The organism is Brevundimonas sp. (assembly GCF_027484365.1).
Taxonomy (GTDB): Bacteria; Pseudomonadota; Alphaproteobacteria; order Caulobacterales; family Caulobacteraceae; genus Brevundimonas.
Genome location: NZ_JAIXTC010000015.1, coordinates 112,775 through 168,859 on the forward strand (window position 1 = coordinate 112,775; position 56,085 = coordinate 168,859).

Genomic DNA, 56,085 nt, shown 5'->3' on the forward strand with positions numbered 1-56,085 from the left:
CTTCGGCGAAGACGCCCAGGCCCCGGTCATCGGCGACACCCGCGTTTCGTATGAAGTCACGCCCGCGTCGGAAATCAGCGTCGTCGCCCGTCAGAACGGCGACAACTTCCTCGACTACCGCGCCCGCAACGGTTCCGAGTTCCTGCTGGTCGCCGACGGCGACGTGCCGGCAGGCGACATGTTCCAGGACGCCCAGGACGCCAACAACATGATCGCCTGGATCATCCGCGTCGTCGGCATGGTCCTGCTGATGGTCGGCTTCGGTCTGATCCTGGCGCCGTTCGGGGTGCTGGCCGATGTTCTGCCTCTGGCCGGGACGATCGTCCGGATGGGCACGGGTCTGATCGGCTTCGTCCTGGGCCTGATCGTCGGGACGGTGACCATCGCCCTGGCCTGGCTGGCCTTCCGCCCGATCACCACGATCATCATCCTGGCCATCGGCGGGGCCATCGCCTTCGCCGTCTACCGCTTCGGCCGCGGGCGTTCGAAGAAGAAACTGGCCGAGGAAGCCGCCGCCGCCCCTGCGGCCTGAGGTTTCCGCCTCCTGACCTTTCGTCAGGGGCATGCTATGCGGGGAGGGCCATGTCCTCCCCGTCCATTCTCCGCCTCCACCCTGACGACGATGTCGCCGTCGCCGTCCGCGCCCTGACCACCGGGGAAGACCTGGGGGAGGGGCTCATCGTCGGCGCCGACGTTCCCGCCGGTCACAAGATCGCGCTGAAGCCCGTCCCCGTCGACGGACAGGTCCGCAAATATGGCCAGGTGATCGGCGCGGCGACCGCCGCCATCGCGCCCGGCGACTGGGTCCACGTCCACAACCTCGGCATCGGCGATATCTCGGCCCGCGCTGACACCGGTGTCGTCGCGGGCGTGTCCGCGACGTCCGCAGAGCCCCGCACCTTCGACGGCTACCTCCGCGCCGACGGCCGGGTGGGGACGCGCAACTATCTGGCGGTGGTCACCTCGGTGAACTGCTCGGCCATGGTCGCCCGCCGCATCGCCCGCGAAGTCGAGACCCGGCTCGGGGACAGTCATCCGCATATCGACGGCGTCGTCGCCATCACCCACGGCTCGGGTTGCGGCATGGCGTCGGAAGGCGAGGCGATGGACATGCTGCGGCGGACCCTGTCGGGCTATGCGCGTCACCCCAATGTCGCCGGCGTCCTGATGCTGGGTCTCGGCTGCGAGACCAACCAGATTTCCAGCCTGATGGAGGCGGAGGGTCTGACCGGCTCCGCCGACCTCGGCGTCATGGCGATTCAGGACGAGGGCGGCGCTGCCTCCACGATCCAGCGCGGCGTCGACCGCCTCATGGAGATGGTCGACCGTGCCGGCGCCCTCGAGCGCACGCCCCAGCCGGTGTCGAAACTGGTTGTCGGCCTGCAATGCGGCGGCTCCGACGGTTATTCCGGCATGACCGCCAACCCGGCGCTCGGCCGGGCCGTCGACCTGATCGTCGGCCAGGGCGGGACGGCGATCCTGTCGGAGACGCCCGAGATCTACGGCGCCGAACACCTGCTGACCGGCCGCGCCTCGCCCGAGGTCGCCGCCAAACTCATGGACCGCATCGCCTGGTGGGAGCGCCACGTCGAGACCACCGGCGGCTCGCTCGACAACAATCCCTCGGCCGGCAACAAGGCCGGCGGACTGACGACCATCCTTGAAAAGTCGCTCGGTGCCGTGGCCAAGGCCGGTTCCGCGCCGCTGTCGGCCGTCTATGAATATGCCGACCCGGTCACCGCCCACGGCCTCGTCTTCATGGACACCCCCGGCTACGATCCCGTGTCGGCCACCGGGCAGATCGCAGGCGGGGCCACCCTGATCTGTTTCACCACGGGGCGGGGCTCGGTCTTCGGGGCCAAGCCGGCTCCCAGTCTGAAGCTGGCGACCAACTCGGCGCTCGCCCGCCGCATGCCCGACGACATCGACATCGACTGCGGCCGGGTGCTCGACGAGGGGATGTCTCTGGACGCCCTCGGCGCCGAGATCTTCGAGACCATCCTCGCCACCGCCTCCGGCAAGGTCACGGCCTCGGAAGCGCTGGGCTTCGGCGAGGACGAGATCCAGCCCTGGCGCCTCGGCGCGACGATGTAGGCGTCAGTCAGCCTCGGTCTTCAAATAGGCGATGATGTCGGCGCGACGCTGTCCGTCCTTGATGCCGGGGAAGGTCATCTTGGTGCCGACGATATGCTCCCGCGGCTTCTCGAGGAAGTCATACAGGCGCTGCTCGTCCCAGCTCCCGCCCGCTGCCGCCATGGCGGTGCTGTAGCGATAGTCCGCCACCGTGCCGACCGGCCGTCCGACGATCGCGTGCAGGCTCGGCCCGACCCGGTTCACCCCGGCCTCGACCGCGTGACAGCTGCGGCACTGGCCGAAGCCGATGCGGCCGGCCTCGACATCGCCGGTCAGCTCGGTGATGTCGGCGACCTGGACAGTCGGCGTCTCGGCCTTGTCCGGCCTCGGAGGCTCGCCGGAACAGGCCGCCAGCAGGCTCGCTCCAAGCAGAATCAGGACTTTCGGCGTCGTCATGGAGGTCCCCGGTTTTCGCAGCGGACCTATGCTGCGGTCGACAGCCCTGTCAACGCGACGCGACGCCCGTCTTGGAGACGTAACGAAGCGGGTCTAAGCGGGGCGACCGCAACTGATCCGGTGTCCCGATGTCCCGACTGTCCGCCCGCCTGCTGCTGACCCTGGCGACCTGCCTCATCGCCCCGGCGGCGATCGCCCAGACCCCGTCACCTGCGGCTCCCGGACCGGCACCCGAGCGCCCGTCGCTGGTGGTGACCATCGTCGTCGATCAGTTCAGTTCGAACCTGTTCAACCAGTATCGCGACCGGTTCACCGGCGGCCTGCACACCCTGGCGTCCCAGGGCCTGGTCTACGCCAACGGCTTCCAGCAGCATGCGATGACCGAGACCTGCCCCGGTCACGCCACCGTCCTGACCGGCGTGAATCCCTCCAGTGCCGGTATCCCGGCCAATGACTGGATCGACCGCGCGACGGGACAGGAGGTCTATTGCCTCGCGGCGCCGGAGAACACGCTGGCCCACGGCCGCAACACCGACAACGGCCCGGTCGGCCCCGGCAACCTGCGCGCCACCACGCTCGGCGACTGGCTCAAGGCGCGCGAGCCCGGCACCCGCATCTTCACCGTCTCGGGCAAGGACCGCGGCGCCATCAACCTGGCCGGCCATCACGGCGACGGCGTCTTCTGGATGACCGACGGCTTCGGCTTCACCACCTGGGTCGAGCCGGGCCAGACGGCCGAGGCGCGGCTGGCGCCCGTCGCCGCCCTGAACGCCCGCATCAATGCGCGGCTCGCCGCCTCTCCGCCGACCTGGACCTATACCCGCCCCGAGTGCCGCGCGCTGGAAGGCGACTGGACCATCGGAACCCAGACCTTCCACGCCACCCTGCCGCCGGCACGCGGGTTCAAGCTCGATACCTCGCCCGTGCTGGACGAACTGACGCTGGAAGCCGCGATCGATCTGCTGGACACCCAGTCACTGGGACGTCGCGGCGTGACCGACGTCCTGGGCGTCAGCCTGTCGGGCACCGACCGCATCGGCCACGCCTTCGGCACCCAGGGACCGGAGATGTGCGAACAGATGTACCGTCTCGACGTCGCCCTCGGCGTCTTCCTCGATCGCCTGTCCCAGGTTCCTGGCGGCGTGGTGGTCGTCCTGACCGCCGACCACGGCGGATCCGACTTCCCCGAACGCATGCAGGAACGCGGCTATGAGGACGCCGTGCGCGGCGACCCCGCCCTGCTGGGCCGGATCAATACGGCGCTGCAGGCGCGTTTCGACCTCACTACGCCCCCGTTGTCCTATGGGGGCTCCGGCCTGATGGTCGTGGGCGAGGGCAATATCGAACTGGCCGATCCGCGCCGCGACGAGATCGCCGCCGCCGCTGTCGAATTGCTGCGCGGCGAAGCCAACATCGCCGGCGCCTGGACCATCGAGGAGGTCCTCGCCTCGCCTCTGCCGCGCCCGGGGCAGAGCCCCCAGGAACTGACCCTGATGGAACGTCACCGCCTGAGCGCCGTCGCGGGGCGTTCGCCGGACATCGTCGTCTCCCAGTGGCCCAACACGACCACCGTGCCCGGCAGCGCCACCGGCACCCTGTCCACCCACGGCACGGCCTGGGACTACGACCGCGGCGTGCCGATCGTCTTCTGGTCGCCCGGAATGCAGGGCCAGGAACGGTTCTTCCCCATCCGCACCATCGACATCGCCCCGACCCTGGCGGCCATCGTCGGCGTCGACACGCCCGCCACGGTCGAGGGGCGTTGCATGGATCTGGGCCTCGGCGGCGCCTGCCCGGCGAAGTAACAGAGACTCACTTCTGGTTTCCCGGAACGGCGCCGTCCTTCCCCCGGGCGCGTTTCGTGGCACAACAGCGTCAGGGAAACGCGACCGGCCAACGGGACCACTATGAACAGAGCACGCCGCGCGCGCATCGTCGCGACGCTGGGACCCGCCAGCAGGGCGCCCGGCATGGTCAAGGCCCTGGCCCAGGCCGGGGTCGATGTCTTCCGTCTAAACTTCAGCCACGGCTCTCATGAGGACCATGCCGCCAACCTCAAGGCCGTGCGCGGGGCCGAACTGGCGCTGAAGCGTCCGCTGGGCGTTCTCGCCGACCTGCAGGGACCCAAGCTCCGCCTCGGCCGGTTCGCCGATGTCGAGATCGCCGTGAAGCCGGGTCACAAGATGCGGTTCGATCTGGACCCCACCCCCGGCGACGCGACTCGGGTCCAGATGCCGCATCCCGAAATCTTCAAGGCCCTGCGCGAGGGGATGCTGCTGCTGCTCGACGACGGCCGGGTCCGGCTGCGCGTGGGCAAGCGCACCGACGAATGGTGCGACGTGACGGTCGAGAGCGGCTCGAAGCTGTCGGACCGCAAGGGCGTCGCCGTGCCTGAGGCCATCATCCCGGTCTCGGCCCTGACCCCCAAGGACCGCGAGGACCTCGCCTTCGCCCTGCGTATCGGCGTCGACTGGGTCGCCCTGTCCTTCGTTCAGAAGGCCGAGGACATGGCCGAGCTGAAGTCGATCGTGAAGGGCCGGGCCGCCTGTCTGGCCAAGATCGAGAAGCCCCAGGCGCTCGACGCCCTCGACAGTATTCTCGACTACTGCGACGGCGTCATGGTCGCGCGCGGCGACCTCGGCGTGGAAATGCCGGCGGAGGAGGTCCCGGTCGCCCAGAAGCGGATCATCCGCGCCGCCCGCCAGCGCGGCGTTCCGGTCATCGTCGCCACCCAGATGCTGGAATCCATGACCTCGTCGCCTGCCCCGACCCGGGCCGAGGCGTCCGACGTCGCCAATGCGGTCTATGAGGGCGCCGACGCCCTGATGCTGTCGGCCGAGACGGCGTCCGGCGACTATCCGCTGGAATCGGTGGGCATCATGAACCGGATCATGGAGCGGGTCGAAGCCGATCCCCTGTGGCCCAGCCTGATGGACGCCGAACACGCCGGGATGGACGATTTCGACGCCGACGCCCTCGTCGCCGCCGCCCGCAAGGCCGGCGAGGCCCAGTCCACCGCCTGTATCGTCGTCTTCACCACCCTGGGCGGCACTGCGCGTCGCATGTCGCGCGAACGCCCGCTCCAGCCCGTCCTCGCGTTGACCCCCAAGCCCGAGACCGCCCGTCGCCTCGCCCTCGTCTGGGGCCTGGAATCCCGCCTCGGCAAGGAGCCGACGAGCCTGGAAGACGTCACCGACGACGCCGTCAATTCCGCCATGGAGTTCGGCCTCGCCGAGCCCGGCCAGCGCATCCTGATCCTCGCCGGCACGCCCTTCGGCGCCCCGGGGGCTGCGAATCTCCTGCGACTGGCGCATGCTCCGGCCAAGGGGAAGGCGCGCAAGTAGCGTCGGTCCCGCCGGGACCCTCATGATCAAATACCTCGGCTCCAAGCGGGCCCTGCTGGATCCGATCGTCGCCGCCGTCCGCGCCTTGCTGCCGGAAGGCGGCCATGTCTGTGATCTGTTTTCCGGCACCGCCCGCGTCGGCCATGCGCTGAAGGGGGAGGGGTTCCGGGTCTGGTCGAACGACCACAACGCCTATGCCCACGCCCTCGCCACCGCCTATGTCCAGGCCGACCGCGGCGTCTGGCATGACCGCGCCGCCGCCGTCCTCGCCGACCTCGCCGCCACCCCGCCGTCGCCCGGCTGGTTCACCCGTGCCTTCTGCGAGGACGCCCGCTATTTCACGCCGGAGAACGGCGCCCGCATCGACGCCATGCGCGACCGGATTGAGGCCATGGGGCTGGATCCCGAGCTCAAGGCCATCGCCCTGGTCTCCCTGATGGAGGCCGCCGACCGGGTCGATTCCACGGCCGGCCTGCAGATGGCCTATATGAAGTCCTGGGCCGCGCGGGCTTTGAAACCTCTCGAACTGCGAATGCCTGCGCTCCAGCCCGCCGTCGCCGCCGGTCCCTGCCACGCCACCCGGGCCGATGCGCTGGAGACGGCCGCCGCCTTCGACGGCGACCTCGTCTATCTCGACCCGCCCTACAACCAGCATTCCTACCTGGGAAATTACCATGTCTGGGAAAGCCTGATCCTGTGGGACCGGCCCGAGACCTACGGGATCGCCAACAAGCGGATCGATGTGAAGACGCGCAAGAGCGCCTTCAACTCCCGCCCCGGCATCGGCCCCGCGCTCCAGGCGGTGATCGAGGCGATCCGCGCACCCAACCTGATCGTGTCCTTCAACGACGAGGGCTATCTGAGCCGCGATCAGCTGGTCGAGATGCTGTCGGCCCGCGGCCATGTGCAGGTCGTGGAGATCCCTCGCCCCCGCTACGTCGGCGCCCGGATCGGCATCCATAATCCCAGGGGCGAGAAGGTCGGGGCGGTGGGGCGGCTGCGCAACGTCGAATACCTTTTCGTCGTCACCGAACGGCCCGTCGCGCTCGCCGCTTGACCCTTCGTGGAACGAGGGTCTCACTGCGGTCGTTAAGGCGGCATGGAAGAGATGATCGTGACCCAGGGGCCAGGCTACCGCACGCGTCCGGGCGCCGTTCTCGACGCCGTGACCGCCTGGCAGACTGCGGCCTGGCGTGCGCCCGCCGCCACCCGGTTCGACAGCCGTCCGGCCAATGACTTCCTGTCCCGCGCTGACGCCATCGCTCCTGTGACCTTCGAGGTTCAGCCGGCCGAACGGGAAGACCTCCCGCGCTGGATCGTCGTCGCCATCGGCTGCGTCGTCGCGGCCCTGCTCGGCGCCCTGCTCGGCGGGATGATGTCCGTCTAGGTGCCCAGCAGGGCCCGGATCGGCGCCCAGCTGCGCCGGTGAATGGCGCAGGGTCCCATCGCCTTCAGCGCCGCCTGGTGGATCGGCGCGTTGTACCCCTTGTGCGAGGCGAAGCCGTAACCGGGGTATTCGGCGTCCATCTCGATCATGATCTGGTCCCGCGCCGTCTTGGCCAGGATGGAGGCCGCCGCGATCGAGAGCGACAGCCCGTCGCCGCCGACCGCCGTCTCCACCTCGCAGGGCAGTTTGAACCGGTAGTTTCCATCCACCAGGGCCGCTTTCGGCGGCACACTCATCGCCTCGATGGCCCGGCGCATAGCCAGGCCGGTGGCCTGCAGGATGTTCAGGTCCTCGATCTCCTCCGGTGAGGCCAACCCCACGCCCCAGGCGATGGCCCGCGCCTTGATCTCGACCGCGAGCCCGTCGCGTCGTGCCGCCGTCAGGGCCTTGGAGTCGTCGATGCCTTCGGGAATGTCGTCCGCGCTCAGGATCACCGCGCCCGCCGAGACCGGCCCGGCCCACGGCCCGCGCCCGGCCTCGTCCACGCCGCAGACCAGTCCGACGACACGCCGGGCCAGGTCGGTCTCCAGCATCAGCGTCGGAACCGTCCTGGCCGCCCTCGGAACCACCTTCTTCGCCGTCCTTGTTGCGGTCATGACGCGCCCATGACCCGGACCTCCTCGCAGCGGAAGCAGCCCGCGACGTGGTCATTGACCATCCCCGTCGCCTGCATGAAGGCGTAGACGATCACCGGGCCGCAGAAGTTGAAACCGCGCTTCTTGAGCGCCTTGGCCATGGCGACCGAGACCTCGGTCTGGGCCGGGACGTCGGCGAAGGTGGCGGGGCGGGCCTGGAGCGGGTGACCGTCCACGAACGACCACAGCCAGGCGGAGAAGTCCTCGCCGTTGTCCCGCATCTCGACGAAGATCTGCGCGCCCCGGATCGCCGCCTCGATCTTGGCGCGCGACCGGATGATGCCGGGATCGGCCATCAGCCGTTCGCGATCCGCGTCGTCGAACTTCGCCACCACATCGGGATCGAATCCGGCGAACGCCGCCCTCAGCGTCTCGCGCTTCCTCAGTATGGTGATCCACGCCAGCCCGGCCTGGAACCCGTCCAGCACCAGCTTCTCCCACAGGGCGCGGGCGTCATACTCAGGCACGCCCCATTCGGTGTCGTGGTAGTCGACATACAGCGGGTCGGTCCCGCACCAGGCGCAGCGTCCGGGAGATTCGGTCATGGCCGCAGGATGACTCAGCGGACGGCGAAAGTCAGGCCATCCAGTCCGGCCGCCGCGCCTTCACCGCCCGCCTGTCCACCGTCAGCTCCCCGTCGATCCGGTCCAGCCGCACGAGGGCCATGGCCGCGCCGTCCCGACCGGTCAGCACCTCTCCCGCGCGCAGTTCGCCATTCAGCACCTCCGTTCCCGCCGGCGGGGCCGGACCGTCGAAGGTCAGCGGCAGCATCCGCTTTCGGATCTCCCCGCGCCTCTTCATCCGCGACGTGGTCTCCTGGCCGACGAAACATCCCTTGGCGAAGTCGATGCCGTTCAGCAGGTCGAAGTTGGCCTCGATCGGATAGGTCCCCTCGTCGACGTCCAGCGCCGGATCGGGGACCCCGACCGCCAGCCGGTGCGCCTGCCAGTCATCCTCGCTGGCGCTCGTGGGAGTCTCGCCGACGGCGCGTCCGCCCAGCGTCGCCGTGCGCGGATCGGCGGTGAAGCCTTCGGCGACGCCCGGCCAGCTGACGGATACCGGTCGATCATCGGCCAGGATCTCGACCTTCGCCCTCAACCGGTACATCGACAGCCGCTGGATCAGGGCATCGCGCCGGTCCGCCGCCACATCCAGCACCACGCCATCCTCGTCGCCCCACAGGAACAGGTCGAACAGCAGCCGCCCCGGCGGCGACAGCAGGGCGCCGAACCGGACTTGCCCCGGCGCCAGGGTCTCCACGTCCTGGGTCAGCAGATTGTGCAGGAACGGTTTCGCATCCGGTCCGCTCACCTTCACGAGGGCGCGACTGTCGAGGCGGGCGATGCGTTCGGTCATGCGGAGCAGATAGTGACGGGAACGGGGGAAAGGGAGGGGAAGGCCTCACACTCAACACGGGAGAATCCGTATACGGTGCGATGATGAACGTGCGTTTCCCCATTCTCTACATCGCCGAGGCCGACGTCGAAGCCGCCGTTCTGTCGTCCGGCGCGCTCGCGCACCTCGTCGACGCCGTGCCCCATGCCGACTTCACCATCGTCGGCTCCGCCGCCTCCGCCCCCCTGTTCGCCGACACACCGCGCCTGCGTCGCCTGATCGTGCTCGACAGGACCGGGCGCTGGGACTGGATCGCCCTGTGGAACCAGGTCCGGGCCACCCGCTGGGGCCTCGTCGTCGACATGCGCGGCACGAGATTCTCCGAACGCCTGCGTCGCCAGAAGCGCGCCGTGCGCGGCGCTGACCTGCCTGGCCTTCACGCCGTCGAACAGGCGGCCCGGATCCTCCAGCTCGACGACATTCCCGCGCCGCGCCTGTTCTTCAGCGAGGAGACCCACGCCGCCGCCGACGCCCTGATCGGACCGGATACCACTCCGCTTCTGGCGGTCGGTCCCGGCGCTGACTGGATCGGCAAGCGCTGGCCCGCCGAACGGTTCGCCAAGGTGGCGGCCCCGCTGCTGGCCGAAGGCGGACCGCTCGCGGGCGGTCGGCTGATGATCGTGGGTGAAGAGGCGGATCGCGACGCGGCCCACACCATCCGCCTGGCCGTGCCCCGCAACCGGGTCATCGAACTCCAGGGCAAACTGACCCGGCTCCAGACCGCCGCCGCCCTGTCGCGCGCCGCCCTCTACGTCGGCAACGACTCCATATGGACCCAGCTGGCGGTCGCGGCCGGCGTGCCCTCGGTCGGCGTCTTCGGTCCCTCGGACGACCGTCTCATCGGCCCCTGGCAGGGGGTGTCCATACGCGGCGAAAGGTCGCTGGAAGAGTTCAAGGCCGTCGATCCGCGCCTGAACCAGGCCATCCACCACATGCTCGGCCTGCCCGCCGACCGGGTTCTGCGCGCCGCCCGCGGCCTGCTGGCGAAAAAAGTGACGTCCCCGAATGAGGCGCCCCACATTCCTGACCTATAATAGAGAACGCGTTCGCTCCGGACCGGACTCTGTGGACGATCCGGACTCCGTCTTTGCGGAGTCCGGATAGGCGGGTGAACGGGACTCAGTGGACTATCTGGACTCCAATTTCGGACCGCGCCCCATGACCCAGACCTTTGACCTGATCGTCCGTGGCGGCGAGGTGGTGAACCACTCAGGGCGCGGCATGGCCGATGTCGGAGTGCGTGACGGCAGGATCGCCTTCATCGGCGACCTCGGTCAGGCCTCTGCCGGCGAAGTGGTGGATGCCTCTGGCCTGACGGTCATCCCGGGCATCATCGACACCCAGGTCCATTTCCGTGAGCCTGGCCTCGAATGGAAGGAAGACCTGGAGACCGGCTCTCGCGCGGCGGCCCTGGGCGGCGTCGTCGCCGTGTTCGAGATGCCGAACACCAACCCCAACACCACCGATCCGGCGACGCTCGAGGACAAGCTGGCCCGCGCCCGCGACCGGATGTGGACCGACCATGCCTTCTACATCGGCGGCACCCACGGCAATGCGGCCCATCTGGGCGAGCTCGAGCGCCTCCCGGGCTGCTGCGGGGTCAAGGTCTTCATGGGCGCCTCGACCGGCGACCTGCTGATCGCCGACGACGACGGCGTGCGCGAAGTGCTGAGCGCCGTCTCCCGCCGCGCCACATTCCACTCCGAGGACGAGTACCGGCTGGCCGAACGTCGCGGACTGGCCCGGACCGGCGACTGGACCAGCCACACCGACGTCCGCGACGCCGAGAGCGCGATCATGAGCACGCACCGTCTTGTCCGGCTGGCGCGGGAGGTGGGCAAGCGGATCCACGTCCTGCACGTCTCGACGGCCGAGGAGATCGAGTTCCTCGCCGATCACCGCGACATCGCCTCGGTCGAGACCACGCCCCAGCACCTGACCCTGGACGGCGACGAGGCCTATGAGCGGCTCAAGGGCTATGCCCAGATGAACCCGCCGATCCGCAATCGCCATCACATCGACGGCCTCTGGCGCGGCATCCAGCAGGGCGTCGTCGACGTCCTCGGCTCGGACCACGCCCCGCATACGAAGGAAGAGAAGGCCAAACCCTATCCGGTCTCGCCGTCGGGCATGCCGGGGGTCCAGACGCTTCCGGCCGTCATGCTGACCCATGTCGCCGAGGGCCGGCTGTCGCTGGAACGGTTCATCGACCTGACCTCGGCCGGCGCCCAGCGCATCTTCAACATCGCGAACAAGGGTCGGATGGCCGAAGGCTGGGATGCCGACCTGACCCTGATCGATCTCAAGGCGACCCGCACCATCCGGCATGAGGATCAGGCCAGCCGCTGCGGCTGGACCCCCTTCGACGGCTTCGAGGCCAAGGGCTGGCCCATGGCGACCATCGTCCGGGGCCGGGTCGTCATGTCCGACGGCGAACTGATCGGCTCGGCCCACGGTCGCCCGGTCCGCTTCCAGGAAACGCTGCAGGCGTGACATCGCCGCGGCCGCAACTGGGTCTGATCGGTTACGGCGCCTTTGGCCGCCTGACCGCCCGCCATCTGGCGACCTGGTTCGACATCCTGGCCTTCGACCCGGACGCCACCGGGAGCGACGGATCGGCCCGACTGACCGACCTCGCGACCGCCGCCGCCTGTCCGGTGGTGATCCTCGCCGTCCCGGTCGAGGCCCTGGCGGACACCCTGACGGCCATCGAACCGCATCTTCAGGTGGGAGCCCTCGTCATTGACGTCGGCTCGGTCAAGGTCCTGCCCGCCCGGCTGATGGCGGATCGTCTGCCGGCCCATGTCCGCGCCGTGGGCACCCACCCCCTGTTCGGGCCCCAGAGCGCCCGCGACGGTATCGCCGGCCTCCGCATCGCCGTCTGCCCGGCGCGCGGCGACCGGATCACCCGCCGTGTCGCCGCCTTCTGTCGCCATGCGCTGAAGCTGAAGGTCTTCATCGTCCCGGCCGAGGATCACGATCGCGAGGCGGCCATGGTCCAGGGCCTGACCCACCTGATCTCGCGCGTGCTGCTCTCGATGGAGCCGCTGCCGACGCGGATGACCACGGTCAGCTTCGAGCGGATCATGCAGGCGGTGGAGATGGTTCGCTACGATTCGCCGGCCGTCTTCCGCGCGATCGAACGCGACAACCCCTTCGCCGCCGACGTCCGCCGCCGCTTCTTCGACCTGGCCGAACAGGCCCGGGCCGACCTCGATGGAGGTGTCTAGATCGAGAAGCTGACGCCGCAGCCGCAGCTGGTCGCCGCGTTGGGGTTGCGGATCACGAACTGGGCCCCCGCCAGTTCATCGACCCAGGCGATCTCCGAGCCCTTGAGGAAGGGCACGGAGACGGGGTCCACGAGGGCGACCTGGCCGTCGGTCTCGATACGCAGGTCATCGGCCTCGCCGGCCTCGACCAGGTCCATCCGGTACTGGAAGCCGGAACAGCCGCCTCCGTCGACCGCCACCCTCAGCAGCACGGGATGGCCCTCGACCTCGGCCAGCCGGGCCAGCCGACGGGCCGCGCTCTCGGCCAGCACGATGCCTTCCGGCGCGCGGCGGGCGATCTTGAGTTCCGGTATCGGTGGTTGGACGCTCGTCATGCCAGCCTATATGAGGCGGGTGAGGCCCGTTCGCAAAGGCTGACCGGGAGAACATTGCGTTTGAGCCAGACCGACGCCCGCGCCCCCTATGCCGAACTGGCCGCCAATTCGCGCGGACGGCTGGTTCCCGAGGCGCCGAGCCGCACCCGCAACGCCTTCGCCCGCGACCGCGACCGGATCATTCACTCCACCGCCTTCCGCCGGCTGAAGGAGAAGACCCAGGTCTTCGTGGCCCACGAAGGCGATCACTACCGCACCCGACTGACCCATTCGCTCGAGGTCAGCCAGATCGCCCGGTCCCTGGCCCACGCCCTGCGTCTGGACGGCGAACTGGCCGAAACCGTCGCCCTTGCCCATGACCTCGGCCATCCGCCCTTCGGCCACGCCGGCGAGGACGAACTGCAGGCGCAGATGAAGGCCTGGGGCGGCTTCGATCACAACGTCCAGACCTTCCGCGTCGTGACCCGGCTGGAAACCCGTTATCCCGCCTTCGATGGCCTGAACCTGAGCTGGGAGACGGTCGAGGGCGTGGTCAAGCACAACGGGCCGGTCAGCCACATGCTGGATCAGCCCGCCTGGCGCGCCATCGCCGACTACACCCGGGGCTGGGACCTGCGTCTGGACAGCTTTGCCTCTCTTGAGGCCCAGGCGGCCGCCATCGCCGACGATATCGCCTACAACAATCACGACGTCGACGACGGCGTTCAGGCGGGTCTGTTCAGCCTCACCGACCTGGCCGACGTCCCTGTGATCGGCCCGATCCTGCATCAGACCCGGCGCGACTGGCCCGACCTCAATGAGCGGATGATACGACTGGAGGCCGTCCGGCGGATGATCGGCGCCATGGTCGAGGACGTGCTGGTCGAGACCGAACGCCGCCTCGCCGACGATAACATCCGTTCGGTCGAGGATGTCCGCACGGCCCGTCGCACCCTGATCCAGTTTTCGGACCCGATGCTGGCGGACCTTGGCGTCTTGCGTCGTTTCTTGTTCGACCGGATGTACCGTCACTATCGGGTCAACCGCACCCGCAGCCAGGCGCGCCGGATTCTCGCCGAGATGTTCCAGCTGTTCATGGCCGAGCCGGAAGTGATGCCGACCGAATGGGGCGTCCTCGCCGCGACGTCGGATCAACACAAGCGGGCCCGCGTCGTCTGCGACTATATCGCGGGCATGACCGACCGTTATGCGATCGAGGAACACAGGAAGCTGTTCAACCTCGACCCGGCGCTCGATCTGTGATTCGAAAGAACCGCTTGAGGGGCTAGACTGTCAGGCCGGGGCGTCGATTCGCTCAGCCGGATCCGAGAAGGCGACGACCATGTCCTATGACGAAGACAACCGCCCCCGCGACCGCGGCGCCTATACGCCGCCGACCGACGATGACCTGCCGTTCAATCGCGGCGGCTTCGACGCGCGTCGCGGCCCGCCCGCCAAGGCCCCGCCCGTCACCCTGATCGTCAGCGCGCTCGTGCTTCTGGCTCTGATCGTTGCCGTCGTGGTGATCTACAATTTGAGCGGACCGAAACCATCGGATGATGCTCCATTGATCGGCACGCCCATCGCCCAGATCAAGGTTGAGGCGCCGGATGACGCCCAGCCGGTCGATCCGGAAGCCGGCGTGGGCCTTTACGATCAGGCCGAGGATACGGCCGCCGCGCCCGAGTTCACCGCCCCGCCGGAAACTCCGCTGCCGCGTCCTGCGCCACGTCCCATCGAGACCGCCGAGGCCCTTCCCCCGGTTCGTCCCGCTGCCCCCGCGCCGACCCGTCCGACAACCCCGGCCGCCACCCCTCCCGCGCCTGTCGCCAACGGGGCCGGCGGAGCTGCGGCGGTCCAGATCGGCGCCTTCTCAACGACGGCCATCGCTGATCGGGAATACGCCGCGGTCGCCGCCCGCTTCCCCCAGTTCGCCCGCAACGCCACCAAGCGGGTGCAGGAGGTGACGGCTTCGAACGGCTCCACCGTCTACCGCACCACCTTCACCGGCCTGAGCCGCGAGGACGCCCGCGCCTTCTGCTCCGCCATCGAAAGCGGCGGCGGCGACTGCCTGGTGCGATAGGGATTTGAACAGCGCCGCCATCTACGGCTGTTCCGGCCCCGTCCTGACGGCAGAGGAGCGCGCCTTCTTCGCCGATGCGCGGCCGTGGGGCTTTATCCTGTTCCGCCGGAATGTGGAGAGCCCTGAGCAGGTGCTGAAGCTGACCAGCGATCTGCGCGACGCCGTGGGCTGGGACGCGCCGGTGCTGGTCGATCAGGAGGGCGGTCGGGTCCAGCGGCTGGGTCCTCCGCACTGGTGCAGATATCCGCCGGGCGACGCCTTCCTGAAGGCGACCAACGATCCGCTGGCGGCGCGCGAGCTGGCCCGGCTCGGAGGGCGGTTGATGGCCCACGACCTCAAGGCGGTGGGTATCAACATCGACTGCGCCCCGGTGCTGGACGTTCCGACGCCGGGCGCCCACGACATCATCGGCGACCGCGCCTATGCGAAGGATCCAGCCACCGTGACCCAGCTGGGCCGGGCGGTGGCGGAGGGTCTGCTGGCGGGAGGCGTTCTGCCGGTGATCAAACACATGCCCGGTCATGGCCGCGCCTTCGCCGACAGCCACAAGGAACTGCCGACGGTCCACGCGGATCTGGATGCCCTCGACACCTGGGACTTCGCGCCGTTCAAGGCTCTGTCGGACATGCCGATCGGGATGACGGCTCACATCGTCTTCACGGCCATCGACCGGAAGCGTCCGGCGACGCAGTCGAAAAAGGCGATCAGGCTCATCCGCGAGCATCTGGGCTTCGGCGGCCTTTTGCTGTCCGACGATCTCTGTATGAACGCCCTGTGGGGGACGCTGACGGAGCGGGCGCAGAGGTCGCTGAAGGCCGGCTGCGATCTGGTCATCCACTGGACCGGCGACATGGCCGAGATGCGTATGGTCGCCGCAGGCGTGCACAGGCTCAAGGGCGGGGCGGCGAGGCGGGCGCAGGCGGCGCTCGACCGGATCGTCCACACGCCCGAGCCGCTGGACGTCCGCGAGGCGCGGGACCGGTTCGACGCGATTCTGGAGGGTCGGCTCGACGCGTCGAAGGGGCCGGACGTCGGTGAGGCGCAGGCCTAGGTCATGTCGGAAGCCTTCCAGCCGAATCTGGACTTCACAGCCGCGCAGGAGGTCGATGCGCGCGACGTCCTCGTGGTCGATCTGGACGGTTACGAGGGGCCTCTGCACGTGCTGCTGGCGTTGGCGCGGACACAGAAGGTCGATCTGCTGAAGCTATCGATCACCAGGCTGGCGGAACAGTATCTGGCCTTCGTGCACGAGGCCCGGCGTCGGAACTTCTCGCTGGCGGCCGACTATCTCGTTATGGCCTCCTGGCTGGCCTATCTGAAGTCGCGACTGCTGCTGCCCCGGACCGAGAAGGGCAAGGGCGACGAGCCGCCGGCGGAGGAGATGGCCGCGGCCCTGGCCTTCCGGCTGCAGAAGCTGGAGGCGATGCGCAAGGCGTCGGAGGCCTTGCTGGCCCGGCCGCAGCTGAAGCGGGACGTCTTCACCCGGGGCGACCCGGAGGCGACGGTGATCGTGCCGTCCGACCGGATCGACGCCAGCCTGTACGAACTGATGGCGGCCTATGTCGGTCAGCGTCGGCGGGAGCAGGCCCGGCACTACAATCCCGGCCAGAGGGTCGAGGCTTACCCCCTGGAAGCGGCGCGGGACTGGCTGCGCGAGATCCTGCCCCGCATGGCCGACTGGACGCCGCTGGAGCGGGTCGCGCCGGTCCGTGACGGGGAGGGACCGAGCCAGGCCAGCCTGACCGCCTCGACCCTGTCGGCCAGTCTGGAGCTGGTCAAGGAAGGGGCGATGGACGTGCGTCAGGAGAAGGCCTTCGGCGAAGTCTGGCTGAAGCGGCGCGGGCAGGGGCCCGGGCTGGCCCAACCGCTGGAGCTGACGCCATGAGCGGGATCCAGTTTGCACCGGATGAGGGCGAGATCGAGCGGCGGGTCGAGGCCCTGCTGTTCGCGGCGGCGGGTCCGCTGTCGGCGGCGGATATCGCCCGGAGGCTTCCGGAGGGCGCCGAGGTCGGGCCGGCCATCGCGGGCCTCAGGGCGCGCTATGAGGGCCGGGGGGTCGAGCTGGTCTGCGTCGCCGACCGCTGGAGCTTCCGCACGGCGGCTGACCTCGGCTTCCTGATGACCGAGGAACGTGAGGAGCCGCGTCGTCTGTCCAAGGCGGCGCTGGAGACCCTGGCCATCATCGCCTACCACCAGCCTGTCACCCGGGCCGAGATCGAGAGCGTGCGGGGGGTTTCGATCTCCCGGGGCACGCTGGACCTGCTGCTGGAGATGGGGTTCGTGCGGCTGAGAGGCCGGCGGCGGACGCCGGGGCGGCCGGTCACCTATGCGACGGCGGACCGGTTCCTGGAACATTTCGGCCTGGCCAGCCTCTACGATCTGCCGGGCGCGGCGGAGATGAAGGCCGCCGGCCTGCTGGACCTGTCGCTGCCCGTCGGGTTCGAGGTTCCGGATCCGTCGCGATCCGGCCCCGAGGAGGAAGACCCGATCGAGGAGGGCGACCAGCCCGAGTTCGCCCAGGACTTCATTAGCGGCGACTGAAGGCCCGACCCGGGTTGACGTCCGGGGGGTGTCTGGCTATACGCACGCCTCCGCCGCCGGGCTTCCGCGCGGCTTTTCTATTTTTGCTTTGCCCAGGATGCCCGACCATGAAGGTCCGCAGCTCGCTCAAGTCGCTCAAGACCCGCCACCGCGACTGCAAGGTCGTGCGCCGCAAGGGCGTCGTCTTCGTGATCAACAAGACGGACCCGCGCTTCAAGGCGAAGCAGGGCTAAAGACTTTCTGACGCTCGCTCGCGACCTCGTCGCGAACGGATTGAGCTCAGAACTACCCACAGGTCGCGGGCTTTAGTCCGCGACCTTTTTCGTGCCTGCGGTTGAGCGCCTGCGTCCAGCATGGTTAGCGTCCCGCTCTTATTCTGTTGCCTTCCCGGAGACCTCCCATGGCCGACGACGCCACTTTCGACGCCTCGCCGGACGTCCTGAACGCCACGGCCCAGGGCCGTCTGCGGACCATCATCGAGCGCATCGAGCGCCTCGAAGAGGACAAGGCCGCGATCATGGCAGACCAGAAGGAGGTCTTTGCCGAGGCCAAGGGCGAGGGCTACGACGTCAAGATCCTTCGCAAGGTCATCCGCATTCGCAAGCAGGACAAGGCCAAGCGCCAGGAAGAGGACGCGATCCTGGACCTGTATCTGTCGGCGCTCGGCGAGATCTGATCCTGAAGCGGACGCCCATAACGGGCGGTCCGAAGAGCCCACCCCGGAACAAGGGGGCCGGCTCACTCAAGCGCTCGACCGGGCTCAAGCCCGGTTCGGGCTTCCAGACAAAGAACAAGCCCGCGCCCGGCCCGTTCGAGGCCGAGCGAGAGGCCGCGCGCCGCCAGGCGCTGAACGCCCTCAAACGGGCCAAGCGCGCCGCCGACAAGGCCGGCATCACCCTTTCCGAATGGGAGGGGGAGTTCATCGAAGGCGTCTCCGACCGCATCAAGACCTATGGCCGCGCGTTCGGCGATCCCGAGAAGGGGGCCCCGGGCCAGGCCCTGTCGTCGATGCAGGGGCGCAAGCTCAAGGAGATCACGGCCAAGGCCAACGGTGAGGCGCCGAAGCGGCGCTGGGGGCGGAAGCCGCCATCGAGCGACGGCGAGTGATCCGGTTTCGTCCGGATCGTCCGGACGAAAACTGGCGGACAAAACGGACGAAGCGGACGAAACGCGAAAAAGTCGTTTTAATTCAGAAATCTGACGCGACCCCTGATTCGTCCGTTCGACAGGGAGGCGGACGTACCGCCCTCTCGCGACGTGCCGACTGTTAAAAACCCGACGGGCAGGTGGGAAGGCGGGCATTCGACCGCAAGGGGAAGATAAGAATAAATTCATCGCCGTCCAGGCCGCTGTCGGACCGTTGGCGATGACTGCGTTCGACCCAAGGCGGCGGCTAGGAATGTCCGCTCCCGGTATTGACCGACTGGATTTCAGGCACACGCATCGACCCGGCCGGCCGCGGCCAGACAACCGCGTCGACAACTCCCACCTTTCGATCCGAAGACTCCGACGCCAGCAGCAGCGGTTCAAACCCCAGGCCTCAGCCCAGAGGCTCCCGACCACCCATGCGAGGATGGCGAACACCTTCAACACCGAACACCGATCTGATCGACGGACCCGCCCTTCACCGCTTCCGCGCCGCAGCCGATTCTGCCGGATCTGCTGCGTTGGCCTGATCGAGTCTTGGGGTAGGGGGCTTCAGCCGACGAGAGCTGACTGACTGCGCTGATCCTTTCGCCCGGCCCTAGAAGGACTTCCTCAGGTTCACATACCAGTAGCGGCTGTACGGCGTGTAGACGGTGCCGAGATAGCCGTCCGACGCCAGCGGGGGCTGTTCGTTGGTCAGGTTGCGCACGCCGACACGAACCGCAGTGCCGTCCAACGCACCGGCCTGGTCGAACTCGTACTCGCCGTACAGATTTCCGGTGATCAGCGAGTCGACCACCCAGATCTGGTTCGACGGGTCGAGCAGTGCGTCTTGTTCGACGCTGCCGGTATAGGAGGTGAACGCGCCAACGGAGATGTTCTCGTAGCGCCATGTCGCCGACAGGGACCACTTCCATTCCGGGCGGCTGTTGTTGCGGATCAGGTTGCCCGCGCTGCCTGCGAATGAAATCAGCGGATCGATCTGTCCCTCGGCCTTGGCATCGATGAGGCCCTGAATGCCCGGCGACGGCTCCAGATAGAAGGTGAGCAGGTGTGAGGCATTCAGATTGACGTTGAAGTCCCCGAAGCGTGTGCCGTTCAGGTTCCACATGGCGCCAAAGTCGAAGCCCTCAACCGTCTGGGGCTGAAGGTTGTCGTACAGATCCTTCACGTAGAGAATTTCCCCTGCGGGCGCCAGGCCCGTGCCGGCGAAGATCCTGATGTCGTCGGCTGTCGGGGCGGCGCGAACGACATTCGGGTTGGACAGTCCCTGTTTGCGCAACAGATAGTCCAATGTCAGCGCATTCTGGCCGCGGAATACGCCGACCATCCCGGTCTGCTCGACCTGCCACCAGTCCGCCGTGAAGGTAAAGTCTCCGATGCCTGCCGGGGAAAAGTCGGGCTGGATCACCGTGCCGAACGACAGGGTTTCGGATTCTTCCGGCTGCAGGTCCGGGTTGCCTGCGCGCTGTTCCGCCACCAGGCGGCGCACGCGGACGGTGTTGATCGAGGCGGTGTCGGCAAAGCCTGGAACCAGTGTGGGCGTCGCGCCGCAACCCGCAAACGAGGTCATGGCTCTGCGACGGATCAAGGCTTCGCAATAGATCCAGTCGGTGCTGGAGTTGGAACGCGTTACGATCGTGGCGTTGATCTGCTCAAGGTTGGGCGCCCGGAACCCCTGGGCCCAGGAACCCCGGAAGCGGATGCCGTCGACCATGTCCCAGGCCACGGCGACCTTGGGCTTGGCGACGTCGCCGAAGTCCGAATAGTGCTCGAAGCGACCGGCGATCTGGCCTTCCAGGCGATACACCAGAGGAATGTTCATCTCGGGCGAGACGATCGGAACGGCGAACTCGGCATAGGCCGAATACACATCGCGTTCGCCCGCGGTGTCCGGGCTCAGCGACGAGTTCACGAGGTCGCTGTAAACCGCGCCAGACGGGTCCGTGTATGTGATTGTGCCGTCGATACGCTGGTCGCGGTCGTCCAGTTGGGTTTCTCGACGGGCCTCGACGCCGGCGGCAAAGCCAAGATCGCCACCGGGCAGGCGGAACAGGTCCGGGCGCGACACCTTGAAGTCCCCGAGGGCCAGGGTGGTTTCGGAATACCGCCGCATCTTGACGCGGATGGCGTTGAGAGCGGCGGTGCTGCTGGGGGTTCCGTCGCCGAAGCTGAAGTTGTTCAGGTCGCCGCCGTTGAACGGGTTGTAGGCGTCCGCGGTTGAAAGGGCGAGCTGCCTCTGGAGGGCGGTGTTGGAGACGTTGTCACTGATGTCTTCGGCGCTTGCTTCAGAATAGACGAGGGCGCTCTCCCAGTTCCATCCGTTCCAGTCGCCGCGCAGCCCGCCCAGCAGTCGGTACTGGTCGTTGGTGACGTTGACCTCGATCGGACCGAGGTCCTCGAAGCGATAGCCGCTGAGCAGAAGATCGACGCCTGCCGCAGGCGCCGTGATTCCGGTCAGCCGGTTCGGGTTCACGACCCCGTTGATCAGCGTTGCGCCGAAGGGATTGTAGAAATTGGTCCTGGGGATGGTGACCACGACCGATGACAAGGTGCTGATCGGCGCCTGGAAGGCCGTGGTTTCGGCATGGTAATAGCCCAACTCGCCGAAGGCCTCGACGTTTTCGTTGAGGTCATACCTGCCGGTGAGGAAGGCGTTCAGACGCTTGACTTCGGGCATGACGGTAAGGCCCTGGGCGGCGGAGTCGCTGAAGAGCCGCGAATCGATCACCGTGCCGGACCTCACGCAGATGCCGTCGGCGGCCGGTGCAGAACACCCGGTGAAGCTGGCGGGTTGCCTGGAGAAGGCCGTGAGATTGGAAGTAGCGCCGGCCAGACGGACCGTTGCGCCGGTCGGCCTGAACAGGCCCCAGGCGGTCAGGGACGAGCGGCTGTTCAGCGTGGCGGCGTTTTCAAAACCGGTACCGGTGAACAGCGCGCGCTTGTCAAGGGAGGCGGTGTAGTCCTGGTCGGTCGTCTTGAGTTCAGACCGGTCGTCGTAGTTCAGGAAGAGCGAGATATTGCCCTGTCCTTCGGCAATGTCGCGGCCGCCGTACAGGCTCAGATTGGTTTCGGAGAGACCGGTTCCCTCGGCTGCGCCATACTGGGCAGAGACCGTCAGGCCGTTCATGTCGTCGCGCAGCACGGTGTTGATCACCCCGGCCACCGCGTCCGCGCCATAGATGGCGGCAGCACCGTCGCGGAGGACCTCCAGGCGCCTGAGGCCGCTGACCGGTATGGCGTTGGTGTTGTAGGTCAGGACCGGGACCAGCTGCTCGTTGGCCTGGGAGGTCGGGTGACCGACCACGCGCCGGCCGTTCAGCAGGACGAGTGTGTTGCCGATTCCAAGGTTGCGAAGATTGACTGAGCCCGTGTCGCCTCGCGCCGAGTTCGAGCTTGCGGGCAGGAATGAAGAGTTGAAGGTGACATCGCCCATTTGGGGAATCGAGCGAAGCAGATCGTCGCCCGACGTCGCGGCTGTGGCCAGGATCTGCTCCTCTGAGACGACCGTGACCGGAAGAGCCGCCGTAACCTTGGCACCGCGAATCTGCGATCCCACGACAATGATCTCATCGACCTCCGTGGCCTGTTCCTGAGCCTCCTGGGCGAGGGTCGGCGTCGTCCAGCCCGCTATCATGATGGCGGTTGTCGCCAGCATGAACGATCGGGTCGAGCGACGAGACAGGGACGGGCGCATGGACTTCAATCCTGAGGTTTGAAAGGACGCCCCGATTTCCCTCCGGACGGCCACCGTTGAAACCGGGCGATCGCCCGATCTTGAATCACGACCTCGGTGCGACGTCGCGACTCCCGTACGAGGACTAGAAGCCGCCACATTCAGGCCGTCAACGGTGAAGGTTGAAAATTGTTGGCGTTCAACAAGATCTCGCTGCCCCGGGCACGTTATGCTGTGTGACCAGCCTTTTCCGCAGAGATCGGCCATCTCTGCATGAAAACAGGGTGGCTTTCAGACTCCAGCTGAATAATCCTCGGCCCGATTTTTGAGCAATTGTGGCAGGAATGACTATGTCGGGTGGACGATCGAAACTGCTGATCCTGGCCGCTGCGGCCATGCTGTTTTCCGGCCATGTCTTCGCTCAGGAGGTGGCGGCGCCGGTTCGTCCCGGAGCGGGCAGCGGCGGCGATATCGTCAGCTATGGCCAGATCCACAGCCCCACCGTCGGGCGCGGCGGCATGGTGGTCAGCCAGAGCACTCTGGCCACACGGGTGGGAGTTGAGATCCTGAGGCGCGGCGGCAATGCGGTGGATGCGGCCGTCGCCGTGGGGTTCGCTGAAGCTGTTGTCCTGCCGCGTGCCGGAAACATTGGCGGCGGCGGCTATATGCTCATTCATATGGCGGCGACGGACGAACGTCCCGCCGCAGACCTGGCGATCAATTACTATGGCGTGGCACCGCAGGCGACGACGCCGGATTTGCTGCTGGACGACAACGGCAGGTTCGATCGCAGCGCGCCGTCAGGATTCCGCAACGTGTCCGTTCCCGGCACGGTCATGGGGATGTGGGAAGCGCATAGACGGTTCGGCAAACTGTCCTGGGCCGAAGTTCTCGCACCGTCCGTCGAGATGGCGGAGGAGGGGGTCGTCCTGTCCGACGGCGAGGCCGAGGCAACGGCAGGACGGGCCCTGGTTCTGGCGCAGGACCCCGGCGCCCGCGAAGCCTATCTGAAGCCGGATGGCACGCCCTACCAGGCTGGCGAACTGTTCCGTCAGCCGCAACTGGCATGGAGTCTTCGCCAGGTTCAGGCGAACGGACCAGACGGCTTCTATCGAGGGGAACTCGCCGATCGCATCATTGCGGGCGTCCGCGCGGGCGGCGGCATCATGACGGAGCAGGATCTGGCAGATTTCCGCGTGGTGGTGTCGGAACCGATCTGGTCGACCTATCGGGATCACCGCATCGCCTACATGCCGCCGACGGCATCGGGGGTCAGCGTGGCCGAGACCCTGAACCTGCTTGAGCATTTCCCCATGCGCGACCTTCGCTGGGGCAGTGTGGACAGTCTCCATCTGATTTCCGAGGCGATGAAGATCAGCTCGTCCGACCGGCGACTGATCGGCGGTGAGCCGCAATGGACCACTCCGGCGCAAGGCCTGGCCAGCAAGGCGTTCGCGGCGGAACGGGTAAGGCTCATCTCGATGGACCGCTCTCTGTCTGCCGCCGACATTCCGGAGGGCAATCCCTATGTCTACGAGAGCCAGGACACGACCCACTATTCGGTCGCTGATGCGCAGGGCAACGCGGTCAGCAACACCTTCACCCTGTCGAACTCCTATGGCGCCCATGTCGCCGCGCCGGGGACAGGGATCCTGCTGAACAACTCCATGGACAATTTCGCCTGGGGCAGCACGGCGGCGAACACCATTGCCAACAGACCCGCTCCGGGCAAACGGCTGGGATCGACCATCACGCCCATGATCGTCTTCGACGAGGACAAGCCCTGGCTGGTCACAGGGACGCCGGGTGGCGGCTACATCATCGCGACGATGGTCCAGCTCGTCGTCAACGTCATCGATCATCAGCTGAACATCGCCGAAGCCGCCATGCGTCCGCGGCTGAATCAGGGGGGCGGCGACAGCCCGCTGGAACTGGAAGGCGGTTTCTCACCGGACATCGAGCCTCTGCTGGAAGCGCGCGGCCACGTGATTCGACCCTCCATGACGATGGGCAGCACCCAGTCGATCATGATCGAAGGCGACCGGTTCCTCGGTGCCGCCGACACCCGCAGGCCGGACGCGCTGGCCCTGGGGGTCAGGTGAGAGACCGTGCCGCATCCGCACTCGCGGCACCGTTTTCTGGAATGGGGCCTGGGCGCCAAGAGGGCAGCACGGGATGACCGGGTCTGGCGCTGAGCCGCCCCCGGTCTCGTTCCAGACGCAGGTCCTGCGGACATTCAGCACGGCCGCTTTCAGGGCGCACCACGCACTGCAAAGCCGTGCAAACGCTCTTGTCCGTCACGAACCCGCTGGCTGCCGGAGCCAATCGAGGCCGTGCACCCCGGCCTTCGCCAGGGTGCGCGGGTCGACTGCCTAGAACAGGATCTTGCGCAGGCTGATCGAATAGACGCGGCCCTGGGGGTCGAGGAAGTCGGGCTGGTAGTTCAGCGGGACCGTGCCGGTCGAGGAGGTCACTTCGGTGCGGGTGTCGAGCAGGTTCTGGATGCTGAAGGTGACGCGGGTGCCCTTCAGGATCGGGAATTTCTCGACCCAGCTGGTCCTCTGGGTCAGGTCGGCGAAGACGGTCACGTTGACCGTGGTCTGGTCGCTGAAGGCTAGGTCCGAGCCGCCCGCGCCGCCGTCGACACGGGTCGACTGGCGCCAGTTGGCGTTCAGGAAGGTGCCGAAGCCGTTGCGGAAGACACCGCCCTGGACCTGGATCTCGTTGCGGGGCGTGCCGCCGCGGGCGCCGGTCGCGTCCCCGTCCAGCAGGTCCAGTTCGGGCAGGCTGTCGCGGATGCTGACCGTGTCGGTGAACCGGACCGTATGATAGATCGACAGGTTGAAACGACCCTGGCCCGGCTGCATGCCGCCGCCCCGGCCGCCGCCGCCCGGTCCGCCCGGTCCGCCCATACGGACCTGGGGTCCGCCGGCACCCGGAGCCCCGCCGGCGCCCGGAGGCGGACCACCGGCGGGACGGCCGCCGCCCATCATCATCATCATGCCGCCGCCGCCCATGGCGGCTGCAGGGTTGGGCGTGCCGAATGAGCGCGAGAAGTTGAATCCGGTGCGCAGCTCCGACCGTTCGGTGCGGGCGAAGTTCAGCGGCCTGGCGTCAAGGGCGATCAGGTTGCCGGTCGCATCGCGGGTGAACCGTTCCGGCAGGGCCGCCTCCAGGTCGGCCGTGATGGTCGGGAAGGCGATGATCGCGTCATTGACGATGGTGCGGGTGTAGTTGGAGCTGACGGAGAAGTCGCGTTCCGACCACGGGCGGAGGTTGAAGCCGAGCGCCAGGACCTGACGGTCTTCGGGGTCGAGGTTCGGATTGCCGCCGCTGACGCGGGTGATCTGGACCGTCCGGCCGGTGCGGAAGTCGAACACCGAACTGTTGGGCGTCGAGATGGTCGGGTCGTTCAGCTGCTGGATCGTCGGCGCGCCCTCTTCATCCTTGTAGCTGAAGCTCAGGGACAGGGGATTGACCGGGGTCCAGTTCAGGCCGACGCCCAGGGTGACGAGGCCGCCGATGTCGGACGCCTCGTCATAGCCCGCGTTGGCGGTGGCCGAGAGGTCGCCGAGACCGGCGAGCACGTTATTGCTGCGGCTGGCGATCGGCAGGGAGAAATTCACAGTGCCATAGGCGCGGTCGCGGCCGATGGCCCGCTCTGAAAAGACGCCGCCCAGGGTGCTTTGCGAGCTCAGGTCGCGGGTGTCGAAGCCGACCTTCCAGGTCGAATAGAGGCCGCCGGCGGGGGCCTGGAGCAGGTTGCCCATGACCACACCTTCCAGCAGGCCGCCGCTGGCGACCGAATTGGCGGAGTCGGCCAGACGGGTGAAGCTGGACGGGGAGAGGGCGCCGAAGGGGTTCAGCGTTCCGGCGGTGACGGCGGCTTGCGCCGCGGTGGCGCTGAGGCCGCGCCCCGTCGTGGTGTCCGTCTCGACCCGGTCGTAGGCGCCCTGCAGGGTCCAGCGCCAGTTGTCGCCGACGAAGCCGTCCAGCAGGAGGCCGAGGTTGGCGGTCGAGGTGTCGGTGTCCCGGGTGAGGGCGCCGGCGTCGCCAAGGAAGCGATAGACGGCGACATCGCGGCTGAAGGGCGAACCGTTGCGACCGGCTGGGGCGATCAGGGTCACGCCGGGCAGGCCGCCGTAGGCAAAGGTCGAGGCGTCGACGAGGTTCAGGCTGACCGTCCCCTTGGTCGTCGAGTTCAGATCACGCGCGATGGAGGCGTTGAGCGTCGTCGTGTCGCCGCGCGGCAGCAGGGTGCGGTAGTCGCTGAGGTTTCCGGTCCGCGGCGCGTTGGCCCCCGCGGCGAACTGGGCGAGTGTCGGATTGGCGACGCCGGGGTTGGCGGCGACCACGGCCGCCAGGGCCGGGTCGATCCGGGTCCCGTAGGGGATGCCGGCGACATTGCCGATCAGGTCGAACGGCTGGGAGCCCGGATCGCGGGTGATGTCGCGTTCGCTTTCGAACAGGGCGGTGTCGTGGAGACGTTCCAGGCTGACGTTGATGCGGGTGCCGTCGACGATGCTGAAATAGCCGGTCTCGGCCTCGGTCGAGTTGCGGCCGCCCTGGGTCGGGGCGCGGTTGGAAATCTCGGCCGTCGCCTGGCGGAATTGCGCCTTGAGGACGATGTTCACGACCCGCTGGTCGGCGGTGTAGCCATAGGTCAGGGCGACCTGTTCCGGCAGGATGTCCGTGCGCTCGATGGCCTCGAACGGGATGTTGCGGATTTCCTGGAAGCCGGAGGTGCGACGGCCGTTCAGAAGGATGACGGGGCCGCTGGAGCTGCGCGAACTGCGGGTCAGGGGCTCCAGAGCCGTCAGCAGTTCGGCGATGTTGGAGGCGCCGTAGGCGCGCAACTGATCGGCGTCGAGGCTGAGGTCGGGCGGAATGTCGCCCTGGACGGCGCCGCGCAGGCGGGTTCCGTCGACCAGGACGTCATCGACGACGTCGGCGTCGGCGTCTGCGGCCGGAGCGCTCGTCGGAACGTCCTGATCGTCGTCCTGCGTCGCCTCGGCTGCGCCCGCAGGCGTCGCCTGGGGAGAGGGGGGCGTGGTCTGGACCACCGGCGCAGTCTGGAGGGCGCCCGAGGCGAGGGCGTAGAGCAGGGCGGCGGCGATGGTCATGCAATATTCCGAACGAGGCGGGGAGAGACGCCCGCCGGTACTCAATCGCGCAAGGGGGCGAACGATCCGACGGCCTGATTATACGCCGTTCTCTTTACGATCCGTCGCGGCGCCAATGAGGCGCTTTGTTGCATGTGAGTGACGCAGAAGAAAACTGTGGTTTTCGGGTCACCCCGCCTCCTTGAGGCTCCCCTCCAGACCCTGTTCGCGGACCTTTCGGTACAGGGTCGAGCGGCCGATGCCGAGGCGGCGGGCGATCTCGGACATATGGCCGGCATAGACCTCGATGGCGTGCTGGATCAGATCCCGCTCGATGTCTTCCAGCGTCCGCAGGTGGCCGCGCTCGTCGAGGATCCGGATCGGCTGATCCGGCAGGGGCGGCAGGTCGGCGTAGTTCATGACCGCCGCGGACGGCCGGGCCGCTTCGGCCTCCAGCGGCATGGCGACGCCCGAGATGGCCGGGAAGTCGTGCGGCTGAAGGAACGGCGCGTCGGCCAGGACGATGGCGCGATAGATGGTGTTCTCCAGCTGGCGCACATTGCCCGGCCAGTCGAAGGCGGTCAGCAGGGCCAGGGTCTCGGGCGAGGCGCCGGCGATCCGCTTGCCCTCCTCGACATTGAAGCGGCCAATGAAGTGATCGATCAGGGCCGGGACGTCCTCACGACGGTCGCGCAGGGACGGGGCCTCAATCGGGAAGACGTTGAGGCGATAGAAGAGGTCCTCGCGGAACCGGCCCTCGGCGACGGCGCTAGACAGGTCGCGGTTGGTGGCGGAGACGATACGGACGTCGACCTTGACCGCGCGCTTGGCGCCGACGGGGTCGATCTCGCCCTCCTGAAGGGCGCGCAGCAGCTTGACCTGCATGTCCAGCGGCAGTTCGCCGATCTCGTCCAGGAACAGGGTGCCGCCGTTGGCCTCCATGAACTTGCCGAGGTGTTTGTCGGAGGCGCCGGTGAAGCTGCCCTTCTCGTGGCCGAACAGGATCGACTCGACCAGGTTGGCGGGCAGGGCGCCGCAGTTGACGGCGACGAAGGGCTTGCCGGCGCGGTCCGAGGCGCCGTGCAGGGCCCGGGCGATGACCTCCTTGCCGACGCCGCTCTCGCCTGTGATCAGGACCGGGATGGAGGATTTGGCGGCGCGGGCGCCGAGCTGTTTGACCATCTGCATCGGACGGCTGTCGCCGACCAGATCGGCGAAGGTGACCCGGCCCGCGACATGCTTCTTCAGCCGGCCGACCTCGGCGGTCAGCTGGGTCAGCTGCAGCGCATTGCGGATGCCGACCAGGATGCGTTCCGGGCTGGCGGGCTTGATGAAGAAGTCCTGGGCACCGGCCTGCATGGCCTTGACCACGGTCTCGATGCCGCCGTTGGCGGTCAGGACGATGACGGGGGTGGTGACGCCCGCAGTGCGGATCTCGGCCAGGGCCTCCATCCCGCTCATGCCCGGCATGACGAGGTCCAGCAGGACCACGTCTGCGCCGCCGCCTTTGGTCAGCCGGTCGATGGCCTCGCCGCCGGACCCGGCGTGAGCGACGATATAGCCTTCGCGATCCAGAACCGCCTGGACGAGGCGGCGCTGGGTCGGATCGTCATCGACCACCAGAACGGTCTTGGCCATTTGCGGACACCCTTGTTCATCACCGATCGGCCGGTCCTCGTTGCGACGGGACTGGCTCGTTTCGGGACGGTTTTAGGCCCGATGCGGTGAAGATCGGGTGAGAGGGCGTGGTGTGCGCAGGGTTAACGGGCGGGGGTTTGCGAGCTTCTCGGCGCTGTCGTTTCGCAAAGGTTGTTGGGGCTGAATCCCCAGGTTCCAAGCGTCGAGATGTCGAGCGTCGGCCAGGGATTCGGACGTGGTGTGAGATGTTGGTTTCGTAGGGCGTCGCGAGCGTCACCCCCGCCGCAGACTGCCGTATAGCTCCCCCGATCACGCCACGCGCCATCATCACCGCGCTCGAAAACGACCATGGCGAACTGATGGGCGACGAGAACGTCGTCCTTGCCATCGTTGTTCAGGTCGATCAGGCGCGCGACGCACCCACCTTGAGCGCGAGTGCAGTTGCGCATGGCTTCGGACGGCGGGACTGTGTCTCCAAACGGCGACGGGGACCCGTCAAGCATCTTGATGTCGAGACTGGCCGTAATCTCAGCGTCGGACGGAGCGCTGAAGGCCGACTCTTTCCGGGCAGCGCTGGCGAGCCGGGCGATGTCGGGATTGCTGGATCGCTCCAGCAAACCAAGTGCCCTGTCTCCGACCTTGCCGCTGCCGTTCTTAAGGAAGGCGTAGTCGAACTTGTCCGGCGCAACCTTGCCGTTGTTCAGGCGCGCGACCTGATCGCCGACCGACAGGCGGGCGGGGTCCGCCAGCGGGGTGAACAGGGCCAGGATGACGGCGACCACGAGGATGGCGGTGGCGACATTGGTCATCTCCAGCGCCTTCATCCAAGGCGAACCCTTGCGGATGAGGGGAAGGATCGCGCCCATACCGTAGCCGATCGCATAGGCCGCGCCGACGAGGGCGCAGGCGACGGCGATGATCCGGTCCGGCGTCAGGCCGTGCTGGCCGATGCGCAGGCTCAGACCCCAGAAGGCGATCAGCACCAGGGGCGTAAGCAGGATCGAGGCGACGCGGACGGCGACCCTGAGCACGGCGGGGGGCAGGTTGTCGGGACGGCCGTCCTGATAGGCGGCGTTGATGAGGATGATCAGGCCGCCCGCCGCCGAGAGGACCAGGGCGGTGGCGCTGCCGGTCTCCCACAGGCCTTCGAGCCCCGTGAAGGGCAGGGCGGCGAGGAAGCCTCCGACCAGGACGGTCAGGACCAGAAGCAGCCAGGACAGCAGCATCAGGGCGACGGTGCGGATGCCCCGGATCAGCCCGTCCCGGACGTCGGTCAGATGGACGGCCGTGGCGAAGGCGAGGCCGGTCAGGGGCAGGGAGAACCAGCCCTCCTCGATCAGGTCGCCGAGGAAGCTGAGGCCGATGATGTTGAACAGGGCGGCGCCGAGGAACAGCAGGAGCCAGAAGGCTCCGGCGAAGGCGATCGACAGGACCAGTTGCACCCCCGCCATCCAGGCGGCGTCGAAATAGGCGGGGAAGGAGGCGATCAGTTTGCGCTCGCGATCGGCCGGGACGATCAGATGGTGGGCGATGAACAGGGCCGCCGCCGAAAAGGCGAACAGGGGGAAGGTCATCTGGCGGCCGACGCCGCCGGCCTGACGCGCCACGTCATGCCAGGCGAGAAAGGCCAGGGCCGCCGCCGCGACGGCGCCCCAGATCGCCAGGGTCGGCCAGCGCAGACGCCCGACGCCGGCCAGAAGCGGCGGCGGCAGGAAGAGGGCGACCAGGACGAGGGGGCCGAAGGTCTCGGGGAAGCGCGAGGACCAGGTCACGCCCTCGCCCTCGGAGGCGCGGACCAGCAGATAGAGGGCGATCCCCTGGGCCAGGCCGATCACCAGCCTGACCAGACCGACGAGGCGGTCGTTCTGGCCCAGGTCGCTGCGGCCGGCGGAATCGGTGGTCGTGGTCATGGCGCGTGTCTCCCCGGGCCTGACCATGAACCGGGGCGCGGCGTCGGGGAAGCTATGTTTCCTGACGAACGGCGCGAGCGAGGTAGCAGCCGCGCGGGGCGAAATGGATATGGGCCTGAGCGACAGCGGGGTTCGCGAACCACTCAGCCAGCCTGTCGTCCAGCTCTGGGCCGTCGATCACCTGTCCCTCGATCATCATGTTGCGGCGGTCGTAGACGCGCAGGGACAGGGGGCGTTTGCGCAGCATCTCGGGGGCCTCGGCGAGCGGTTCGGCCCTGACGGCGGCCTCGCGCACGAAGATCGGCCCGGCCGCGCGATAGGGCGAGGTCTCGTCGGTCAGGTGGGTGTGGTTGACGAGGACCAGGGCTTCGCCAGCGTCGGCGTCCTGCAGGCTGACCCGGCAGGGGGCGCGGCCGGGCGCGTCGGCGACCCAGCGGCGGGCGCCGACCGCGGCCAGTTCGGCGTCGGTCATGGCGAAATAGGCGGTGAAGGGGTCCAGCGGCAGGGCTTCGATGCGGTAGGTCATGGGTGTCTCTCCGTGTTCGAGGGGAGAGATGCGACGAACCGCGCGGCGCGTCTGGCGGGTTTCGGCCGTTGCGCCACGGCCCCGGCCACCCCACAACGGAGGGCATGAACGCGCCCTTCAAAGCCCCCTCCGCCGAACCGCCCCTGTGGGACCTGTCCGATCTCTATGCGTCCCGGGAGGACGCGAAGATCGCGTCCGATCTGGAGGCGGCGCGGACGGCGGTCGCCGAGCTGAACGGGCTGCAGGGCCGGTTCGTCGCCGAGCGGGCTGACGCGACGGCGCTGGGCGCCACACTGGACCGGGCCATCACCCTGTATGAGCAGGCGTCGGAGAAACTCGGCGCGCTCGGGGCCTATGCCTTCCTCGCGGCCTCGACCAACCGGGCCGATGCGGGGGCGCAGGGGTTCGAGGCCGATCTGCGCGAGAAGATCACGGCCATCGCCACCCCCACCGTCTGGCTGACGCTGGAGATCAACCAGCTGGAAGAGGCCGAGATCGAGGCGGCTTTGGCCGCCGATGCGGGCGCCGCAATTTGGAAGCCCTGGCTGCGGCGGGTGCGGGCGATGAAGCCGCACGAGCTGTCGGGCGAACTGGAGACCTTCATCGCCGAACGGATGCCGATCGCGGCCCAGTGGCCCCGGCTGTTCGACGAGACCCTGGCGGCGCTGCGGGTCGAGAGCGGCAAGGAGAACCTGACCCTGGCCGAGGCGCTGAACCAGCTGTCCGACCCCAGGGAGGCGAGGCGGCGTTCGGCGGCCGAGGGGCTGAACACGGCCCTGGCGGCGCGGACCTCGACCCTGGCCCTCGTGCTCAACACGGTCGCGGCCGACAAGGCGATGGAGGATCGCTGGCGCGGGTTCAAGCGTCCGGCCGACAGTCGCCACCTGGCCAACGAGGTGGACGGCGAGTCGGTGGACGCGATGGCCGATGCGGTCGCCGCCGCCTATCCGAAACTGTCGCACCGCTACTATGCGCTGAAGGCAAAAGCCCTCGGTAAGGCGAAGCTGGATCAGTGGGACCGCAATGCGCCGCTGGAGACGACGGCCCCGCGCGGTTTCGACTGGAACCAGGGGCGGGAGCTGGTGCTGGAAAGCTTCGGCGATCTGGGCGGCGAGTTCGCCGAACGCGCCGGGCGGTTCTTTGACAGGCCGTGGATCGACGGCCGGGCGCGGGCCGGAAAGCAGTCGGGCGCCTATGCCCATCCGGTGACCGCGGACCGCCACCCCTATGTCTTCCTGAACTGGATGGGCGAGCGGCGCGACGTCCTGACCCTGGCCCACGAACTGGGGCACGGAGTGCACCAGACCCTGGCGGCCGAGAAGGGGACGCTGCTCGCCGATACGCCGCTGACCCTGGCTGAGACGGCCTCGATCTTCGCCGAGGGCCTGACCTTCGACCGGCTGCTGGCCACGGCGCCGAAGGCCGAACAGCGCGGCCTGCTGGCCGGGCGGATCGAGGACGGGCTCAACACCGTGGTGCGCCAGATCGCCTTCCACCGGTTCGAGACCCGGTTCCACGACGAGCGGGTCAGGGGCGAGGTGTCCGCCGACCGTCTGGGCGAGCTGTTCGTCGAGGAGATGGGGGCGTCCCTCGGTCCGGCGGTGACGCTGAACCCGGGCTACGAGGCCTGGTGGAGCTATGTCAGCCACTTCGTCCACTCGCCCTTCTACGTGTACGCCTATTCGTTCGGCGATCTGCTGGTGGCGGCGCTGATGGAGACACGGCGGGCCGATCCGGACGGGTTCGCGCCCCTGTATCGCGGCCTGCTCGCGGCCGGCGGGACCAAGACCTACGTCGAGGCGCTGGAGCCGTTCGGCCTCAATCCCCGCGATCCGGCCTTCTGGACGATCGGCACGAAACGGCTGGAACGACTGATCGATCAGTTCGAGGCGTTGGGTTGAGGCCTTGAGCCAAACCCCCGCATCGCTATAAGACCGCCCAAACGCCTCTCCGACGGACGCAGACTCATGGCCGACCATCATTCCCCGACCGAACACGCCGATCACGACGCGGACGCCTATGTCCACGGCACGATGACGATCGAGGAACAGTCGTCGACCTACAGCCTGTTCATGAACCTGGCCAAGTGGGGCTCGCTGGTCATCGCCGCCCTGCTGCTGTTCCTGGTGCTGTGGTTCCAGCCGGGTGGCAGCTTCATCGCCGGCCTGATCGGCGGCGGCGTGCTGGCCCTGGCCGGCGGCTTCTTCCTCAAGGGCGGAAAAAGCCACTAAGCGGTCCGCTCTCGCTCGCCGCTCTGCGGTCGCTGCTTTCGCGCAAGGCGGTATGAGAGGCGAGATATTGCGCGGATCTCGCCGTATTTGATGGCGAAACGGTTGTCTTCACCTTTGACGCCACAGTCCCCCAGCGCCTAACGTTCGCCCATCCAGAGCTGGATGGGGAGATTCGCTTGGCCGTCGCCATCGCCGTGACCCGGGAACGCCGTGAGGGCGAGACCCGCTGCGCCATCACCCCCGAGACCGTGAAGAAATTCGTCGGCATGGGCGCGACCGTGACGGTCGAGGCCGGGACGGGCCTGGGCTCGTCTATCCCCGACAGCGACTATCTTGAGGCGGGCGCCTCGGTGAAGCCGGATACCCGCGCCACGCTCGACGGCGCTGATCTGGTGCTGAAGGTGCGGGGCCCGACGGCGCAGGAGATCTCCGCCATGAAGCCGGGCGCGATCGTCGTCGCCCTGCTGGACGCCTACCGCGAGAAGGATACGGTCGCGGCCATGGCCGGGGCCAATGTCACCAGCTTCGCCATGGAGTTCGTGCCCCGCATCACCCGGGCCCAGGTCATGGACGCCCTGTCGTCCCAGGCCAACCTGGCCGGCTATCGCGCCGTGATCGAGGGCGCCTATGCCTATGGCAAGGGCTTCCCGATGATGATGACGGCGGCGGGCACGGTCGCCCCGGCCAAGGTCTTCATCATGGGCGTCGGCGTCGCGGGGCTGCAGGCCATCGCGACGGCGCGGCGTCTGGGCGCGGTGGTCACCGCCACCGACGTGCGCCCGGCGACCAAGGAACAGGTCGAGTCTCTTGGAGCCAAGTTCCTCGCCGTCGAGGATGAGGAGTTCAGGAACGCCCAGACCGCCGGCGGCTACGCCAAGGCCATGTCGCCCGAGTATCAGGCCAAACAGGCGGCCCTGACCGGCGAGCACATCAGGAAACAGGACATCGTCATCACCACCGCCCTGATCCCCGGCCGCGCGGCGCCGGTTCTGGTCAGCGCCGAACAGGTGGCCTCGATGAAGCCGGGCAGCGTGCTGATCGACCTGGCCGTCGAGGCGGGCGGCAATGTCGCGGGATCGAAGCCGGGTGAGGTCGTGACGACCGCGAACGGCGTCTCGATCGTCGGCTACACCAACCTGCCGGGGCGGATCCCCTCGGATGCGTCGAGCCTCTACGCCAAGAACCTGGTCGCCTTCGCCGGGCTGCTGATCAAGGACGGGGCCCTTGCGGTCGATCTGGAGGACGAGATCTTGAAGGCGTCGGTCGTTACGAACGGCGGCGCCGTGGTGCATGAGGGAGTGCGGGGGTGAACAAGGCGCTGAAGGCATTTCTGAAGGCCATCGCCACGCTGGTTTTGTGGGTCGGCCCGTTCATCGCCATCTTGGGAGGGCTGGGCACGTTCTTGCCCCGCCAGGAAACAGCGACCGCGCTCATGGGCCTGACGCTTGCCGCCTACGTCACGGTCTGCAGCCTGGTGGTCGGCGGCGTGCTGCGGCTGCTTCTCAGCATCGATGACCGGCTCGAGCGGCTGGAAGGAAATCTCTGATGGGCAAGGATCGCTTCTTCACCGGGTTCGCTATGGCGACAGCCGCACTCGGCGTGGCGCTGCTGGCGGTCTGCCTCGTCGCATGGGGTTTGACGGCCGCCGGCGTCGCCGACATCGAGCCCTCGATCAGGATGTGGCAGAGCGCCGGGGGGCTGGTCCTGACGGGCCTGGCGCTGTGCTGGCTGCTTGGCGTCACGACGAAGACCGGACCGGAGAACCACTGATGGAACACGTCGATCCCACCGTCTTTCGCCTGGCCATCTTCGTCCTGGCGATCTTCGTCGGCTATTATGTCGTCTGGTCGGTGACCCCGGCCCTGCACACGCCGCTGATGGCCGTGACCAACGCCATCTCCAGCGTCATCATCGTCGGCGGTCTGATCGCGGCCGCGGCCGTTTCGGGCGAGGCGACCGGGCCAAACGCCTGGATCGCCAAGGGTGCCGGCGTCGCGGCCGTGACCCTTGCCAGCGTCAACATCTTCGGCGGCTTCATGGTCACCCGACGGATGCTGGCCATGTACAAGAAGAAGGAACGGCCCGCGAAGCCCGCCGAGGCGGCCAAGGCCTGATGTCCTTCGCCGACCTGAACCTCGCACCCGACAGCATCGCCTGGACCGGCTCGTGGATCGCCACGGGCATCGGTCTGGGCATGTGGGTCTGGAGCTGGGTCGGCGAAAAGAACCCGATCCAGAAACTGCGCCTGCGCGACTGCGGCGTGGTGTTGCTGTTCTCCGGCATTCTGGCGCGGATCGTGGTGCAGGACCGGCCGATGATGGCCGTGGACTGGGCCATGGTCTTCCTCGGCCCCCTGTTCATCGCCGCCGCCCTGTGGCGGCTGGCGCGGACGGCGGCGGGCACCGGGGCGGAGCCTCTGTGATGCGCGGGTTCGCGGGACCTCTGATCCTGGTCGCCATGGCCCTCGCGCCCGTCGCCTCGGCCCAGGTCCATGTCGGCCGCAATGTCGAAGGCGGCCTGCCCTGGTCGGTCGCGGCGCCGCAGGGGGCCGGCTGGTCGCTCGTCTGCCGGTTCGCGCCGGTGACCTATGAGGCCAGCCAGTGGGACACGCGCCACTGGACCAACAAGATCGCCACGACCGGAACGGGCGCCGCCCGGGGGCGTCTGCCCGATCAGGACGGACGCTGCACCGTGACCAAGACCGGTGGGTCGGGACCGGTCGCGATCGCCATGGTCAAGGACGGCGAGGTCCTGTCCGACGCCACCAACGATACGGCCCATCCGGCTGCGGTGGGCTTCCTGTGATGACACGACTGACGAAGACGATTTCGGGGGAAACGACATGAACGCATCCATCGCGGCGCTGGCCTATCTGGCGTCCGGCGTCCTGTTCATCCTGTCGCTGCGCGGCCTGTCGAGCCCGGAGACCAGCCGTCAGGGCAATACCTTCGGCATGATCGGCATGGGGCTGGCGGTCGGGATCACCCTGCTGACCCTGGGGACCACGGGCGCGCTGGATCCGGTGACCCTGGCCCTGCTGGCCGGGGGCGTGATCGTGGGCGGCGGCGGCGGGGCCTTGATCGCAAAGCGGGTCGCCATGACCGACATGCCCCAGCTGGTCGCGGCCTTCCACAGCCTCGTCGGCATGGCCGCCTGTCTGGTCGCCATCGGGGCCATCTATGCGCCCGAGGCCTTCGGCATCCTCAATGCGGACGGCGTGGGCATCAAGACGATCTCGATCATCGAACTGAGCCTCGGCGTCGCCATCGGCGCCATCACCTTCACCGGCTCGGTGATCGCCTTCGCCAAGCTCAACGGCAATATGTCGGGCGCGCCGATCATCCTGCCGGCGCGGCACCTGATCAACATCGGCCTGGCCCTGGGTCTGGTCTTCCTGATCGGCATATTGATCGGCACGGGCGGCACGGCGGTCTGGGCCTTCTGGGGCGTGTTCGCCATCGCCCTGATCCTCGGCGCGACCCTGATCATCCCCATCGGCGGGGCCGACATGCCCGTCGTGGTGTCGATGCTGAACTCCTATTCCGGCTGGGCTGCAGCAGCTCTGGGCTTCACCCTGGAGAACATCGCCCTGATCATCACCGGCGCCCTCGTGGGCTCGTCGGGCGCGATCCTCAGCTACATCATGTGCAAGGGCATGAACCGCAGCTTCATCTCGGTCATCCTGGGCGGGTTCGGCGGCGACGCCGGCCCGGCGGGCGAGGCGCGGGTCGAGACGCGGCCGGTCAAACAGGGCTCGGCCGACGACGCCGCCTTCATCCTCAAGAACGCCTCCAAGGTCATCATCGTCCCCGGCTACGGCATGGCCGTGGCCCAGGCCCAGCACGCGCTGCGCGAGATGGCCGACAAGCTGAAGGAGGAGGGGGTCGAGGTGAAATACGCCATCCATCCCGTCGCGGGCCGGATGCCGGGCCACATGAACGTCCTGCTGGCCGAGGCCAACGTCCCCTATGACGAGGTGTTCGAGCTGGAGGACATCAACGCCGAGTTCGCCACCGCCGATGTCGCCTTCGTCATCGGCGCCAACGACGTCACCAACCCGGCGGCCAAGACGGACCCGACGTCGGCCATCTACGGCATGCCGATCCTGGACGTGGAGAAGGCGGGCACCGTCCTGTTCATCAAGCGCGGCATGGCGGCGGGCTATGCCGGGGTCGAGAACGAACTGTTCTTCCGCGACAACACGATGATGCTGTTCGCCGACGCCAAGAAGATGGTCGAGGGGATCGTGAAGGGGCTGTGATGGCTTGGCGGCACGGCTTCATTGGCGGTTCGTTCGGAAGATACATCTGGAGCCGTACTGACCGAGGGTGGACCGCGACTGCAATCATTGAGGCTCCCGAGTTCTGGGCCCTTGCTCGAAAGTTCGCCAACGATGATGAACTGGAGGACATCGGAGGTGACCGTGGCGACGGAAGGCCGGCGCTTGGGCTGATGATCGCAAACGAGCGGACTCAGAAACTGAGGGACAAGGTCTACAAGCAAGTCAGCCGCTACTTGTCAGAACAACTTGCGTTAGGTCACCCGGCAATTCAGGCGCTGATCGAACGTGAACATCGCTTTGAAGTTGATGGGGGATCATGGCTAACGGCATTGGATGTGTTCAGCATCTACCGGCAGGATTTTTCGTTTTCGCGTCTCTGCTATCCCGCGCGAGGCGTCGTTATCACCGTTGGAAATTTTGAACGCAACGCATCGACGGCCTTCGATGCCAGTGGATCAATAGCCTTGCCTGAAAGCGATATTGTCATGATCGAAGGTCGAGGAGGTGATTGGCTCATTCGTACGTCGTCTGACCTCGTCGTGGAATTGAGCCAGTCGCGCGGCATCCAATGGGGTAGGTCGACCGAGCCCTAAGCCGCCGCCGTCTCGAACGTCAGCACCCCGGCCGCCGCCATATCCGCGTGCAGGGCCTCGGGGCTCCAGTCATACCCGTTGGGCCAGGTCAGTCCGCCGAACTCGACGAAGACCTCGTTGAAAAAGGCCGGGTCCTTGAATGGTTCGACCATCGGGCCTGTTTCGCGTTGGGCGAGGTCCGAGAAATCCCATTCGCCAGCCGTACCATCGGTGAACCACACCTTGAGCCGATAGCCGCCCAGCCGGAGAACCTTTCTCACATGGATGATGTCGGTCACCGGGGCGTATCCAAACCCGGTATCCGCCGCAGGGGCATCCGCGACCCCGGGCGGGAGTTGTCCCAGTTCTCGATCAGCGCCGCCTGATTGATCAGCGTCCATTCCTTCACCAGTCCACGCGCCTGCTTCGACAGGCGGCCCTTCATGATTTCGCCGTCTGAGATCCGCACCTGAGCCTCGTTGCCCGCCTCATAGGCGTGGAAATGGGGCGGCGCGTGATCGCCGAAGAACATACGGATCGATATACCATAGAACCATGAGATGGTCGGCATGAGCCAACCCATACACGTTCAGGTTGCCTTCGTGAAGCCTAGGCGCCGACCTCCTTCATCGACACGGCCTTGTCCGCCAGCTTCTCCCCGTCCACCGCCCGCCGCTCGCCGATCAGTTTCCTGCCCATCATGAACTCGGGCGGGGCGTTGATGGCCTCGACGGCCTGGAGCTTGTCGCCGGACAGGTGGAAGACGGCGAAGCTGGCGGTGGCGGGGTCGCCGCGGACGACGATCCGGTCGCTGTCGAAGGGGTAGCCGGCGATCTGGAGCTTGAGGTCATACTGGTCCGACCACTGCCAGGGCGTCTCGCCGGCGGGGGCGGGGCGGCCGGTGATGGCGCTGGCCGCCTGTTTGGCCTGTTCCAGGGCATTGGGGACGCTCTCCATGCGGAACAGCCGGTCGTAGATCGGCATGGGGCGGCGGGTGACGTCGCCGATGGCGAAGATGGCGGGGTCGGAGGTGCGGGCCTCCAGATCGACCAGGATGCCGCCCTCGACCTTGAGCCCGGCCGCGACCGCCAGTGCGTCGTTGGGGATGGCGCCGACGCCGACGACGGCGCTGTCGCAGGGGATGGTGCGGCCGTCGGCCAGGGTCACGCCCGCGACGCGGGGCCCGTGGCCGACGAAGCCGGTGACGTCGGCGGCCAGTTCGAACCGGACGCCGCGATCCTCGTGGTAGGTCTGGAAGAAGGTCGAGAGGACATCACAGGCCACGCGGGCCAGAAGGCGCGGCTCGCGCTCCAGCACCACGACCTCGGCGCCCAGGGCGCGGGCGGAGGCGGCGACCTCCAGCCCGACATAGCCGCCGCCGACCACGGCCAGGGTGCGGCCCTGGCCGAGCTGGGCCTTGATCGCCTCGGCGTCTGCGGCGGTGCGCAGGACGTGGACCCCCACGAGGTCCGCGCCGGGGACGTCGAGCAGGCGGGCCCGCGCCCCGGTCGCAAGGATCAGATGGTCGTAAGCCAGGGCCGCGCCATCCGACAGGCTGACGGACCGGGCCGTCCGGTCGATGCCGGTCACCTCGACGCCGAGCCGCAGATCGATGTCCTGTTCGGCGTAGAATTCCAGCGGGCGCAGGGCGAGCGAGTCGCCGTCCGCCTCGCCCTTCAGCCAGGCCTTGGACAGGGGCGGGCGCTGGTAGGGGATCAGCGGCTCCTCGCCGATCAGGACGACGGGTTTGTCATAGCCGTACTGGCGCAGCAGGGCGGCGGCCGTGCCCCCTGCATGGCCTGCGCCGACGATGACGACGCCTCGATCCGGAACAGTCATACGGGTCCCTTACAGCTCATCGACCGTGCCGTCGTCGGCCTCGGCCTCACGCCGCAGCCAGGCGACGAAGGTGCGGGCCTCCTCGCGGCCGCCGTTGCGCCGGGTCAGCACGTGATAGGCCATGTCGGTCGGCAGGTAGCCGTCGGCGAAGGGGGTGACCAGACGGCCCGAGGCCAGGTCGGCGGCGACGAAGGCGCGGGGGGCCAGGGCCACGCCCCGGCCGTTGGCCGCGTCCTCGATGGCGAAGGCGGTCTGGTCGTAACGGGAGCCGGCCGAGGCGTCGACGCCGGTCACGCCGCGCGCCTTGAGCCAGGCGGCCCAGTCGGGGCGGGGTTCCTCGACATGGCCGTCGCCGACGTGAATCAGGGTGTGGCGGGCGAGGTCGGCGGGCTTCTGCAAGGGCAGACGGCCGGTCAGCAGGGCGGGGCTGCAGACGGGCACGACGCCCGCCTCGAACAGCAGCTCCGAGCGCACCCCGGGATAGCCGCCGACGCCGTAGCGGACGGCCACGTCGACCCGGCCGCCGGCGACGTCGGTCAGTTGCATGTCGGCGGAGATCCAGACCTCGATCTCCGGATGTGCGGCCGAGAAACGGACCATCCGGGGCGCCAGCCAGCGGGCGGCGAAGGAAGGCGGCACGCTGACGGCCAACGACCGTCTGCCGACCGGGCCGTAGACGATGTCGGCGGCGCGTTTCAGCTGTTCGAAGGCCTCGCGCAGCACGGGCTGGAGCCGGGCACCCAGCTCGGTCAGGGCCACCGCTCCGCCGTCGCGACGGAACAGGGGGCCGCCGGCGTGATCCTCAAGCACCTTGATCTGCTGGCTGACGGCGCCCGGGGTGACGCCGAGTTCGCGGGCGGCGAGCGAGATGCTGAGCCGGCGCCCCGCCGCCTCGAAGGCCTTCAGCGAATTCAGGGGCGGGAGGCGGCGTCCGTTGTCTTCGGCCTCGCTCATACGGCCTCCAGCCAGGCCGGGACGTCGAAGCCCTTCGATCGCAGGAAGACGGGGTTGTAGATCTTGCCGGCGTAGCGCTGGCCGGGGTCGCACAGGATGGTCGCGATGGTGTGACCGGGGCCCAGTTCACGGGCCAGGCGGACGGCGCCGGCGACGTTCACGCCGCTGGACGGGCCGAGGGTCAGGCCTTCGTGCTTCGCCAGGTCGAAGATGATCGACAGGGCCTCGGCGTCCTCGATACGGAACGAGTGGTCGACCGTGACGCCTTCAAGGTTCCCCGTGATGCGGTTGACGCCGATGCCCTCCGTCACGGACGAGCCCTCGGCCTTCAGCTCGCCGTCGGTGAACCAGGCGTGCAGGGCGGCGCCCGGCGGATCGGCGAGGGCGATGCGCACGGCGGGGCTCTTCGAGCGCAGGAAGGCGGACGTTCCGGCCAGGGTGCCTCCGGTGCCGGCGGCGCAGACGAAGCCGTCGACGCGGCCGTCCGTCTGATCCCAGATCTCCGGGCCCGTGGTCTCGAAATGGGCGCGGCGGTTGGCGGCGTTGTCGAACTGGTCGGCATAGAAGGCCCCGTTCGGTTCGCTCTCGTTCAGCTCGGCGGCGAGGCGGCGCGAGAAATGGACGAAATGGTTGGGGCTGGAGAAGGGGGCGGGATCGACCTCGACCAGGCGTGCGCCGTGCAGACGGACGGCCAGCTTCTTCTCTTCGGTCTGGCTGCGCGGCATGACGATGACGACCGGATGGCCCAGGGCAGCGCCGACGAGGGCCAGGCCGATGCCGGTGTTGCCGGCCGTTCCCTCCACGATCGTGCCGCCGGGCCGCAGGGCCCCGGAGGCCCTGGCGTCGAGGATGAGACCGCGCGCGGTGCGGTCCTTCACCGACCCGCCCGGATTGAGAAACTCTGCCTTGCCGAGGATCTCGCAGCCGGTCGCCTCTGACGCGGCGCGCAGGCGGATCATCGGCGTGGAGCCGATCAGGGACAGGGCATCGGACGCGATCGGCACGGGCAGGCGACTCCAGCAAGGCTGCCGCGCTTTTAGAAACTCTTTTGCCGCACGGGAAGGGAGGTCTGGCGAGGTGACCCGGCCGCCTCCCGCCGCTATCGTCCGGCTCTGATCGTTTTCAGGGCTGGGAGTTTTCGATGAAGCTGCGACTGATGCGCCATGTGGCGCCGGCTGTGCTGATGCTGTTCGCCACGCCGGTTCTGGCCCAGACGCCGGGGGCGCTGACCTATCAGCAACCGCCCGCGCCGATCGCCGACATCCTCGACGCCCGCCCGACGCCGGGGGCCAGCGTCAGTCCCGACCAGAAGACCCTGGTTCTGTACCAGCGGTCCAACCTGCCGACGATCGCTGAACTGGCCTAGCCGATGCTCCGCCTCGCCGGTTACCGTATCAATCCGCGCAACAACGGCCCGGCCAACAGCCGCATCTCCTGGGTCACGGGCCTGAGCTTCCAGTCGGTCGAGGGCGGGGCCGCACGGCCGGTCGCCCTGCCGGAAGGATCGCGGTTCACGGGTGCGACCTGGTCGCCGGACGGCCAGTCAGTGGCCTTCCTGATGGACCGGCCCGAGGGGATGGCCCTGTGGGTCGCTGATGTCGCGACCGCCACGGCGCGCGAGATTTTCGGCGCGCGGGTCAATGCCGCGACCGGCGCCGGCATGAGCTGGCTGCCCGACAGTTCCGGCCTTCTGGTCCGGGCCGTGCCTGAAGGGCGAGGCGCAGCGCCGGACGTCACGGCCGCACCGGCCGGTCCCACCGTCGCCGAGAGCGGCGGGCGGGCCGCAGCGGTCCGGACCTATCAGGACCTGTTGAGAGGGCCGGGCGACGAAGCCCTGTTCGCCCACTATTTCACCTCCCAGCTGATGGTGGTTCCGCTGGCCGGAGAGGCTCGCGAAGTCGGCGGCGGGACCGGTGTCGTGCTCAACGCCTCGGTGTCGCCGGACGGGCGTTATCTGCTGCAGACACGCGTGAAGAGGCCCTACTCCTATGTCGTTCCGGCGGGCCTGTTCCCCGGAACGGTCGAGGTGACGGACTGGGAAGGCCGTGTCGTGCACAGCGTCGCCGAACTGCCTCTGCGCGACAACATCCCCCCGCCCTTCGACGCGGTCGAGACGGGTCCGCGCCAGGCCCAGTGGCGCGCCGACACGCCATCGACCCTGGTCTGGGTCGAGGCCCAGGACGGCGGCGATCCCCGCACGGCCGCGACGGTGCGCGATCGGGTCTTGATGCTGGACGCGCCCTTCAACGGCGAGCCGACGACCCTGATCGACCTGCCGGAACGCTATGCGGGCGTGACCTGGGGACGGACGGATGTGGCCGTCGTGAACACCCAGTGGTTCAACACCCGCCACGAGACCCGCTCCGTGGTCGATCCTTCGAACCCCGGGACCGGTCGGGTCATCGTCGATCGCAACTATCAGGACCGCTACAACGACCCGGGCACGATCGCGACGGAGGCCAACGCCGCCGGCCGACAGGTGATCGCCTTCACCCCGGACGGCACGCGCGTCTTCGTCGAGGGCGACGGCGCGACACGCGAGGGGGAGTATCCCTTCCTCGGCACGCTGGATCTGGCCACCGGCCAGACGGAACGCCTCTGGCAGTCGGCCAGCGGTGAATACGAGAGCGTCATCGGCCTGCTGGACGAGGATGGCCGTCGTCTGGTCACCGTGCGTGAGAGCCGGACCGAGCCGGCCAACCTGCGAATCCGTGATCTGGACGGCGGTGTGACGCCGCTGACCAACTTCCCCGACCCGGCGCCGCAGCTGGCCGGAGTGACTCAGCAGCTGATCACCTACACCCGCGACGACGGGGTGCAGCTGTCGGGGACGCTGTATCTCCCGGCCGGCTACGACAAGGATCGCGACGGCCCCCTGCCGCTCCTGATGTGGGCCTATCCGGCGGAGTTCACCGATGCGGCGGTGGCCGGTCAGGTCGTGGACACGGCCAACCGCTTCGTGCGGCCGGGCGGATCGAGCCACCTGTTCCTGCTGACCCAGGGCTACGCCATTCTGGACAACCCCTCGATGCCGATCGTGGGGGCCGGCGGGGCCGAGCCGAACGACACCTATATCGAACAGCTGAGCGCCTCGGCGAAGGCGGCGGTGGATGCGGTGGTGGGGATGGGGGTGGCCGAGCGCGGGCGGATCGCGGTCGGGGGGCATAGCTACGGTGCCTTCATGACCGCGAACCTTCTGGCCCACACAGACCTGTTCGCCACCGGCATCGCCCGGTCGGGCGCCTACAACCGGACCCTGACGCCGTTCGGATTCCAGGCCGAGCAGCGGACCTACTGGCAGGCGCCGGAGACCTATAACGAGATGTCGCCCTTCGCCTATGCCGACAAGGTCAATGAGCCGATCCTGCTGATCCACGGCGAGGCGGACGACAACCAGGGCACCTTCCCGATCCAGTCGGAGCGCTTCTATGCCGCGCTCAAGGGCAATGGGGCGACGGTTCGCTACGTGGTTCTGCCGCTGGAGGCGCACGGCTATCGGGCGCGGGAATCGGTCGGTCACACCCTGTGGGAGATGACCCGCTGGCTGGACCAGACGATCAAGACCCCGGCGGCTCCGGCGGCCGGTTCGAACTAGCGGCGGAGGCGGGCTCGCAGCGACGCGACGAGCCCGCCGACGTCCCGGTTTCGTTCGAACCACCACAGGCCTGAGAGGGCCACAAGCAGACTGACATACCAAAGGACCGGCGAACCCGGCGCATGGGATGTCGAGGCCGGCGCGGCGCGGGTCGGGGCCGTCCCCGCCAGCGCAAGGGTCGCAGAACGGTCGGCGGCCATGACCAGCGACGGCGCTGCGTCGGCGGGCTGGACATAGAAGGGCGTCTGGCGGTTCTCGCCGTCGCGGATGACCTGCCAGCCCGGCTGTTCCGGCCAGAAGGCGGCGCAGGCGCGGTCCCCGGCCGCCGGATCGACGCGCAGGGTGTGGGCGCGGCCGTCCTGACCCAGGACGGTCGCCTGACCGTTCAGACGGCACAGGGCGATCCGGGTGCCGACGCGGGCGATGCCGTCGATCTCGGCGCGACTGTCATCGCCGGCCCGCCCGATCTCGGAGAACAGCGCGCTCCACATCTCGCCGTAGCGATCCGGACGGCCGGTCAGAACCAGGGCGTAGCTGTCGGTCACGGTCCAGATCCCGACCCGGCCGCGACCCCTGCCATGCCAGCTGGCCAGGGTGACGCCGTCCGCGTCGCGCAACAGGGTGACGGCGTCCGATCCGTCGACGGTCAGGTTCCTGCGGGCCAGTTCGGGCAGGGCCTCGGTGTCCTCCACGGCGGGTCCGGCGCCGGATTCGGTCTCCGGTGCGGCCTCATCGGTGGGCGGATCGAGCCGAAGCGGCAGGGCCTCCTCGCCGCCGCTGAGGCTCAGGCCCAGTCCGGCCCAGTCGCGCCGCGTCGCCGCCGAAAGTGGTCCCGTGGGACGCAACAGCAGGCCCATGCCGTTGTTGACCGCCGCCGTCAGAGCCGCTCGCGGACCGCCGCCGAGGGCGTCCCAGCGACGATCGTCGAGCACGACGAGGTCGAGCGCGTCGAGGGTTGCGGCGTTGAGCGGCACAGGGGGATCGCCGAGCTGGATCCCGCCGCCGATGTCGATGTTCAGGGCCAGGTCGATGCCGGAGTCCTCGGCCCAGCGCTTCAGGTATTTGGTCTCGGCGGTCGGGGCCCCGGCGAGGACCAGGACCCGGGGCGGGGTCCGGGCGATGGTCTCGACCGGGACGGCGATCCGTTCGACGACGGCGCCGGCGGCGTCGCGGAGCCGGAGGTCGAACAGGGCGAGGCCCGGCGTGCGGACGGCGGCCATCAGGGCGAACCGCTCTCCGGCGACGACCCGGGCCGTGTCGACGACCTCACCGGCCGGATCGACCAGTTCGACCGTCCCGGCCGCAAGGGTCCCGACCTGTCCGCCGACGACGAAGGTCGCGCCGGGTGCCGTGGGATCCGGCAGGGCGAGGTCGGTCAGCCCCCTCGGCAGGGGTGGGGCCGTGAAGGCCACGGGGACGGGCAGGGGCGACTGGTCGCGCGGCGTCAGGCCCTGACCTAGGACCCGGATACGGGCGGGCGTGGGATAGCGGCGCAGGGCTGTCGCCAGATCGGGGACGCGGGTCGCCCCGGCGACGGGGCCGGATTCGGGCAGGGCGATGAGGATGTCGCCGGGCGCGGTCGGGACGGTCGCGGGCGATCCGGCGGTGGCGACGATCAGGGCACCCGTGCGGATGACGGAGGGGGGCGGGTTGAGGGCCAGCCACAGCGAGAGGCCCGCCACCACCTGCAGGCCCATCAGGGTGGCGACGCGCCAGCGGGGAGCCTGGACCTCAGCCTTTCTGTGCCACAGGATCAGGCGAACGATGCCGAGGATCACGGCGCCGCCGATCACCAGCGCGGTCCAGAAATCGGGGCTGGAGAGACTCATCGCAGGGCGTCCAGATAGCGCTGGCCGCGCGCGCCCGGGGCCTCGCGACGGCCCGGGGAGGGGGCCGGCCGCTGGAGGGCGGTCCACAGGAGGGCGCGCAGGCGACGGCGGCAGTCGAGACAGGCGGGCTCGTTGCGGACCGTGTCGATCGCCGCTCTCAGCGCCAGAGGATCGGCCAGACGGCCGCCGTTCTCGCGCGTCCAGCGGTCGAGCGCGCCGAGGGCCAGCGGCGCAGAGGTCGAGCCCGGCCTTTCCTCCAGCGCGCGCCAGGCGTCGGCGGCGACGGCATCGGCGGGATTGCGTTCGGGCGGGTCGGCCGTCTCCGCGACGATGTTCTCGCGTTCGCCGGTCAGGCGGCGGGCGAAGTCGACGGGTGGAATGTCGGAGCCGACCCGCGGGAGGAAGATGCGGGTCGCGCGCTGCGCCTCCTTGAGCAGCTCCAGCGCCTCGTTGGCATGGGGCAGGGCGGCTTCCGGCCGGCCCTGACGCAGTTCGCGCTCCGAGGCCCACATGGCGTCGAGCGCGCGGGCGAGGGCCGATCGGGTGCGCGGCTCGAACAGGGTGGCGACGTCGCGGTCGTCATGGGCATGGCCGAACTCGTGCAGCACATCGACCTCGCCACCGATCCCTCCGGTGGCCGGTTCGTCCGCGTGGTCCTCGCCCTCGTGGTCGGCGTGATCGTCATGGGCGGCGGGGCGGGCGGGAGCCGGGTCGTCGGCGGTCGGAAGGAGAGGCGCGGCCGGTGCGTCTGCGGTGGGCAGGATGATGCCGCCGCCCGAACCCCCGCCCTCGGCCTCCTCGCCCATGAACTGGCCGTAGCGCAGACGGAGCGCCGCCTGCTCCTCGCCGATGTCGTTGGACGCGTCGAGGAAGGGATCGCCCGTCAGGGTGCGTCGGCGCGCGATAAGGGCCTCGGCATTGATGATGATCTGGCGCTGGCTGGCGAAATAGGCGGGCATGATGCGCATGGCCATGCCGTCCAGACCTTCGGCCATGGCCAGGTTGGCGGGCCAGCGAAGAATGACGCTGGGGCCCTCGACCTCGTGGCGCTCCGGCGCGCGATTGTCGGTGACGACCAGCTGCACGATCAGATCGCTGCCGGCTTCCATCCCCTCGCGGGCGAGGTCGAGGGTGGTCGAGAAGCGCCGCTGTTTCGCCACCCCCTGGCCGCGCAGGGGCATGGACCGCTGTTCGAAGGTGATGTTCTCGCCGTCGCCCCGGGTGACGGTGATACGCAGGGTGGCGGTTTCGATGACGCCGTAGTCGTCGCTGGCCTCGAACACCGGCGTCCAGGTGCGCTGGCCGGGGGTCATCTGGACCAGCTGGCTCTGGGGATCGACGAGCCGGACGACAGGCTCGGCGTCGGCCACGGCGTCGAGGCGATTGAGGCGCTGCATCGGCAGGCCGGCGGCCTCGATCCGGTAGAGCAGGGGCCGGTCGACAATGCGGGTTCCGGTCCAGCGCTGGCCGTCGCGGATCAGGGAGACCGGCGTGCTTTCGGGGAAGGCGAGCCCGGCCGAGGACGGCTGGGGGGCGAAGTCGATCAGCCATTCCACGCGTGATCCCTCGGGCATCCGGGCGTCGAGCGCGGTCTGCTCGCGGACCGGCAGGCCGGTGTAGGCGGGCGGAATGATGCGCAGCCGGGCACCGGTCAGGACGGGAGCCGGGGCAGAGCCTGCTGAACGGGCGGGGGCAGCGGCCGTCGTCCCGGCGCCGGTCCCGGCAGGCCAGAGCAGGACGGCGGCGATCAGGATGACGGCGACGCCCCAGGCGATCAGGATCGGGCGTTTCGACCAGTCGGGGCGGAGGTCAACGGCGGCGGCCTCGTGAACCCGGCCTTCGATGCGATCACGCTGGAGGGCGGCGAGGCCGGCGAGGGCGGCCCGGTCGCGGAACAGCAGGGTGGTGCTGTCCTCGAAGCGGGGGATGCGGGCGTCGAGTTCTCCGATGAGCCAGCGCCGATCGAAACGCCGCGAGCGCCAGATCCCGACGGCGGCGAGAACGGCGAGTCCGATGACGGTGGCGATGACGGTGCCTGTCATCCCGAACAGTCGCCAGCCCAGGACTGCGGCGACGAGGACGGCGGGCAGGCCGAGCGCGACCGTATCGAGGCCGGCACGCGTGCGGGCCGCGCTCTGGTGGCTCAGCAGGACGGGGACGGCGGTCATGGGGCGACCGCCCGTGTGCGACGGGTCGCCAGCCAGCGCTCTACGGCGAAGGTCAGGGCGATCAACAGGGCCAGCCACGGGCGCAGGTCGAGCGCCGGCTGATCAAAGGGGGCGGCGCCGGTCAGGGGCGGGTGGTCGACGGCGGCGACCCGGGCGGGCGCGGGCCGGGGGGCAAGCATGGTGGCGAGGGCGTCGGGGAAGCCGGGCTCGACCAGTTGCGGGATCGCGGCGGGCTCCAGGGCGCGGGTCAGACGGATCACACGCCCTCGACCGAGACGACCGGCGACGGCGAGCGGCTCTCCGGCCGTGCCGCGCCAGACGGGGACGGTCTCCCCCTCGACCGGAATGCGGGCCTCGAGGGCGGTCAGGATCACGCCGCCGTTGCGGACCCAGGCCTCGACAGGGGCCGGGACCGGGCCGGCCGCCAGCCAGACCAGATGACCCGCGCCGTTCGGGACCGGGCGATCGATCGGCTCGGCGGCGAAGTCGGGATCGACCTCAGCGACGGTCCAGGCCGTGGCCGCGGCGCGGAAATAGCGGACGGCATCCTCAGCCTCAGGGGCGTAGCGCACGGTCAGGGCGGGCGGGGCGGGCGAGGCGATGGGGCGCCCAGGTGCTTCAGCGCCGACGGCCCATTCGACGCGGCGGGACAGCTTCGGCCGCTCGGCATCGATGCCTTCCAGAGTCGCCGGCACGACCAGCTTGACCGGGGCGCCCGACGGCAGTTCGGCGTCCAGCTGACGGATCAGGCTGACGAGGTCACCGGATGCGGCGGGAGCCATTCCCCCCGTCTCCGGGAAGCCGGGGGCCAGCCAGACGACGCGGTCGCCCGCCTCCGTGGCGGCGGCGATGGTCTGGGCGTCGGCACCCGGGGCCACGGCCACGACGGGTCGACGGTCGGCCGCATTCCACAGCACCGGTGCGGCCAGCCACAGGGCGATGAGGGCCAGCAGCAGAAGGCGTGAGGCGAGCAGCAGCCGCTCGTCGATCCTCAGGCTGCGGCGCGGCTTCGGCGCGGCGTCGAGCCAGCGCAGGGCGGCGAAGTCGATGGTCCGGCTCTCGGTCCGGCGCGCGATATGGATGACGACGGGGATCGCCAGGGCCAGCAGGGCGGCGAGGGCGGCGGGGAGGATGAGGGCCGGGCTCATTGCCGACCGGTCGCGCGTAACAGGGTGCGGATCGGCACGTCCGCGCTCTCGTCGATGAAGTGTTCGACGTGGCGGATGCCGCGCGCCTCGAGCCGGGCCGCCAGGGCCTCCCGGGCGGCGGCGAAGCGGGCGAGGAAGGTTTCGCGCAGGGAGCGGCCGTCGCCGATCAGCTCGGCGCCGGTCTCCGGATCATGGAACCGGTAGCCCTGCTCGAAGGGGAAGTCGCGTTCGTCGCCGGTCAGGATCTGGACGATGCAGATGTCGCGACCCGAGGCGGCCAGCCGTTCGGCGGTGGCGATACAGCCCTCGTCGAAGCCGTCGGTCAGGATGACGATCAGGTCGCGCGCGCCGATCTGTTCGCCGAAGACGCCGACGTCGCGGGTCCAGTCGGCGGCGCCCGAGGCCTTGAGAGGGGCGAGGGTCAGCAGCACGCGGTCGCGGTGCCGCCCACCGCTGTGGGGCGTGAGCACCATCGGACCCTCGGCGCGCTCGACCACGACGCCGAAGCGGTCGCCCTGATAGAGGGCGATCTCCATCAAGCTGGCGGTCAATCGGCGCGCGGCGTCGAACCGGGACCAGTCGGGGCGGGCCAGATCGGCCTGGGCCATGGAGGCGCTGGCGTCGAGGACGATCCAGATGGCGACCGGGCTCTCGCGCTCCGCGTCGCGGACGAAGAATTTGTCGGACCGGGCGTAGAGCTTCCAGTCGATGGCCCGCAGGTCGTCGCCGCGCTCATAGGCCCGGTACTGGGCGAACTCGAGCCCGCCGCCCTTGTTGCGGCTGTCGTGCATACCCGCGCTGGCCAGCACCGCCGCGCGACGCGGGACGATGGACAGGCGGCGTAGCCGGCTGCGCAACTCCGGGGGCAGGTCGAGCGGAGACATGCCCTGGATCAGTCGGGCGTCGGTGCGGGCAGGGCGGCGACGAGGGCGGCGACCACGTCATCAGCCGTCTTGCGCTCGGCCTCGGCGGCGAAGGACAGCAGGATGCGGTGACGCAGGACCGGGGCGGCCAGGGCGATGACATCCTCGCGCGTCGCGGCGAGGCGACCGTGCAGCAGGGCGCGGGCCTTGGCGGCCAGCACCAGGGCCTGACCGGCGCGCGGACCGGCACCCCAGCGGACGTAGTCCTGGACGGCCTTGGGTGCGTCCGCCGACGGGCGCGTGGCGCGCACGAGGGTGGTGATCCAGGTCAGCAGGGCCTCGCCGACATAGACGTCGCGCACCCATTTCTGCAGGGCGACGATGTCCTCTCCGACCATGACCTGGGGCACGGCGCCGATGCCCGACCCGGTCGTCGCGACGAGGATGGCGCGCTCCTCTTCCGCGGTCGGATAGCCGACGCGGATGTTGAGCAGGAACCGGTCCAGCTGGGCCTCGGGCAGGGGATAGGTGCCGGCCTGTTCGAGCGGGTTCTGGGTCGCCAGGACGAAGAAGGGCTCGTTCAGCTTGTGGGTCACGCCCGCATAGCTGACCGTGTGTTCCTGCATGGCCTCCAGCAGGGCGGCCTGGGTCTTGGGCGGGGTGCGGTTCAGCTCGTCGGCGAGGAACAGGTTGGTGAAGACCGGGCCGGGCTGGAAGCGGAAGCTGCGGTGGCCTGTGCCGTGATCCTCCTCCAGCACCTCGGTGCCGAGGATGTCGGAGGGCATCAGGTCGGGGGTGAACTGGACCCGCCGGAACTCCAGATGCAGGGCCTGTCCCAGGGTGCGGACCAGCAGGGTCTTTCCGAGGCCGGGGACGCCCTCGATCAGGCAGTGGCCGCCGGCGAGCAGGCCGATCAGCAGCTGTTCCACGACCTCGTTCTGGCCGACGATGGCCTGGCCGATGGCGGCCTTCAGCTTGCCGAGCTGGGCCAGCCGGGCGTCGATCTCGGATTGGGTGGGCGTGGTCATCGGAGCTCCGGGGAGGAGGGAGGCGAAAAGGTCAGGCGGCCAGAGTCAGGCCGTCAGGGCGTAGATGATGATGTTGACCGCGAACTTGGTGTTGTCCTCGGCCAGGAAGCGCTTGTTGCGCCAGTCGTAGTCCCACTCGCAGCCATAGTCCTTGTTCGAGTAGAGCACGCCCAGCCGACCATCGATCTCGATGCCCTTGAGGTAGTCGTGGATGAGGTCGTCGCCCCAGCCGTTCAGCTCGAAACTGGTCGCCGGCGGACCGTCCTCGAACTCGAAGAAGCTGCGGTAGAGGGCGTGGTCATTGGGCAGTTTCTTCAGGGCGTCGGCGCCGAAGATCTCGGCCATCTGGCGCTCGAAGGAGGTGGCGAACAGGCCGTCGATATCGTGGTTGCAGTCATCGACGAAGACGAAGCCGCCATTGCGGACATAGCGTTCGAAATTGCGCGCCTCGGCGGCGTTGAACTCCACCAGCTTGTGGCCGGCCAGGTAGCAGAACGGGGCGGTCAGCATGGCCGGATCGGCCAGGGCGATGACCCGCTCGTCGGGATCGACCCGCAGATTGGTGTAGTCGACGAGGGAGGTCAGGATGTTGGCCGGCATCCGCTGGTCGACATCCCAGTCGCCGGAATCGTAGCGCAGCCGGGTGAACCAGAAATCATAGGTGGCCTGTGCCCCGGCGGCGTGCGGCAACCCTGCAAGCAGGGCCCCCAGCGCGCCGCCGGTCAGCAGTCGCAAGGCGTCGGCGCGTGTCATACCTGAACGCGACACGCACCCTCTCCGGTCAGACGGCGTCGGACAGGGAGGTGAAGGTGAAGTCGCGCAGACGCATCGGAGGGATCATCATCGACAGGTTGGACTCGTCGCCCGCGACACGGACCGGACGGCCCAGTTCGTCGATGTTGTTCAGCATGATCACCGGCGACTCGTTGAAGCGGAAGTTCTTCAGCGGGTACTTCAGCTCGCCGTTCTCGATGTAGAAGGTGCCGTCGCGGGTCAGGCCGGTCAGCAGCACGGTCTGCGGATCGACCATGCGGATGTACCAGGTGCGGGTCACCAGGATGCCGCGCTCGGTCTCGCGAACCAGCTCCGAGATCGACTTCGTGCCGCCCGACATGATCAGGTTGCCGGGGGTGGCGTTGGCGGTCTTGCCCTGTTTTTCGGCCCAGTAGCGGCCGTAGTTCAGGTTGGTGACGACGCCGTCCTTGACGAAATCCATCCGCTCGCGCGGCAGGCCGTCGCCGTCCCAGGGCAGGACCGGGGCCTCGTCATGCCAGGGGTCGGCCGTGAAGGTGACGCGCGGATCAAAGACCTGTTCGCCGATCTTGTTGCCGCCGCCCGCCTTGGACAGGAAGCTGCGGCCTTCATCGGCCGCACGGGCGCCGAAGAAGTTGAACATGAAGGAGATCAGGCCGGCGGCGGCGGCGGGCTCCAGGATGACCGTGTATTTGCCGGGCTCCAGGGCCTGGGCCTCGACCGAAGCCGAAGCCTTGCGCATCGCGATCTGGATGTCGCTGTCGACGTTGAAGTCGCCGGCGTCCTTCAGGCTGCGGCCGACCCAGCCGGATCCCTTGCCGTCCTCGGTGCGCACCGTGCAGGTGTAGTTGAGACTGGTCGCGCGCTGGTAGCCGAAATTCCCGTTCGAGTTGGCGAAGGCGGTGAAGCCGGCGCTGTCGTTCAGGAAGCCGGCCGCGATCAGGTTCTGCGACTTGCAGGGATCGATCGAGGCGCGGGCGATCTCGGCCCGGTTTTCCGGCGTGATCGCGGCGGTGGCGGTGTTGAACGTATCGCTGGCGCGATAGGTCTGGCGCTGGACCGCCGGCATGAACTCCGGGTTTTCCGGCGCGAGCTTGGCCAGGTCCTCGGCGCGTTTGACGACGCGGGCGAGGGCCTCGTCCGAGAACTCGTTGATGGTGGCCGTGCCGACCCGTTTGCCGAATGCGACCTGGACGCCGAGTTCGACGTCCGAGACCACGCCCGAGGTGGACACGTTGTTGAGGGCGAAGCGGATGTTGCCCTCGGTGCCGCCGCCCAGCTGGGCGGTGCATTCGTCGGCGGTCGACAGCGCGATCACCTTCTCGAGGATCGTCCTGGCCTCGGCTTCCGTCATGATGCTCATGTGATTTTTCCCTTGGGTCCGATCAACCGAGCGAACGCGCGGTGTTGATGACGTTGATGCCGTCGAAGCGGGTCGTCGACGAGCCGTGGCTGACGGCCGAAACCTGGCTGGGCTGGCCCTTGCCGTCGAAGAATGAGCCGAACATGCGGTAGTCGCTCTCGTCGCAGATGGCCGAACAGGCGTTCCAGAACTCCGGCGTGCGCATCTGGTAGGCGACGTCCTCGAGCGGCCGGGTGATCTCGCCGTTCTTGATCTCGTAGAACAGGGTGCCGCCGAACTGGGCGTTGTAGCGCTGCTGGTCGATCGAGAAGGAGCCGCGACCCAGGATGTAGATCCCGTTCTCGACGTTGGCGATCATGTCGTTGACCTTCATCGGACGCGTGCCGGGCTTCAGCGAGACGTTGGCCATCCGCTGGAACTGAACCGTCGACCAGCTGTCGGCATAGGAGCAGCCGTCGGATTCCGTCTTGCCCAGGATGTGCACCTGGTCGCGCGTCGCCTGGTAGTCGACCAGCTTGCCGTCCCTGACCAGATCCCATGACTTGGTCTTGACGCCCTCGTCGTCGAACTCGACCGCGCCCAGCGACCCGACCTGGGTCTTGTCGGCGACCAGGTTGACGATGTCCGATCCGTACTGGAAGCGGCTCTCGCGCTTGTCGAGGGTGGCGAAGGAGGTGCCGGCGTAGTTGGCTTCGTAGCCGAGCACGCGGTCGAGCTCGAGCGGGTGGCCGACCGACTCGTGAATGGTCAGACCCAGGTGGTTGGGGTCCAGAACCAGATCGTAGGAGCCCGGGCGGACCGACGTTGCCGTGAGCTTCTCGCGCGCCTGTTCGGCTGCTGCGACCGCGTCCTTGGTCATGTCATAGGACATGCCGTAGCTGACCACGCCATTGGAGGCGACGATCTGGTCGGCCGTGTTGCCGTCCAGATATTCGTAGCCCAGACCCATCGGGGCCGAGAGGCCGTCGCGGGTGCGGAATTTGCCTGTCGTCTGGTCGATCGCCGTGACGGTGAACGGCGCCCAGATCCGGTGCACGTCCTGGTCGATGTAGGAGCCGTCCGAGCTGGCGAAATACTTCTGCTCATTGACCAGGAACAGCTGCGAATTGACGAAGTTGGCACCCGCGTTCATCGCCGCGGCGTTGACGCCCAGCAGCAGTTCGACCTTCTCCTCGATCGGCACTTCCATGGCGTTGCGGCGGATCGGTGTCTTCCAGGCGACCTCGCCGACGCCGCGCGTGGGGGCCAGCTGGACGGGCTGGGTCTGGTGGCGGGCATTCGCCTTGGCGATGGCGACGGCCAGGCGGGCGGCCTCGGCGACCGCTTCCGGCGTCATGATGTTGGTGGCCGAGAAGCCCCAGGCGCCGTCGGCGATGACGCGCACGCCCGTGCCCATCGACTCGGTGTTGACGATGTTCTGGACGTTGGCTTCGCGGGTGATCACGAACTGGCGCATGTAGCGGCCGACGCGGACGTCGCAGTAGGTGGCGCCGGCAGCCGAGGCGGCGCTGAGGCCTGCATCTGCGAGGCGCTTCTTGACCGCGATCTCGAGGGTCTCGGTCAGTTGCGACGCGGCGATGGCGCGTCCGGCGAATCCGGGCAGCAGAAGCCCCCCCGCGCCGATGCCGCAAGCGGCGAGGAATGAACGTCTATCCAAGGCTTCTCTCCACCCGAATGGCCTGCCGCGGGGGCGCGCAGGCGGTGATGAGCGGGCGTCGCACAGAGCCCCCTCGTCACGCGGGCCGCATCTTTGACAGGCCGATGACACAGGTCAAACGATCGGAGCGGTTAAGGCCGATCATTACGAACTCTTAACGCCGGACCCCGTGTTGGCGGGCGGTTCAGGCCGCCGGATCGAAGGGACGGAGCGGCACCAGAGGCGCGAACTCGCCCTCTGTCCGCGTC

The 56,085-nt window shown here is 68.5% G+C and carries 54 protein-coding genes (2 of these 54 only partly in view); 30 read left to right on the forward strand and 24 right to left on the reverse strand.

Features of this window, described 5'->3' with window-relative positions; all coding sequences use genetic code 11:
- Together Q0044_RS06150 and Q0044_RS06155 are read left to right on the forward strand one after the other, a co-directional pair.
- On the forward strand, positions 1 to 532 hold the end of the coding sequence (locus Q0044_RS06150; protein WP_298160770.1) for a TMEM43 family protein. The gene continues 659 nt to the left of window position 1, outside the view; only the last 532 of its 1,191 coding nucleotides appear in the window; its start codon lies beyond the left edge, outside the window; the stop codon is at positions 530 to 532.
- Positions 533 to 582: 50 nt separating this feature from the next.
- Entirely contained in the window at positions 583 to 2,094 is a 1,512-nt protein-coding gene (locus tag Q0044_RS06155; RefSeq protein WP_298160772.1) for a D-arabinonate dehydratase, read from the forward strand.
- Positions 2,095 to 2,097: 3 nt separating this feature from the next.
- Here the strand turns inward: Q0044_RS06155 and Q0044_RS06160 are convergent, their stop codons facing one another.
- Positions 2,098 to 2,529, reverse strand: a complete 432-nt coding sequence (locus tag Q0044_RS06160; RefSeq protein WP_298160774.1) for a c-type cytochrome — start codon at positions 2,527 to 2,529, stop codon at positions 2,098 to 2,100.
- 128 nt (positions 2,530 to 2,657) lie between these two features.
- On the opposite strand from Q0044_RS06160, the gene Q0044_RS06165 reads away from it, so the two are divergent.
- The 4 genes from Q0044_RS06165 (at position 2,658) to Q0044_RS06180 (ending at position 7,260) form a co-directional block, all read left to right on the forward strand.
- Complete coding sequence (locus Q0044_RS06165; protein WP_298160776.1) at positions 2,658 to 4,334, forward strand: alkaline phosphatase family protein; 1,677 nt, start codon at positions 2,658 to 2,660, stop codon at positions 4,332 to 4,334.
- A 102-nt stretch (positions 4,335 to 4,436) separates the two neighbouring features.
- Positions 4,437 to 5,873, forward strand: a complete 1,437-nt coding sequence (gene pyk / locus Q0044_RS06170) for a pyruvate kinase (RefSeq protein WP_298160778.1) — start codon at positions 4,437 to 4,439, stop codon at positions 5,871 to 5,873.
- A gap of 22 nt (positions 5,874 to 5,895) precedes the next feature.
- Complete coding sequence (locus tag Q0044_RS06175) at positions 5,896 to 6,930, forward strand: DNA adenine methylase (RefSeq protein ID WP_298160780.1); 1,035 nt, start codon at positions 5,896 to 5,898, stop codon at positions 6,928 to 6,930.
- Positions 6,931 to 6,972: 42 nt separating this feature from the next.
- A complete protein-coding gene (locus Q0044_RS06180; protein ID WP_298160781.1) occupies positions 6,973 to 7,260 on the forward strand; it encodes a hypothetical protein in 288 nt (95 codons plus the stop codon).
- Here Q0044_RS06180 and rnhB read toward each other — a convergent pair.
- Genes rnhB through ygfZ form a run of 3 tightly spaced genes read right to left on the reverse strand, consistent with a single transcriptional unit; the run spans position 7,257 to position 9,311 of the window.
- The gene (gene rnhB / locus Q0044_RS06185) at positions 7,257 to 7,853 is read right to left on the reverse strand and encodes a ribonuclease HII (protein WP_298160866.1); all 597 of its coding nucleotides are present in this window, start codon (positions 7,851 to 7,853) and stop codon (positions 7,257 to 7,259) included. The two genes, Q0044_RS06180 and rnhB, sit on opposite strands and share 4 nt — an antisense overlap.
- A 59-nt stretch (positions 7,854 to 7,912) precedes the next feature.
- A complete protein-coding gene (locus tag Q0044_RS06190) occupies positions 7,913 to 8,500 on the reverse strand; it encodes a DNA-3-methyladenine glycosylase I (RefSeq protein ID WP_298160782.1) in 588 nt (195 codons plus the stop codon).
- A gap of 31 nt (positions 8,501 to 8,531) precedes the next feature.
- Positions 8,532 to 9,311 (reverse strand): CAF17-like 4Fe-4S cluster assembly/insertion protein YgfZ, encoded by a 780-nt coding sequence (gene ygfZ / locus Q0044_RS06195; RefSeq protein WP_298160784.1) that lies wholly within the window; start codon positions 9,309 to 9,311, stop codon positions 8,532 to 8,534.
- Positions 9,312 to 9,394: 83 nt separating this feature from the next.
- Between ygfZ and Q0044_RS06200 the strand changes: the two genes are divergently transcribed.
- The 3 genes from Q0044_RS06200 (at position 9,395) to Q0044_RS06210 (ending at position 12,580) form a co-directional block, all read left to right on the forward strand.
- A complete protein-coding gene (locus Q0044_RS06200; RefSeq protein WP_298160786.1) occupies positions 9,395 to 10,384 on the forward strand; it encodes a glycosyltransferase family 9 protein in 990 nt (329 codons plus the stop codon).
- A gap of 124 nt (positions 10,385 to 10,508) precedes the next feature.
- Positions 10,509 to 11,843, forward strand: coding sequence for a dihydroorotase (locus Q0044_RS06205; protein ID WP_298160788.1), 1,335 nt, complete (start codon positions 10,509 to 10,511; stop codon positions 11,841 to 11,843).
- Complete coding sequence (locus Q0044_RS06210) at positions 11,840 to 12,580, forward strand: prephenate dehydrogenase/arogenate dehydrogenase family protein (RefSeq protein ID WP_298160790.1); 741 nt, start codon at positions 11,840 to 11,842, stop codon at positions 12,578 to 12,580. The genes Q0044_RS06205 and Q0044_RS06210 overlap by 4 nt, the downstream gene beginning before the upstream one ends.
- On the opposite strand, the gene Q0044_RS06215 is transcribed toward Q0044_RS06210, so the two are convergent.
- On the reverse strand, positions 12,577 to 12,954 hold the full coding sequence (locus Q0044_RS06215) for a HesB/IscA family protein (RefSeq protein WP_298160792.1): 378 nt from the start codon (positions 12,952 to 12,954) through the stop codon (positions 12,577 to 12,579). The genes Q0044_RS06210 and Q0044_RS06215 overlap by 4 nt on opposite strands.
- 54 nt (positions 12,955 to 13,008) lie before the next feature.
- Here Q0044_RS06215 and Q0044_RS06220 point away from each other — a divergent pair, with 54 nt between their 5' ends.
- From Q0044_RS06220 to Q0044_RS16985, 8 genes are all read left to right on the forward strand, one after another.
- Positions 13,009 to 14,196, forward strand: a complete 1,188-nt coding sequence (locus Q0044_RS06220; protein WP_298160794.1) for a deoxyguanosinetriphosphate triphosphohydrolase — start codon at positions 13,009 to 13,011, stop codon at positions 14,194 to 14,196.
- Between the two features lie 79 nt (positions 14,197 to 14,275).
- Positions 14,276 to 15,016, forward strand: coding sequence for an SPOR domain-containing protein (locus tag Q0044_RS06225; RefSeq protein ID WP_298160795.1), 741 nt, complete (start codon positions 14,276 to 14,278; stop codon positions 15,014 to 15,016).
- A 4-nt stretch (positions 15,017 to 15,020) separates the two neighbouring features.
- On the forward strand, positions 15,021 to 16,067 hold the full coding sequence (gene nagZ, locus Q0044_RS06230) for a beta-N-acetylhexosaminidase (RefSeq protein ID WP_298160798.1): 1,047 nt from the start codon (positions 15,021 to 15,023) through the stop codon (positions 16,065 to 16,067).
- Between the two features lie 3 nt (positions 16,068 to 16,070).
- Positions 16,071 to 16,901 (forward strand): segregation and condensation protein A, encoded by an 831-nt coding sequence (locus Q0044_RS06235; RefSeq protein WP_298160800.1) that lies wholly within the window; start codon positions 16,071 to 16,073, stop codon positions 16,899 to 16,901.
- Positions 16,898 to 17,557 (forward strand): SMC-Scp complex subunit ScpB, encoded by a 660-nt coding sequence (scpB, locus tag Q0044_RS06240; protein WP_298160802.1) that lies wholly within the window; start codon positions 16,898 to 16,900, stop codon positions 17,555 to 17,557. Before Q0044_RS06235 ends, scpB begins: the two co-directional genes overlap by 4 nt.
- A 107-nt stretch (positions 17,558 to 17,664) precedes the next feature.
- Positions 17,665 to 17,790 carry a type B 50S ribosomal protein L36 gene (ykgO, locus tag Q0044_RS06245; RefSeq protein WP_008263184.1) on the forward strand — a complete coding sequence of 42 codons (126 nt, stop codon included), beginning with the start codon at positions 17,665 to 17,667 and terminating at the stop codon, positions 17,788 to 17,790.
- Between the two features lie 167 nt (positions 17,791 to 17,957).
- Complete coding sequence (gene gapR / locus Q0044_RS06250) at positions 17,958 to 18,233, forward strand: nucleoid-associated protein GapR (protein ID WP_298160803.1); 276 nt, start codon at positions 17,958 to 17,960, stop codon at positions 18,231 to 18,233.
- A 170-nt stretch (positions 18,234 to 18,403) separates the two neighbouring features.
- Positions 18,404 to 18,664 (forward strand): ATP-binding protein, encoded by a 261-nt coding sequence (locus Q0044_RS16985; RefSeq protein ID WP_524536151.1) that lies wholly within the window; start codon positions 18,404 to 18,406, stop codon positions 18,662 to 18,664.
- Positions 18,665 to 19,301: 637 nt separating this feature from the next.
- On the opposite strand, the gene Q0044_RS06260 is transcribed toward Q0044_RS16985, so the two are convergent.
- The gene (locus Q0044_RS06260) at positions 19,302 to 22,400 is read right to left on the reverse strand and encodes a TonB-dependent receptor domain-containing protein (RefSeq protein WP_298160805.1); all 3,099 of its coding nucleotides are present in this window, start codon (positions 22,398 to 22,400) and stop codon (positions 19,302 to 19,304) included.
- Positions 22,401 to 22,729: 329 nt separating this feature from the next.
- Here Q0044_RS06260 and ggt point away from each other — a divergent pair, with 329 nt between their 5' ends.
- Positions 22,730 to 24,481 (forward strand): gamma-glutamyltransferase, encoded by a 1,752-nt coding sequence (gene ggt / locus Q0044_RS06265; protein ID WP_298160807.1) that lies wholly within the window; start codon positions 22,730 to 22,732, stop codon positions 24,479 to 24,481.
- 270 nt (positions 24,482 to 24,751) lie between these two features.
- Here ggt and Q0044_RS06270 read toward each other — a convergent pair whose 3' ends face one another.
- The 4 genes from Q0044_RS06270 to Q0044_RS06285 form a co-directional block, all read right to left on the reverse strand.
- Positions 24,752 to 27,502, reverse strand: coding sequence for a TonB-dependent receptor (locus Q0044_RS06270; protein ID WP_298160809.1), 2,751 nt, complete (start codon positions 27,500 to 27,502; stop codon positions 24,752 to 24,754).
- A gap of 168 nt (positions 27,503 to 27,670) precedes the next feature.
- Positions 27,671 to 29,119, reverse strand: coding sequence for a sigma-54-dependent transcriptional regulator (locus Q0044_RS06275; protein ID WP_298160811.1), 1,449 nt, complete (start codon positions 29,117 to 29,119; stop codon positions 27,671 to 27,673).
- A gap of 122 nt (positions 29,120 to 29,241) precedes the next feature.
- Entirely contained in the window at positions 29,242 to 31,029 is a 1,788-nt protein-coding gene (locus tag Q0044_RS06280; RefSeq protein WP_298160813.1) for a DUF4153 domain-containing protein, read from the reverse strand.
- Between the two features lie 52 nt (positions 31,030 to 31,081).
- The gene (locus Q0044_RS06285) at positions 31,082 to 31,555 is read right to left on the reverse strand and encodes a DUF1203 domain-containing protein (protein ID WP_298160815.1); all 474 of its coding nucleotides are present in this window, start codon (positions 31,553 to 31,555) and stop codon (positions 31,082 to 31,084) included.
- A gap of 104 nt (positions 31,556 to 31,659) precedes the next feature.
- On the opposite strand from Q0044_RS06285, the gene Q0044_RS06290 reads away from it, so the two are divergent.
- The 10 genes from Q0044_RS06290 to Q0044_RS06335 all read left to right on the forward strand — a co-directional run bounded on the left by Q0044_RS06290 (position 31,660) and on the right by Q0044_RS06335 (position 38,661).
- Positions 31,660 to 33,456, forward strand: a complete 1,797-nt coding sequence (locus Q0044_RS06290) for a M3 family oligoendopeptidase (protein ID WP_298160816.1) — start codon at positions 31,660 to 31,662, stop codon at positions 33,454 to 33,456.
- A gap of 66 nt (positions 33,457 to 33,522) precedes the next feature.
- Positions 33,523 to 33,786 carry an aa3-type cytochrome c oxidase subunit IV gene (locus Q0044_RS06295; RefSeq protein WP_298160818.1) on the forward strand — a complete coding sequence of 88 codons (264 nt, stop codon included), beginning with the start codon at positions 33,523 to 33,525 and terminating at the stop codon, positions 33,784 to 33,786.
- 176 nt (positions 33,787 to 33,962) lie between these two features.
- Positions 33,963 to 35,096, forward strand: coding sequence for a Re/Si-specific NAD(P)(+) transhydrogenase subunit alpha (locus tag Q0044_RS06300; protein WP_298160819.1), 1,134 nt, complete (start codon positions 33,963 to 33,965; stop codon positions 35,094 to 35,096).
- The gene (locus Q0044_RS06305) at positions 35,093 to 35,332 is read left to right on the forward strand and encodes a hypothetical protein (RefSeq protein WP_298160821.1); all 240 of its coding nucleotides are present in this window, start codon (positions 35,093 to 35,095) and stop codon (positions 35,330 to 35,332) included. Before Q0044_RS06300 ends, Q0044_RS06305 begins: the two co-directional genes overlap by 4 nt.
- Entirely contained in the window at positions 35,332 to 35,556 is a 225-nt protein-coding gene (locus Q0044_RS06310; RefSeq protein WP_298160823.1) for a hypothetical protein, read from the forward strand. Before Q0044_RS06305 ends, Q0044_RS06310 begins: the two co-directional genes overlap by 1 nt.
- Complete coding sequence (locus tag Q0044_RS06315; RefSeq protein WP_298160825.1) at positions 35,556 to 35,900, forward strand: NAD(P) transhydrogenase subunit alpha part 2; 345 nt, start codon at positions 35,556 to 35,558, stop codon at positions 35,898 to 35,900. The genes Q0044_RS06310 and Q0044_RS06315 overlap by 1 nt, the downstream gene beginning before the upstream one ends.
- Complete coding sequence (locus Q0044_RS06320) at positions 35,900 to 36,208, forward strand: hypothetical protein (RefSeq protein WP_298160827.1); 309 nt, start codon at positions 35,900 to 35,902, stop codon at positions 36,206 to 36,208. Before Q0044_RS06315 ends, Q0044_RS06320 begins: the two co-directional genes overlap by 1 nt.
- Positions 36,208 to 36,591: a hypothetical protein gene (locus Q0044_RS06325; protein ID WP_298160828.1), complete on the forward strand. Its 384-nt coding sequence runs from the start codon at positions 36,208 to 36,210 to the stop codon at positions 36,589 to 36,591. Before Q0044_RS06320 ends, Q0044_RS06325 begins: the two co-directional genes overlap by 1 nt.
- Before the next feature lie 37 nt (positions 36,592 to 36,628).
- A complete protein-coding gene (locus Q0044_RS06330) occupies positions 36,629 to 38,047 on the forward strand; it encodes an NAD(P)(+) transhydrogenase (Re/Si-specific) subunit beta (protein ID WP_298160830.1) in 1,419 nt (472 codons plus the stop codon).
- A complete protein-coding gene (locus Q0044_RS06335; RefSeq protein WP_298160832.1) occupies positions 38,047 to 38,661 on the forward strand; it encodes a hypothetical protein in 615 nt (204 codons plus the stop codon). The genes Q0044_RS06330 and Q0044_RS06335 overlap by 1 nt, the downstream gene beginning before the upstream one ends.
- Here Q0044_RS06335 and Q0044_RS06340 read toward each other — a convergent pair.
- From Q0044_RS06340 to Q0044_RS06360, 5 genes are read right to left on the reverse strand one after another with little or no spacing between them, the layout of a single operon-like run.
- Entirely contained in the window at positions 38,658 to 38,939 is a 282-nt protein-coding gene (locus Q0044_RS06340) for a DUF2442 domain-containing protein (RefSeq protein ID WP_298160834.1), read from the reverse strand. The two genes, Q0044_RS06335 and Q0044_RS06340, sit on opposite strands and share 4 nt — an antisense overlap.
- On the reverse strand, positions 38,936 to 39,223 hold the full coding sequence (locus tag Q0044_RS06345) for a DUF4160 domain-containing protein (protein ID WP_366941103.1): 288 nt from the start codon (positions 39,221 to 39,223) through the stop codon (positions 38,936 to 38,938). Before Q0044_RS06345 ends, Q0044_RS06340 begins: the two co-directional genes overlap by 4 nt.
- A gap of 26 nt (positions 39,224 to 39,249) precedes the next feature.
- Positions 39,250 to 40,479, reverse strand: coding sequence for an NAD(P)/FAD-dependent oxidoreductase (locus Q0044_RS06350; protein WP_298160838.1), 1,230 nt, complete (start codon positions 40,477 to 40,479; stop codon positions 39,250 to 39,252).
- A 9-nt stretch (positions 40,480 to 40,488) separates the two neighbouring features.
- On the reverse strand, positions 40,489 to 41,433 hold the full coding sequence (gcvA, locus tag Q0044_RS06355; RefSeq protein ID WP_298160839.1) for a transcriptional regulator GcvA: 945 nt from the start codon (positions 41,431 to 41,433) through the stop codon (positions 40,489 to 40,491).
- Positions 41,430 to 42,437: a cysteine synthase A gene (locus tag Q0044_RS06360; RefSeq protein ID WP_298160841.1), complete on the reverse strand. Its 1,008-nt coding sequence runs from the start codon at positions 42,435 to 42,437 to the stop codon at positions 41,430 to 41,432. Before Q0044_RS06360 ends, gcvA begins: the two co-directional genes overlap by 4 nt.
- A gap of 137 nt (positions 42,438 to 42,574) precedes the next feature.
- On the opposite strand from Q0044_RS06360, the gene Q0044_RS16950 reads away from it, so the two are divergent.
- Together Q0044_RS16950 and Q0044_RS06365 are read left to right on the forward strand one after the other, a co-directional pair.
- Positions 42,575 to 42,799: a hypothetical protein gene (locus tag Q0044_RS16950; protein WP_366941104.1), complete on the forward strand. Its 225-nt coding sequence runs from the start codon at positions 42,575 to 42,577 to the stop codon at positions 42,797 to 42,799.
- A 3-nt stretch (positions 42,800 to 42,802) separates the two neighbouring features.
- Positions 42,803 to 45,028 (forward strand): S9 family peptidase, encoded by a 2,226-nt coding sequence (locus tag Q0044_RS06365; protein WP_366941105.1) that lies wholly within the window; start codon positions 42,803 to 42,805, stop codon positions 45,026 to 45,028.
- On the opposite strand, the gene Q0044_RS06370 is transcribed toward Q0044_RS06365, so the two are convergent.
- From Q0044_RS06370 to Q0044_RS06410, 9 genes are all read right to left on the reverse strand, one after another.
- Positions 45,025 to 46,857, reverse strand: a complete 1,833-nt coding sequence (locus tag Q0044_RS06370; RefSeq protein WP_298160842.1) for a hypothetical protein — start codon at positions 46,855 to 46,857, stop codon at positions 45,025 to 45,027. The two genes, Q0044_RS06365 and Q0044_RS06370, sit on opposite strands and share 4 nt — an antisense overlap.
- Complete coding sequence (locus Q0044_RS06375; protein ID WP_298160844.1) at positions 46,854 to 49,025, reverse strand: DUF4175 family protein; 2,172 nt, start codon at positions 49,023 to 49,025, stop codon at positions 46,854 to 46,856. The genes Q0044_RS06370 and Q0044_RS06375 overlap by 4 nt, the downstream gene beginning before the upstream one ends.
- Positions 49,022 to 50,173 carry an N-terminal double-transmembrane domain-containing protein gene (locus Q0044_RS06380; protein WP_298160845.1) on the reverse strand — a complete coding sequence of 384 codons (1,152 nt, stop codon included), beginning with the start codon at positions 50,171 to 50,173 and terminating at the stop codon, positions 49,022 to 49,024. The genes Q0044_RS06375 and Q0044_RS06380 overlap by 4 nt, the downstream gene beginning before the upstream one ends.
- Positions 50,170 to 51,057, reverse strand: coding sequence for a DUF58 domain-containing protein (locus Q0044_RS06385; RefSeq protein ID WP_298160846.1), 888 nt, complete (start codon positions 51,055 to 51,057; stop codon positions 50,170 to 50,172). Before Q0044_RS06385 ends, Q0044_RS06380 begins: the two co-directional genes overlap by 4 nt.
- Before the next feature lie 8 nt (positions 51,058 to 51,065).
- Positions 51,066 to 52,064, reverse strand: a complete 999-nt coding sequence (locus tag Q0044_RS06390; protein ID WP_298160849.1) for an AAA family ATPase — start codon at positions 52,062 to 52,064, stop codon at positions 51,066 to 51,068.
- A gap of 45 nt (positions 52,065 to 52,109) precedes the next feature.
- A complete protein-coding gene (locus tag Q0044_RS06395; protein ID WP_524536152.1) occupies positions 52,110 to 52,817 on the reverse strand; it encodes a DUF4159 domain-containing protein in 708 nt (235 codons plus the stop codon).
- Between the two features lie 28 nt (positions 52,818 to 52,845).
- On the reverse strand, positions 52,846 to 54,180 hold the full coding sequence (locus Q0044_RS06400) for a TldD/PmbA family protein (protein ID WP_298160852.1): 1,335 nt from the start codon (positions 54,178 to 54,180) through the stop codon (positions 52,846 to 52,848).
- A gap of 22 nt (positions 54,181 to 54,202) precedes the next feature.
- Complete coding sequence (locus Q0044_RS06405) at positions 54,203 to 55,837, reverse strand: TldD/PmbA family protein (protein ID WP_298160854.1); 1,635 nt, start codon at positions 55,835 to 55,837, stop codon at positions 54,203 to 54,205.
- A gap of 184 nt (positions 55,838 to 56,021) precedes the next feature.
- Positions 56,022 to 56,085 carry the 3' end of an enoyl-CoA hydratase-related protein gene (locus Q0044_RS06410; protein ID WP_298160856.1) on the reverse strand. 770 nt of this gene lie beyond the right edge of the window, so 64 of the gene's 834 nt are visible here — the last part of the coding sequence; the start codon falls outside the window, past its right edge; it ends in the stop codon at positions 56,022 to 56,024.

Bases quoted from the DNA above. Each gene is read 5' to 3' on its own strand.
- Q0044_RS06155 (WP_298160772.1), top strand. From the start codon at position 583: ATGTCCTCCCCGTCCATTCTCCGCCTCCACCCTGACGACGATGTCGCC.
- Q0044_RS06160 (WP_298160774.1), bottom strand. From the start codon at position 2,529: ATGACGACGCCGAAAGTCCTGATTCTGCTTGGAGCGAGCCTGCTGGCG.
- Q0044_RS06165 (WP_298160776.1), top strand. From the start codon at position 2,658: ATGTCCCGACTGTCCGCCCGCCTGCTGCTGACCCTGGCGACCTGCCTC.
- pyk (WP_298160778.1), top strand. From the start codon at position 4,437: ATGAACAGAGCACGCCGCGCGCGCATCGTCGCGACGCTGGGACCCGCC.
- Q0044_RS06175 (WP_298160780.1), top strand. From the start codon at position 5,896: ATGATCAAATACCTCGGCTCCAAGCGGGCCCTGCTGGATCCGATCGTC.
- Q0044_RS06180 (WP_298160781.1), top strand. From the start codon at position 6,973: ATGGAAGAGATGATCGTGACCCAGGGGCCAGGCTACCGCACGCGTCCG.
- rnhB (WP_298160866.1), bottom strand. From the start codon at position 7,853: ATGCTGGAGACCGACCTGGCCCGGCGTGTCGTCGGACTGGTCTGCGGC.
- Q0044_RS06190 (WP_298160782.1), bottom strand. From the start codon at position 8,500: ATGACCGAATCTCCCGGACGCTGCGCCTGGTGCGGGACCGACCCGCTG.
- ygfZ (WP_298160784.1), bottom strand. From the start codon at position 9,311: ATGACCGAACGCATCGCCCGCCTCGACAGTCGCGCCCTCGTGAAGGTG.
- Q0044_RS06200 (WP_298160786.1), top strand. From the start codon at position 9,395: ATGAACGTGCGTTTCCCCATTCTCTACATCGCCGAGGCCGACGTCGAA.
- Q0044_RS06205 (WP_298160788.1), top strand. From the start codon at position 10,509: ATGACCCAGACCTTTGACCTGATCGTCCGTGGCGGCGAGGTGGTGAAC.
- Q0044_RS06215 (WP_298160792.1), bottom strand. From the start codon at position 12,954: ATGACGAGCGTCCAACCACCGATACCGGAACTCAAGATCGCCCGCCGC.
- Q0044_RS06225 (WP_298160795.1), top strand. From the start codon at position 14,276: ATGTCCTATGACGAAGACAACCGCCCCCGCGACCGCGGCGCCTATACG.
- Q0044_RS06235 (WP_298160800.1), top strand. From the start codon at position 16,071: ATGTCGGAAGCCTTCCAGCCGAATCTGGACTTCACAGCCGCGCAGGAG.
- scpB (WP_298160802.1), top strand. From the start codon at position 16,898: ATGAGCGGGATCCAGTTTGCACCGGATGAGGGCGAGATCGAGCGGCGG.
- ykgO (WP_008263184.1), top strand. From the start codon at position 17,665: ATGAAGGTCCGCAGCTCGCTCAAGTCGCTCAAGACCCGCCACCGCGAC.
- gapR (WP_298160803.1), top strand. From the start codon at position 17,958: ATGGCCGACGACGCCACTTTCGACGCCTCGCCGGACGTCCTGAACGCC.
- Q0044_RS06260 (WP_298160805.1), bottom strand. From the start codon at position 22,400: ATGCGCCCGTCCCTGTCTCGTCGCTCGACCCGATCGTTCATGCTGGCG.
- ggt (WP_298160807.1), top strand. From the start codon at position 22,730: ATGTCGGGTGGACGATCGAAACTGCTGATCCTGGCCGCTGCGGCCATG.
- Q0044_RS06270 (WP_298160809.1), bottom strand. From the start codon at position 27,502: ATGACCATCGCCGCCGCCCTGCTCTACGCCCTCGCCTCGGGCGCCCTC.
- Q0044_RS06275 (WP_298160811.1), bottom strand. From the start codon at position 29,119: ATGGCCAAGACCGTTCTGGTGGTCGATGACGATCCGACCCAGCGCCGC.
- Q0044_RS06280 (WP_298160813.1), bottom strand. From the start codon at position 31,029: ATGACCACGACCACCGATTCCGCCGGCCGCAGCGACCTGGGCCAGAAC.
- Q0044_RS06285 (WP_298160815.1), bottom strand. From the start codon at position 31,555: ATGACCTACCGCATCGAAGCCCTGCCGCTGGACCCCTTCACCGCCTAT.
- Q0044_RS06290 (WP_298160816.1), top strand. From the start codon at position 31,660: ATGAACGCGCCCTTCAAAGCCCCCTCCGCCGAACCGCCCCTGTGGGAC.
- Q0044_RS06295 (WP_298160818.1), top strand. From the start codon at position 33,523: ATGGCCGACCATCATTCCCCGACCGAACACGCCGATCACGACGCGGAC.
- Q0044_RS06310 (WP_298160823.1), top strand. From the start codon at position 35,332: ATGGGCAAGGATCGCTTCTTCACCGGGTTCGCTATGGCGACAGCCGCA.
- Q0044_RS06315 (WP_298160825.1), top strand. From the start codon at position 35,556: ATGGAACACGTCGATCCCACCGTCTTTCGCCTGGCCATCTTCGTCCTG.
- Q0044_RS06320 (WP_298160827.1), top strand. From the start codon at position 35,900: ATGTCCTTCGCCGACCTGAACCTCGCACCCGACAGCATCGCCTGGACC.
- Q0044_RS06325 (WP_298160828.1), top strand. From the start codon at position 36,208: ATGCGCGGGTTCGCGGGACCTCTGATCCTGGTCGCCATGGCCCTCGCG.
- Q0044_RS06330 (WP_298160830.1), top strand. From the start codon at position 36,629: ATGAACGCATCCATCGCGGCGCTGGCCTATCTGGCGTCCGGCGTCCTG.
- Q0044_RS06335 (WP_298160832.1), top strand. From the start codon at position 38,047: ATGGCTTGGCGGCACGGCTTCATTGGCGGTTCGTTCGGAAGATACATC.
- Q0044_RS06345 (WP_366941103.1), bottom strand. From the start codon at position 39,223: ATGGGTTGGCTCATGCCGACCATCTCATGGTTCTATGGTATATCGATC.
- Q0044_RS06350 (WP_298160838.1), bottom strand. From the start codon at position 40,479: ATGACTGTTCCGGATCGAGGCGTCGTCATCGTCGGCGCAGGCCATGCA.
- gcvA (WP_298160839.1), bottom strand. From the start codon at position 41,433: ATGAGCGAGGCCGAAGACAACGGACGCCGCCTCCCGCCCCTGAATTCG.
- Q0044_RS16950 (WP_366941104.1), top strand. From the start codon at position 42,575: ATGAAGCTGCGACTGATGCGCCATGTGGCGCCGGCTGTGCTGATGCTG.
- Q0044_RS06365 (WP_366941105.1), top strand. From the start codon at position 42,803: ATGCTCCGCCTCGCCGGTTACCGTATCAATCCGCGCAACAACGGCCCG.
- Q0044_RS06370 (WP_298160842.1), bottom strand. From the start codon at position 46,857: ATGAGTCTCTCCAGCCCCGATTTCTGGACCGCGCTGGTGATCGGCGGC.
- Q0044_RS06375 (WP_298160844.1), bottom strand. From the start codon at position 49,025: ATGACCGCCGTCCCCGTCCTGCTGAGCCACCAGAGCGCGGCCCGCACG.
- Q0044_RS06380 (WP_298160845.1), bottom strand. From the start codon at position 50,173: ATGAGCCCGGCCCTCATCCTCCCCGCCGCCCTCGCCGCCCTGCTGGCC.
- Q0044_RS06385 (WP_298160846.1), bottom strand. From the start codon at position 51,057: ATGTCTCCGCTCGACCTGCCCCCGGAGTTGCGCAGCCGGCTACGCCGC.
- Q0044_RS06390 (WP_298160849.1), bottom strand. From the start codon at position 52,064: ATGACCACGCCCACCCAATCCGAGATCGACGCCCGGCTGGCCCAGCTC.
- Q0044_RS06395 (WP_524536152.1), bottom strand. From the start codon at position 52,817: ATGACACGCGCCGACGCCTTGCGACTGCTGACCGGCGGCGCGCTGGGG.
- Q0044_RS06400 (WP_298160852.1), bottom strand. From the start codon at position 54,180: ATGAGCATCATGACGGAAGCCGAGGCCAGGACGATCCTCGAGAAGGTG.